At 68.9% G+C, this 56157-nt stretch carries 52 protein-coding genes (2 of these 52 running past the window's edge); 29 read left to right on the top strand and 23 right to left on the bottom strand.

Going from position 1 to position 56157, the window contains the following annotated elements:
* On the top strand, positions 1 to 1048 hold the 3' portion of the coding sequence (locus ABD810_RS19465; RefSeq protein WP_344941840.1) for a glycoside hydrolase family 97 protein. 689 nt of this gene lie to the left of the window's left edge; only the last 1048 of its 1737 coding nucleotides appear in the window; its start codon lies off the left edge, out of view; the stop codon is at positions 1046 to 1048.
* A gap of 93 nt (positions 1049 to 1141) precedes the next feature.
* The gene (locus tag ABD810_RS19460) at positions 1142 to 2329 is read left to right on the top strand and encodes a hypothetical protein (RefSeq protein ID WP_344941837.1); all 1188 of its coding nucleotides are present in this window, start codon (positions 1142 to 1144) and stop codon (positions 2327 to 2329) included.
* Between the two features lie 132 nt (positions 2330 to 2461).
* Here the strand turns inward: ABD810_RS19460 and ABD810_RS19455 are convergent, their stop codons facing one another.
* Together ABD810_RS19455 and ABD810_RS19450 are read right to left on the bottom strand one after the other, a co-directional pair.
* On the bottom strand, positions 2462 to 4255 hold the full coding sequence (locus ABD810_RS19455) for a glycoside hydrolase family 36 protein (protein ID WP_344941834.1): 1794 nt from the start codon (positions 4253 to 4255) through the stop codon (positions 2462 to 2464).
* Entirely contained in the window at positions 4256 to 5437 is a 1182-nt protein-coding gene (locus tag ABD810_RS19450) for an ROK family transcriptional regulator (RefSeq protein ID WP_344941831.1), read from the bottom strand.
* 286 nt (positions 5438 to 5723) lie between these two features.
* Between ABD810_RS19450 and ABD810_RS19445 the strand changes: the two genes are divergently transcribed.
* The 5 genes from ABD810_RS19445 (at position 5724) to ABD810_RS19425 (ending at position 10263) form a co-directional block, all read left to right on the top strand.
* Positions 5724 to 7031, top strand: a complete 1308-nt coding sequence (locus ABD810_RS19445) for a sugar ABC transporter substrate-binding protein (protein WP_344941829.1) — start codon at positions 5724 to 5726, stop codon at positions 7029 to 7031.
* Positions 7028 to 7957 (top strand): carbohydrate ABC transporter permease, encoded by a 930-nt coding sequence (locus ABD810_RS19440; RefSeq protein WP_344941826.1) that lies wholly within the window; start codon positions 7028 to 7030, stop codon positions 7955 to 7957. The genes ABD810_RS19445 and ABD810_RS19440 overlap by 4 nt, the downstream gene beginning before the upstream one ends.
* Positions 7954 to 8814: a carbohydrate ABC transporter permease gene (locus tag ABD810_RS19435; RefSeq protein ID WP_344941823.1), complete on the top strand. Its 861-nt coding sequence runs from the start codon at positions 7954 to 7956 to the stop codon at positions 8812 to 8814. Before ABD810_RS19440 ends, ABD810_RS19435 begins: the two co-directional genes overlap by 4 nt.
* 61 nt (positions 8815 to 8875) lie before the next feature.
* The gene (locus ABD810_RS19430) at positions 8876 to 10120 is read left to right on the top strand and encodes a glucarate dehydratase family protein (protein ID WP_344941821.1); all 1245 of its coding nucleotides are present in this window, start codon (positions 8876 to 8878) and stop codon (positions 10118 to 10120) included.
* Positions 10120 to 10263 (top strand): hypothetical protein, encoded by a 144-nt coding sequence (locus tag ABD810_RS19425; protein ID WP_344941818.1) that lies wholly within the window; start codon positions 10120 to 10122, stop codon positions 10261 to 10263. Before ABD810_RS19430 ends, ABD810_RS19425 begins: the two co-directional genes overlap by 1 nt.
* On the opposite strand, the gene ABD810_RS19420 is transcribed toward ABD810_RS19425, so the two are convergent.
* Positions 10246 to 11931, bottom strand: a complete 1686-nt coding sequence (locus tag ABD810_RS19420) for a glycosyl hydrolase family 28-related protein (RefSeq protein ID WP_344941815.1) — start codon at positions 11929 to 11931, stop codon at positions 10246 to 10248. The two genes, ABD810_RS19425 and ABD810_RS19420, sit on opposite strands and share 18 nt — an antisense overlap.
* A gap of 404 nt (positions 11932 to 12335) precedes the next feature.
* Between ABD810_RS19420 and ABD810_RS19415 the strand changes: the two genes are divergently transcribed.
* Positions 12336 to 13769, top strand: coding sequence for a Gfo/Idh/MocA family protein (locus ABD810_RS19415; protein WP_344941813.1), 1434 nt, complete (start codon positions 12336 to 12338; stop codon positions 13767 to 13769).
* A 359-nt stretch (positions 13770 to 14128) separates the two neighbouring features.
* Complete coding sequence (locus tag ABD810_RS19410) at positions 14129 to 14638, top strand: phosphate-starvation-inducible PsiE family protein (RefSeq protein ID WP_344941810.1); 510 nt, start codon at positions 14129 to 14131, stop codon at positions 14636 to 14638.
* A gap of 60 nt (positions 14639 to 14698) precedes the next feature.
* Here the strand turns inward: ABD810_RS19410 and ABD810_RS19405 are convergent, their stop codons facing one another.
* From ABD810_RS19405 to ABD810_RS19390, 4 genes are all read right to left on the bottom strand, one after another.
* Positions 14699 to 15175: an ester cyclase gene (locus ABD810_RS19405; RefSeq protein ID WP_344941807.1), complete on the bottom strand. Its 477-nt coding sequence runs from the start codon at positions 15173 to 15175 to the stop codon at positions 14699 to 14701.
* A gap of 151 nt (positions 15176 to 15326) precedes the next feature.
* Positions 15327 to 15776, bottom strand: a complete 450-nt coding sequence (locus ABD810_RS19400; RefSeq protein WP_344941804.1) for a DUF1931 family protein — start codon at positions 15774 to 15776, stop codon at positions 15327 to 15329.
* Positions 15777 to 15936: 160 nt separating this feature from the next.
* On the bottom strand, positions 15937 to 16179 hold the full coding sequence (locus tag ABD810_RS19395) for a hypothetical protein (protein WP_344941802.1): 243 nt from the start codon (positions 16177 to 16179) through the stop codon (positions 15937 to 15939).
* Between the two features lie 54 nt (positions 16180 to 16233).
* Positions 16234 to 16410: a hypothetical protein gene (locus ABD810_RS19390; protein WP_344941799.1), complete on the bottom strand. Its 177-nt coding sequence runs from the start codon at positions 16408 to 16410 to the stop codon at positions 16234 to 16236.
* Positions 16411 to 16564: 154 nt separating this feature from the next.
* Between ABD810_RS19390 and ABD810_RS19385 the strand changes: the two genes are divergently transcribed.
* Together ABD810_RS19385 and ABD810_RS19380 are read left to right on the top strand one after the other, a co-directional pair.
* Positions 16565 to 16903 (top strand): hypothetical protein, encoded by a 339-nt coding sequence (locus ABD810_RS19385; RefSeq protein WP_344941795.1) that lies wholly within the window; start codon positions 16565 to 16567, stop codon positions 16901 to 16903.
* Positions 16904 to 17042: 139 nt separating this feature from the next.
* The gene (locus ABD810_RS19380) at positions 17043 to 17888 is read left to right on the top strand and encodes an LLM class F420-dependent oxidoreductase (protein ID WP_344941791.1); all 846 of its coding nucleotides are present in this window, start codon (positions 17043 to 17045) and stop codon (positions 17886 to 17888) included.
* A 24-nt stretch (positions 17889 to 17912) separates the two neighbouring features.
* On the opposite strand, the gene ABD810_RS19375 is transcribed toward ABD810_RS19380, so the two are convergent.
* Together ABD810_RS19375 and ABD810_RS19370 are read right to left on the bottom strand one after the other, a co-directional pair.
* Positions 17913 to 19916 (bottom strand): erythromycin esterase family protein, encoded by a 2004-nt coding sequence (locus ABD810_RS19375; protein WP_344941788.1) that lies wholly within the window; start codon positions 19914 to 19916, stop codon positions 17913 to 17915.
* A 200-nt stretch (positions 19917 to 20116) separates the two neighbouring features.
* Positions 20117 to 20281: a hypothetical protein gene (locus tag ABD810_RS19370; RefSeq protein ID WP_344941785.1), complete on the bottom strand. Its 165-nt coding sequence runs from the start codon at positions 20279 to 20281 to the stop codon at positions 20117 to 20119.
* A 106-nt stretch (positions 20282 to 20387) separates the two neighbouring features.
* Between ABD810_RS19370 and ABD810_RS19365 the strand changes: the two genes are divergently transcribed.
* A complete protein-coding gene (locus ABD810_RS19365; RefSeq protein WP_344941781.1) occupies positions 20388 to 21062 on the top strand; it encodes an adenylate kinase family protein in 675 nt (224 codons plus the stop codon).
* A 23-nt stretch (positions 21063 to 21085) separates the two neighbouring features.
* Positions 21086 to 22468 carry an NAD-dependent succinate-semialdehyde dehydrogenase gene (locus ABD810_RS19360; RefSeq protein WP_344941777.1) on the top strand — a complete coding sequence of 461 codons (1383 nt, stop codon included), beginning with the start codon at positions 21086 to 21088 and terminating at the stop codon, positions 22466 to 22468.
* A gap of 79 nt (positions 22469 to 22547) precedes the next feature.
* Here the strand turns inward: ABD810_RS19360 and ABD810_RS19355 are convergent, their stop codons facing one another.
* Positions 22548 to 23633: an amidohydrolase family protein gene (locus tag ABD810_RS19355; protein WP_344941772.1), complete on the bottom strand. Its 1086-nt coding sequence runs from the start codon at positions 23631 to 23633 to the stop codon at positions 22548 to 22550.
* A 312-nt stretch (positions 23634 to 23945) separates the two neighbouring features.
* On the opposite strand from ABD810_RS19355, the gene ABD810_RS19350 reads away from it, so the two are divergent.
* From ABD810_RS19350 to ABD810_RS19330, 5 genes are read left to right on the top strand one after another with little or no spacing between them, the layout of a single operon-like run.
* Positions 23946 to 25049, top strand: a complete 1104-nt coding sequence (locus tag ABD810_RS19350; protein WP_344941769.1) for a hypothetical protein — start codon at positions 23946 to 23948, stop codon at positions 25047 to 25049.
* A gap of 4 nt (positions 25050 to 25053) precedes the next feature.
* On the top strand, positions 25054 to 26616 hold the full coding sequence (locus ABD810_RS19345; RefSeq protein ID WP_344941766.1) for an MBOAT family O-acyltransferase: 1563 nt from the start codon (positions 25054 to 25056) through the stop codon (positions 26614 to 26616).
* A gap of 16 nt (positions 26617 to 26632) precedes the next feature.
* Positions 26633 to 26863, top strand: coding sequence for an acyl carrier protein (locus ABD810_RS19340; protein WP_344941763.1), 231 nt, complete (start codon positions 26633 to 26635; stop codon positions 26861 to 26863).
* Positions 26860 to 29859: a non-ribosomal peptide synthetase gene (locus ABD810_RS19335; RefSeq protein ID WP_344941760.1), complete on the top strand. Its 3000-nt coding sequence runs from the start codon at positions 26860 to 26862 to the stop codon at positions 29857 to 29859. Before ABD810_RS19340 ends, ABD810_RS19335 begins: the two co-directional genes overlap by 4 nt.
* Positions 29860 to 29862: 3 nt before the next feature.
* Entirely contained in the window at positions 29863 to 30510 is a 648-nt protein-coding gene (locus ABD810_RS19330; protein WP_344941757.1) for a 4'-phosphopantetheinyl transferase family protein, read from the top strand.
* 237 nt (positions 30511 to 30747) lie between these two features.
* Here the strand turns inward: ABD810_RS19330 and ABD810_RS19325 are convergent, their stop codons facing one another.
* Together ABD810_RS19325 and ABD810_RS19320 are read right to left on the bottom strand one after the other, a co-directional pair.
* The gene (locus ABD810_RS19325) at positions 30748 to 31044 is read right to left on the bottom strand and encodes a hypothetical protein (RefSeq protein ID WP_344941754.1); all 297 of its coding nucleotides are present in this window, start codon (positions 31042 to 31044) and stop codon (positions 30748 to 30750) included.
* 606 nt (positions 31045 to 31650) lie between these two features.
* Entirely contained in the window at positions 31651 to 31833 is a 183-nt protein-coding gene (locus tag ABD810_RS19320) for a hypothetical protein (RefSeq protein ID WP_344941751.1), read from the bottom strand.
* A 168-nt stretch (positions 31834 to 32001) separates the two neighbouring features.
* Between ABD810_RS19320 and ABD810_RS19315 the strand changes: the two genes are divergently transcribed.
* The 3 genes from ABD810_RS19315 to ABD810_RS19305 are packed head-to-tail and all read left to right on the top strand — an operon-like array spanning position 32002 to position 35047.
* Positions 32002 to 32475, top strand: a complete 474-nt coding sequence (locus ABD810_RS19315; RefSeq protein ID WP_344941748.1) for a hypothetical protein — start codon at positions 32002 to 32004, stop codon at positions 32473 to 32475.
* The gene (locus tag ABD810_RS19310; RefSeq protein ID WP_344941745.1) at positions 32472 to 34403 is read left to right on the top strand and encodes a histidine kinase; all 1932 of its coding nucleotides are present in this window, start codon (positions 32472 to 32474) and stop codon (positions 34401 to 34403) included. The genes ABD810_RS19315 and ABD810_RS19310 overlap by 4 nt, the downstream gene beginning before the upstream one ends.
* The gene (locus ABD810_RS19305; RefSeq protein WP_344941742.1) at positions 34400 to 35047 is read left to right on the top strand and encodes a response regulator; all 648 of its coding nucleotides are present in this window, start codon (positions 34400 to 34402) and stop codon (positions 35045 to 35047) included. The genes ABD810_RS19310 and ABD810_RS19305 overlap by 4 nt, the downstream gene beginning before the upstream one ends.
* A gap of 1 nt (position 35048) precedes the next feature.
* Here ABD810_RS19305 and ABD810_RS19300 read toward each other — a convergent pair whose 3' ends face one another.
* A complete protein-coding gene (locus ABD810_RS19300; RefSeq protein WP_344941739.1) occupies positions 35049 to 35711 on the bottom strand; it encodes a response regulator in 663 nt (220 codons plus the stop codon).
* 200 nt (positions 35712 to 35911) lie between these two features.
* On the opposite strand from ABD810_RS19300, the gene ABD810_RS19295 reads away from it, so the two are divergent.
* The gene (locus tag ABD810_RS19295; protein ID WP_344941735.1) at positions 35912 to 36574 is read left to right on the top strand and encodes a GmrSD restriction endonuclease domain-containing protein; all 663 of its coding nucleotides are present in this window, start codon (positions 35912 to 35914) and stop codon (positions 36572 to 36574) included.
* Positions 36575 to 36939: 365 nt separating this feature from the next.
* On the opposite strand, the gene ABD810_RS19290 is transcribed toward ABD810_RS19295, so the two are convergent.
* Positions 36940 to 37338, bottom strand: coding sequence for a hypothetical protein (locus tag ABD810_RS19290; protein WP_344941732.1), 399 nt, complete (start codon positions 37336 to 37338; stop codon positions 36940 to 36942).
* 164 nt (positions 37339 to 37502) lie between these two features.
* Between ABD810_RS19290 and ABD810_RS19285 the strand changes: the two genes are divergently transcribed.
* The gene (locus ABD810_RS19285; protein WP_344941729.1) at positions 37503 to 37901 is read left to right on the top strand and encodes a hypothetical protein; all 399 of its coding nucleotides are present in this window, start codon (positions 37503 to 37505) and stop codon (positions 37899 to 37901) included.
* 263 nt (positions 37902 to 38164) lie between these two features.
* Here the strand turns inward: ABD810_RS19285 and ABD810_RS19280 are convergent, their stop codons facing one another.
* From ABD810_RS19280 to ABD810_RS19270, 3 genes are all read right to left on the bottom strand, one after another.
* A complete protein-coding gene (locus ABD810_RS19280; RefSeq protein ID WP_344941726.1) occupies positions 38165 to 40597 on the bottom strand; it encodes a non-reducing end alpha-L-arabinofuranosidase family hydrolase in 2433 nt (810 codons plus the stop codon).
* A gap of 617 nt (positions 40598 to 41214) precedes the next feature.
* Positions 41215 to 42627 carry a proline--tRNA ligase gene (gene proS, locus ABD810_RS19275; RefSeq protein ID WP_344941723.1) on the bottom strand — a complete coding sequence of 471 codons (1413 nt, stop codon included), beginning with the start codon at positions 42625 to 42627 and terminating at the stop codon, positions 41215 to 41217.
* 82 nt (positions 42628 to 42709) lie between these two features.
* Positions 42710 to 42982 (bottom strand): CBS domain-containing protein, encoded by a 273-nt coding sequence (locus ABD810_RS19270; protein ID WP_344941720.1) that lies wholly within the window; start codon positions 42980 to 42982, stop codon positions 42710 to 42712.
* 395 nt (positions 42983 to 43377) lie between these two features.
* Between ABD810_RS19270 and ABD810_RS19265 the strand changes: the two genes are divergently transcribed.
* Positions 43378 to 44469 carry a DUF418 domain-containing protein gene (locus ABD810_RS19265; RefSeq protein ID WP_344941717.1) on the top strand — a complete coding sequence of 364 codons (1092 nt, stop codon included), beginning with the start codon at positions 43378 to 43380 and terminating at the stop codon, positions 44467 to 44469.
* Between the two features lie 196 nt (positions 44470 to 44665).
* Here ABD810_RS19265 and ABD810_RS19260 read toward each other — a convergent pair whose 3' ends face one another.
* Complete coding sequence (locus ABD810_RS19260; protein ID WP_344941714.1) at positions 44666 to 45226, bottom strand: SbtR family transcriptional regulator; 561 nt, start codon at positions 45224 to 45226, stop codon at positions 44666 to 44668.
* 168 nt (positions 45227 to 45394) lie between these two features.
* On the opposite strand from ABD810_RS19260, the gene ABD810_RS19255 reads away from it, so the two are divergent.
* Positions 45395 to 46144, top strand: coding sequence for an SDR family NAD(P)-dependent oxidoreductase (locus ABD810_RS19255; protein WP_344941709.1), 750 nt, complete (start codon positions 45395 to 45397; stop codon positions 46142 to 46144).
* Between the two features lie 94 nt (positions 46145 to 46238).
* Here the strand turns inward: ABD810_RS19255 and ABD810_RS19250 are convergent, their stop codons facing one another.
* Positions 46239 to 46976 (bottom strand): YqjF family protein, encoded by a 738-nt coding sequence (locus ABD810_RS19250; protein ID WP_344941706.1) that lies wholly within the window; start codon positions 46974 to 46976, stop codon positions 46239 to 46241.
* A 180-nt stretch (positions 46977 to 47156) separates the two neighbouring features.
* On the opposite strand from ABD810_RS19250, the gene ABD810_RS19245 reads away from it, so the two are divergent.
* Together ABD810_RS19245 and ABD810_RS19240 are read left to right on the top strand one after the other, a co-directional pair.
* A complete protein-coding gene (locus ABD810_RS19245; protein ID WP_344941703.1) occupies positions 47157 to 47579 on the top strand; it encodes an Hsp20/alpha crystallin family protein in 423 nt (140 codons plus the stop codon).
* Between the two features lie 214 nt (positions 47580 to 47793).
* On the top strand, positions 47794 to 48555 hold the full coding sequence (locus tag ABD810_RS19240) for a hypothetical protein (protein ID WP_344941700.1): 762 nt from the start codon (positions 47794 to 47796) through the stop codon (positions 48553 to 48555).
* A 15-nt stretch (positions 48556 to 48570) separates the two neighbouring features.
* Here ABD810_RS19240 and ABD810_RS19235 read toward each other — a convergent pair whose 3' ends face one another.
* The 4 genes from ABD810_RS19235 to ABD810_RS19220 form a co-directional block, all read right to left on the bottom strand.
* Positions 48571 to 50109 carry a S1 family peptidase gene (locus ABD810_RS19235; RefSeq protein WP_344941697.1) on the bottom strand — a complete coding sequence of 513 codons (1539 nt, stop codon included), beginning with the start codon at positions 50107 to 50109 and terminating at the stop codon, positions 48571 to 48573.
* Positions 50110 to 50304: 195 nt separating this feature from the next.
* Positions 50305 to 51318, bottom strand: coding sequence for an arabinan endo-1,5-alpha-L-arabinosidase (locus ABD810_RS19230; RefSeq protein WP_344941694.1), 1014 nt, complete (start codon positions 51316 to 51318; stop codon positions 50305 to 50307).
* Between the two features lie 111 nt (positions 51319 to 51429).
* Positions 51430 to 53820: a beta-xylosidase/alpha-l-arabinosidase gene (locus tag ABD810_RS19225; protein WP_344941691.1), complete on the bottom strand. Its 2391-nt coding sequence runs from the start codon at positions 53818 to 53820 to the stop codon at positions 51430 to 51432.
* 169 nt (positions 53821 to 53989) lie between these two features.
* Positions 53990 to 55054, bottom strand: coding sequence for a polysaccharide deacetylase family protein (locus ABD810_RS19220; protein WP_344941688.1), 1065 nt, complete (start codon positions 55052 to 55054; stop codon positions 53990 to 53992).
* Between the two features lie 285 nt (positions 55055 to 55339).
* On the opposite strand from ABD810_RS19220, the gene ABD810_RS19215 reads away from it, so the two are divergent.
* Positions 55340 to 55681: a DinB family protein gene (locus ABD810_RS19215; protein WP_344941685.1), complete on the top strand. Its 342-nt coding sequence runs from the start codon at positions 55340 to 55342 to the stop codon at positions 55679 to 55681.
* 100 nt (positions 55682 to 55781) lie between these two features.
* Positions 55782 to 56157, top strand: the beginning of a protein-coding gene (locus ABD810_RS19210) for an ABC transporter ATP-binding protein (RefSeq protein WP_344941682.1). 1319 nt of this gene lie beyond the right edge of the window; the window shows 376 of its 1695 coding nt (coding positions 1-376); it begins with the start codon at positions 55782 to 55784; its stop codon lies off the right edge, out of view.

The raw sequence follows: 56157 nt of genomic DNA, 5'->3' as shown, positions 1-56157 counted from the left end.
CGTGGAGAGCGACCTGGTCACGAGCCTGGCCGAGCCGTCCAGAGTGGCGGACACGTCCTGGATCAAGCCGGGCGCCGCCGCCTGGTCATGGTGGTCCGACGGCCCGTCGACCCGTGATCTGGACGCGCAGAAGCGCTGGGTGGACTACGCGGCCTCGCAAGGCTGGCCCTACATCCTCGCCGACGCCGGATGGAACAAGGAGTGGATGCCGGAGCTGATCGCCTACGCCACCGAGCGCCGGGTCGGGGTCTTCCTGTGGTCGCACTGGCAGCACCTGGACTCCGAGCTGGAGCACCGCGAGAAGCTCGCCGTCTGGAAGGAGTGGGGCGCGGCGGGCGTGAAGATCGACTTCACCGAGTCCGACGGGCAGGACCGGATGCGGTGGTTCGACGCCATACTCGAGGCCACCGCGCGGCACCGGATGATGGTCGTCTTCCACGGCGGCACAATCCCGCGCGGCACCGAGCGGACCTGGCCGCAGTTCATGACCGCCGAGGCGGTCAAGGGCGCAGAGTGGATCAAACCGAAGCCCGGCAAGGAACCCAGGTATCCGCCCACCCACTACCTGTCGCTGGCCTTCACCCGGAACGTGCAGGGCCCGATGGACTTCACTCCCTGCACGTTCACCGCGATACGGACGATCTCGGCCGGGTTCGAGCTGGCACTGGCCGTGATCTTCGAGTCGGGCGTCCAGCACTTCGCCGACGGCATCGAGGCGTACCAGGAGCGGCCCGAGGCGCAGCGGCTGCTCGCGGCGGTGCCCACCGCCTGGGACGACACCCGGCTGCTGTCCGGCGATCCGGCCGACCACATCGTGCTCGCGCGAAGAAGCGGCGGCGAGTGGTTCGTCGGCGCCGGGATCTCCGGGGAGGCCCGCACCCTCACTGTGCCGCTCGGCTTCCTGGAGGAGGGCGAGTGGACGGCCGACGTCTACCGCGATGCCCCGGATGACCAGATCCTCGCCGAGACACTCGCCGTCACCGCGGGCGGCAAGCTCGATCTGCCCGTTTCCGTCAACGGCGGCCTCACGTTGCATCTGAGGCGCTGACCCGCCGGAGCGCCTCCCCACCCCCCAAGGAGAAGTTCCATGTCCAGGTGCCGCCGACACGGCGCGGACCGCCCCCGACCGAAGCGGGCGACCATGAAGAGGTACGGCATGGGCGCCCTGGCGGCCCTCACTCTCGCGGCGAGCGTGGGGGCGGCCCCGGCGACCGCCCTCGGCCAGCGCTGGGAACCAAGCTGGAGCCCCGACCCTCGCATCGACGGCGTGGGCGCCTTCGAGGCGCTGGAGGACGACCGGCGAGGCTCGCACCCCGAAGGACTCCCGCACGTCTACGTGCAGGGCAACGCCTACCGCTTCGACGCGCACCTGGAGGATCGGGACGGCTCCGACCGAATGCGGAACGAGTCGCGCGGCATGCGCACGCGCAACGGCAGGAAGATCGAGATCCGCGAGGACGAAACCTGGCGGATCAGCTACCAGATGTACATCCCGGACACGCTTCACGCGACCCCAAGTTTTACCCACATCTGGCAGCTCAAGGCGCCGGACGTGAGCACCCCGCTGGCCCAGTTGTCCCTGCCGATCGTGAACGGCGTGCCGAAGATCCAGGCCCGGTACTGGGAAGTGGACGACTCGGTCCACGAAGTCGGCGCGGCCGACCTGGCACCCATCCAGAACAAGTGGGTCACCACCACACTGGAATTCAAGTCCGGTGACGACGGCTACCTGCGCTGGGTGCTCCAGGACGGGAAGCGGACACTGGCCGACAAGCGGGTCGACCACATCGACCTGTGGTTCAGCGACGAGGGGTACAACCGGCCCAAGTGGGGCGTCTACCGAAGCATCAGGAGCGCCGGCCTGGAGGAGACCTACCTGCTCGTCAGGGACCTCAAAGCGTGGCGGCTCGGGCCGCGGAACCCGGTCCCGTCCACCCCGCCGCCGGATCGCGGCCCGGGAGCCTACGAGGCTGAGCGCGTCGGCAACGTCTTCGAGGGCGCGGCGGAGCCCGCCAGGTGCGGGGTGTGCTCAGGCGGCCACAAGGTCCTGCTGACCGGCGGCAACATCTACGACTACACCGTCATCAGGGGCGTGCTGTCGGAGACCACCGGCGCCAGGGAACTGACCGTGCACGCTCTGGTGGACGGCGCGCAGACCTTCTTCGTCAGCGTCAACGGCGCCGACGCGATCCAGGTGCCGATGAGCGGGAACAAGGAAGCCGTGTCGACCGCGACGGTCCAGGTGCCGCTCGTGGCGGGCGTCAACACGCTTCGCTTCTACAACCTCAGCGCCCGCACCCCCGAACTCGACAAGATCGTCATCAGGTAGCGCCCGCGTCGATCGGGCGACGGAGCGTTCAGCCGGCCAGAGGGGTACGGCCGGCCCGGCCTGTTCCCGCCGTCGCTCTACCAGGCCCGGTACTTCGACAGGCTGACCGCCAGAGGGTGCGGCGTGGACGGTTCAGGGGGTGAGCCTGAGCAGGCCACCGGTCGGCACCCGCACCATGTTCACACCGCGGCTCAGCCGTACGAGTTGCTCGTCGACCGGCCGGCCGGCGCAGTCGGCCACCGTCGCGGTGGCCGTGGCCGGCTCGCGGACCAGTAGCTGCACGTCGGCCGAGTCGTCGGCGTTGGCCAGCAGCAGCACCCGTCCCGGCTCGACCGGGACGGGCACCGGCGCGTATCTGGCGGCGATCACCGTGTCCTCCCCGAGTGCCCGCACGAGCGGGTAGAGCAGGTCGGGCCGCGACGGCTCGAACACGCCGCCTTGCAGCACGGCGGCGTGTTCCTTGACGAAGGCGAGCCAGAACCGCAGCACCGCCGTCTGCTCCGGCGTCTGCGCGGCCAGGTCCACGGAGATCTGCGGGACCGCGAACAGCGCGTTGACGAGCTGCACGGCCACCCCCTCGGGGCTCTCGCCCGGATGCCACATGATCATGTCGGCGTGCACGGCGAGCGGCCCGGCGACGAGCCGCAGGTCCACCGTCCGCTGCCGGTTGTGCGCGGGGCTGAGCGGACAGTCAGAGGCCCGGATCATGGTCGCGTACGGCCACAGCCCCGGGCTCACGTACGGCTGCCGCAGCTCGACCATCGCGTCCCCGGGGAGCGACGCGCCCAGTTGGGCCATGAGCCTGCGCACGCCCTCGTTGACCGTCGCGCAGTCGGCCTCCGGGCCGGGCGGCGGCGGATCCTCGACTGCGAACTGGTCGATGAAGTCGATCTTGATACCGTCGGCGCCCCATTCCCGGACCGCCCGTGCGAGGTTGGCGGTGAGCAGGTCGCGGACGGCCGGGTAGCGCGGGTCGACGACGGCGGCGTCCATGTGTTCCTTGTACGCCAGCGTGTACGGCTGGACCCGTTCCCACAGGGCGGTGTGACGGCCGACAAAGGGAAGGGCGTACCAGATCATGTAGGCGACCCCCGTGCCGCGCACCTTCGCCACGTGGTCCGAGATGTCGGGGAACGAAACCGGAGAAGGCTCCCACTCCCCCACGTACCCGTAGCCGCGCCCTCGGTCGTCGCTGTGCCAGCCGTCGTCCACGATGATCGCCTCGCAGCCGAGCCCGGCCGCCAGTTCCGCCTGCCTTTCGACACTCTGGGCGTCGACGTGCTGCTGCATCGCGTACCAGGTGGAGTAAGCGGGCTGCCGAGCGGCCCGTGGCACGCCCCCCGGGCGTGCGGCGGCGTCCGGCCTGTCCTGCCACCAGGCGGCGATGTCCGCCAACGCGCGGGAGAACGGCCGGCCGCCGAGGTCGAGCCGGAGCACCAGCCCGGTGTCCGCGGACGCCTCGTGCTCGGCCCAGAATCCGAACTCGCCCGTCTCCTCGACGACCCCGGCCCGGATCTGGACCGGACGCACGACCTCGGCGACCGCGAACGCGCACAGGGTGACGTCGCCGGCCCCGACCAGGCATCCGGCGGGAGCGCCCTTCTCCAGCGAGGCGGTCCGCGGCCTGCGCCAGAACGGCGGCAACCCGCGATGGCCGTCGTCCGGTGCCCAGTAGGCGGTGGCGTTCGCGCACGGGATTCGCCAGGAGACCCGAATCCGGCACCTCACCCGCGGGAGGACCCGCACCTCCACGGCACCGCCGGCGAGCGGGTGCACGCTCCAGGTCGTCTCGGCCGTGGCGGTCCCCGTGAGGACGAGCTCGACGCCGCGAGGGGCCAGTCCTGTGGGAATCCGGATCTCACGGCGCCGCGCCGGAGCGGAGTCGTGCGGCTCCCAGATACCGGAGGCCGCCGTAGAGGTCGTCACCTAGGTCTCCTGGAGGGTGAACAGCGACTGGATGGCGACCGCGGCGGCGCCGCGCGCCCACTGCTCGAAGGTTCTGGGGCGAAGGATCACCCGGCAGTCGGCGGCGGCGCCGAACGCCTGGCCGGCGAACGCCCGGGTGATCTGCTTCTCGACCAATTCGTACGACGCGAGCCCCGCCACGTCTCCGGTCACAATGATGCGCTCGGGGCCGAACAGGTTGGCCATCGCTGCCATGGCCAGGCCGATGGCGTGCCCGGCGCGGGCGAGGACCTCTCTCATGGCGGGATCGCCCGCGCGCGCGATCGCGAGCACGCGCTCGATGGTCAGCGACTCGTCCCCGGTGGCCGCCCGCGCCGCCACCAGGATCGGCTCGGTGCCGGCGATCGCCTCCACGCAACCGGCTCCGCCGCAGTGGCATGGCGGCCCGTCCCCGCCCACCGGCACGTGCCCGATCTCCCCGGCCACCCCGTGGGCACCCGCGACCACCCGGTCGTTCACCACCAGGCCGCAGCCGATCCCCGTGCCCACGGTGACCACGGCGAACGACGACGCCCCGATGCCCTCGCCGAACCACTGCTCGGCGACCGTGAGCGCCTTCACGTCGTTCTCGACCGTCACACTCAGGCCCGTCCGGGCCGCGACCAGCTCCGCGAGGGGCACCTGGTGCCAGCCCAGGAACGGGGAGTACCTCACCAGGCCGCCGGCCTTGTCGACGTCGCCCGAGATCGCCATGCCGAGGGAGTGGCACCGATCGCCGTACTCGGGGGCGCTCGCCAGCAGGTCGGCCACGAGCGCCGCCAGCTCGGCCACCACATCCTGGACCGACGGCGACGGGAGCGCCCTGTGCGCGGTGACCTGCACCTGGGCGGACAAGTCGGTCACCACGCCGATGAGCTCGCTGTCGGTGATCTTCACACCGATGAAGAACTCCCGGTCGGAGCGGATGGTGAGCGGACTGGCAGGCCGGCCCGCGCCCGGTGCCGAGCGCTCGGTGGCGTCCAGCTCCCGCAGGTAGCCGGCGTCGATGAACGGGCGGGCCGCCTTGGTGACGGCCGCGGAGGAGAGACCGGTGCGCCGCGCGATCTCCACGCGGGAGACGGGACCCTGAGTGAGGATCATGGTGAAGACCGCGAAGGCGGCCGGGCTGGTCAGCGGCTCAGGACGGCGCTGGGGTGTGAGCACGGGGGCATCGTAGCAGTAATTAACTTCGTCAAGAATTGAATTCTGAGTGCGGACGGTCCAGACTTCGGTGCATGATCTCCTGCAGCCTCAGCCGGTCGGGGGCGGCGCAGTGGGCCCACTCGTCCGGCGACGCCGGTGACCAGGATGCGTATAACAGCCGTTGTCCACAAATCTGGCTGAGATTCACACTCATGAATTTGCGGTCCCATTGACTGTGATTCAAATCACTCGTTACCGTCACCGGGGACGCGCGAAATAGCCCCCTACGCGAAGAGGAGGCGGTTCGATGCCCCGCTCCGTGCTCAGGACCGCGATCGCCATGACCCTTGTCGCCACCCTGGCCGGATGCGGTTCCGGTCAGGGAACGACCGCAGAACCCTTGGAGATCTGGATCCGCCAGGCGCCCGACTCAGCCTCCGCCAAGACGGCGAAGAGACTCGCCGACGCCTTCACGAAGGCCTCTGGAGTGCCGACCAAGGTCGTCGCGCTCTTCGACGACTTCGAGACCAAGCTGCAGCAGCAGGCCGCGCAGAAGAACCTGCCGGACATCGTGATCAATGACACCGCCCAGATCGGCACCATGCAACAGCAGGGCTGGTTGCGGGAGGTCGACAAGAACGCGCTCGCCGGCGGTGCCAAGCTCGCCGACCTGGCGTGGAAGGCCGCCCAGGCCGGCAATGGCAAGTACTACGGGGTACCGTTCTCCGCGCAGGCGTTCGCCCTGATCGTCAGGAAGGACTGGCGTGAGAAGGTCGGCCTGAAGCCCCCGCAGACCTGGGATGAGCTGGCCAAGCTGGCCAAGGCGTTCACCGACGACGACCCTGACGGCAACGGCCAGGACGACACCGCGGGCCTGGTCGCCCCGGCGGGGACCAAACGCGGCTACGCGTCGTGGTACGCGTCGTCGTTGATCTACGCCAACGGCGGCGACTTCCTCACCGCGACGGGCCCCGGCAAGTTCGCCCCCGCGGTGAGCGACCCGAAGACCGTCGAGGCCGTGAAGTGGCTGCAGGACCAGTTCTGCACGGCCAAGACCGTCAACCCGGGTGCGGTCAGCAACGACACCACCGTCACCCACGAGGTGTTCGAGAAAGGCCAGGGCGGCATCTACCTGGTCGGCCCCTACGTGCTCGCCAGGTTCGTGAAGAGCATCGGCACCGAAAAGCTCGAGGTCGTGCCCGTACCCAAGGGCCCGTCGGGCGGCCCCGGCACGCTGGGCGAAGGCGAGAACGTCTACATGATGGCGGGCTCGGACAACGAGGACGGCCAGAAGAGGTTCGCGGAGTTCTCCGTCTCTCCCGAGGGCCAGCGGATCGGCATGAACAAGGACGCCGACGGGGTGATCGTCAGGCTTCCCGTCAACAGCGAGGTCGACATGGCCGCCGAACGCCAGGACCCACGCTGGAAGGTGTTCCAGGACGCCTATCGCGACGCGGTCTACAGCCCGCCGGTGCCCAACTGGACTCCGATCCGCCAGACCTCCGCAGACGCGATCAACGCGGTGTGGGCCGACTGCTCCGCCGACGTGAAGGCGGCGATGGACACTCTCTCCGGCAAGATCGCCCAGGAACTCCAGGCGCAGAAGGCGTCATGACGCCGACGCTCACCCGAGCGCCCGGAAGGCGGGCGCCTGCCCGTCGCCGCTCCATGTGGGAGCGGCGACGGGGGACGCTGATCACCTGGCTCTTCCTAGGACCCGCACTCCTGCTTTTCCTGTACTTCAAGTTCATCCCGATGCTTGAGGGCCTGCGGATGAGCTTCTTCGAGGTCCGCCCTTATCTCGGCGACGAGTGGGTGGGCCTCGACAACTACCGCGCGATCGTCAGCGACGGCGAGTTCCTCTCGGCCATCTGGCACAGCGCGGTGCTGGCGCTCGGCACCACCGCGGGCTCCCTGGTGCTCGGCCTGGGGCTCGCACTGCTCATCGAGGGCCCGGCCAGATACCTCTGGTTCGTCAGGACGGCGGCGTTCCTGCCCGTCGTCACCACCATGGCGGCGGTGGCCGAGGTATGGCGGATCATGTACCACCCGGGCGACACCGGACTGCTCAACTCCGTCCTCGGCTGGATCTCGCTCGATCCGCAGCCCTTTCTGGCCAGTGAGGACTCCTCACTGCTGTCGATCATGGGTATGAGCATCTGGCGGGGCACGCCGTACGACATGATGATCTTCCTGGCCGGCCTGGTCGGTGTGGACCGCACGCTCTACGAGGCGGCGGCCGTGGACGGCGCGTCGACCTGGGCCCGGTTGCGGCACATCACGCTGCCCGCGCTGCGACCGGTGTTCTGGATCCTGTTCACGCTCGCCGCGATCCGCGGTCTGCGGGTCTTTGTGGAGGTCTACGTACTCACCAACGGCGGCCCGAACGGGTCGAGCGAGGTGCTGATGACGCTGATCTACAAGCTCGGCCTGCAGCGCGGCGAGCTGGGCGTCGCGGCGGCGGGCTCGATCGTGCTGTTCGCCGCCACGCTGGTGCTCACAGTGCTGGTACAGATGCTGCGCAGGAGGCAGGCATCATGAGGTTCGACAGCGCGCTGGGCCTTGAGTCCCGGCGCGGCGTGGGCGCGACCACGGCCAAGGTCGCGGTCTACGCCGTGATGGTGCTCGTCTTCACGGGTCCCCTGCTCGGCCTGCTGATCAGCGCGTTCAGCAAGACCCTCGACCCCACCGCATTCTCGTTGTGGCCGGAGGAGCTGACGCTGCAGAACTTCGTCCAGGCCGGCGAGAAGAACGTCTACCTCTACCTGCTCAACTCCTTTGCGGTGGTCGGCTTCGGCCTCCTGCTGCAGATGATCGTCAGCGTCTTCGCCGCGTACTCCCTGGCCCGCAAGAAGTTCCGCGGCATGTCGGTCGTGCTGCTGCTCATCCTGACCACCATGATGCTGCCGGAGGAGGTCATCGCCATCCCGCTGTCGATCGTGCTGGCCGATCTGCCACTGATTCACACCAACCTGATCGGCACGTACGCCGGCATGATTCTGCCGGTCGGCGCGTGGGGCTTCTCAATCCTGGTCATGACCGAGTTCATGAAGGACGTGCCCGTCGAGCTGGAGGAGGCGGCCCGCATCGACGGCGCCGGCGAGCTGCGGACGTTCTTCACCATCATCCTGCCGCTGTGCCGTCCGGCGCTGGGCGTGATCGGGGTCTTCGGGTTCACCATGATCTGGGACCAGTACCTACTCCCGCTGATCGTGGCCACCGAGTCGAGCCAGTGGACGCTGCCGATCGCGCTGCGCTCCCTGCGCTCGGACGAGGAGGTGGGAATCGGCGTGCTGCTCGCCGCGTCGCTGCTGGCGCTGCTGCCGTCGATCATCGCCTTCCTGGCCTTCCAACGGCAGTTCATGCGGGGCCTGACCAGCGGCGCCATCAAGGGATAGCCGCGCAGCGCCCCTTCGCGGAGCCGCCCCGGCCGGCAACCGCAGAGACGAATGGAGCCGCATGATCATTCGTGAGATTCGGGTCACCCCTGTCGCGTTCCGCGATCCGCCGCTGCTCAACGCGTCGGGAGTACACCAGCCGTGGGCGCTGCGTACGGTCGTCGAGGTGGTGACGGACGAGGGCCTCACCGGGCTCGGCGAGACCTACGGCACCCTGGACCACCTCGAGAAGGTCCGCTCGGTGGCGCCCGCACTCCTCGGCCTGGACGTACACGCCCAGAACGAGGTGTACGCCAGGGTGTCCGCGCTGATCGGGGATCCGCCCTCGCCATCCGGCGTGCCGACCGGAGAGCGGCCCATCGACCGGGTCTACTCCCCGTTCGAGGTGGCCTGCCTCGACATCCGCGGCAAGGCGCTCGGCAGGCCGGTCGCCGATTTGCTCGGCGGCGCCGTACGCACCGCCGTGCCGTTCAGCGCCTACCTCTTCTACAAGTGGGCCGGGCATCCGGGCGCCCCCGACGACCGGTTCGGCGAGGCCCTCACCCCCGAGGGCCTCGTCGCACAGGCACGACTGCTGATCAGCGAGTACGGCTTCCGCTCGATCAAGGTCAAAGGCGGCGTGTTCCCTCCGGAGCGGGAGATCGAGGCGATCCACGCCTTGCGCGCGGCGTTCCCCGGCCATCCCCTGCGTCTGGACCCCAACGCGATATGGTCGGTCGAGACCTCCATAAACGTGGCCAGAGCCCTCGACGGCGTGCTCGAGTACCTGGAGGACCCGACGCTCGGCATCCCCGGCATGGCGGAGGTGGCCGCCGCGGCGCCGATGCCGCTGGCGACGAACATGTGCGTGGTCGCGTTCGAGCACCTGCCCGAGGCGATCGGCACAGGTGCGATCAGGGTGCTGCTGTCCGACCACCACTACTGGGGCGGCCTGGTCAGGTCGACCCAACTCGCCCGGCTGTGCGCGACGTTCGGGATCGAGGTGTCCATGCACTCCAACTCCCACCTCGGGATCAGCCTGGCCGCCATGACCCACCTCGCGGCGGCCGTGCCCGGCGTGACGACCGCCTGCGACACGCACACGCCCTGGCAGGACGGCCAGGACGTGCTGGCGGCCGGGGCGCTCCGATTCGTGGACGGCATGGTGCCCGTGCCCACCGGGCCGGGCCTCGGTGTCGAACTGGACAGGGACGCTCTGGCGGTCATGCATGAGCAGTACCTGAAGTGCGGCATAACGACCAGGGACGACACGTCCTACATGCGAGCCTTCGATCCCTCTTTCTCCTCAAGGAGACCCCGCTGGTAATGATCGCCTATATCTACCCGTGGGATGTAGTGGGCGACCCGGCCGCCCCCGAGCGGCTGGCCGGATTCGGTGTGGACGCCGTCGTCCAGGTCGGCAAGAGCGGACCTAGCGACGGCGTCCCGGTCTCAGTCCGTGAGGCGTAGGCGGTCGCGCTGGGCCGCGTAGAGGTCCGGGACCCGGGGGCGGCTGCCGTGGTCGGCGACGACGCTTTCCAGGTCTCCGGCGAAGTCGGGAGGCAGCTCGCTGGCCGTCCCGGTCGCACCCTGGACGCCGACGGTCACGCTGCGGGGTGCGACGTCCGCGATCGTTACGGCGTACGGGCTGCCGCCGGTGAGCTTGACGTTCCAGTGCGCGATCCGCGCGCCGAACAGCGGGCCGGAGGCGGCGGACCCGCCGACTCGGCCGTTGTTCGCGAGCGTGATGTTGGTCCGGGCGTTCTCGAACGGCAGGGCCCGATGGGTGTCGAAGGTGCCCTCGGCCATCCGCCCGCGCCGCCAGACATTGCCCGACGACAGGCCCTCCACGTTGAGGCCGTGGTGGATCGCGCCCGACGGCACCGGCACGGTGAAGGCCTCGATCTCGAAATCGTCCACCAGATTGTCGTGCGACTGCATCCGGCAGGCGAAGCTGTGGTGGGCGGACCGGCCGCCGACGGCGACGCGGTGGAGAGTGTTCGACTTGGCGGTGGTGAAGCCGAACCCGAGGTCGCAGTTCTCCACCCGGACGTCCCTGGCCCAGCAGTCGTGCACGGCCTGGAAGCACACGCCGTTCGAGCCGGGGTGCTTGTTGTGCGCGGTCATCGCGACGAGTTCGTTGCGCACGGTCAGCTCCTCGACGCCGCTGTCGTGCACCGTCGGCCCGAGGGCGCGGAGCCGGGCGGGCCAGCCCGGACGGAGGTCGTACCTGAGCGGCTGGGCCAGCCTGACCAGGCGGGCGCCCAGCACCGCCTCGACCCGGACCGGCCACTGGAGGGTCGCGTACTGGACGTACTGCCCGCCCGAGCCGGTCACGAGCTGCGGCGCCCGGCGCGGCCAGTCGTAGGACCCGGTGCCGGGGACGTCGCCGGCGAGGTGCATCAGCAACGTCGCGTCCGGCGGGTTCTCGCATTCGAGCACCACCATGTCGCCCACGCGCAGCCTGCTCGTGTCGGACACCACAAGCGTCCTCTGGCCCCGCGAGGCGGCGCCGGCCTCGGCCAGGGTGTCGCCCAGCAGCCAGCCCTCGGTCCCCGCGTAGTCCTCGGACTCCGACCTGGCCCGCCGCTCGGCCGCGATGAACCAGATCTGGCCGCCGAGCCACGACCAGCGGCTGTTGCCGTTGGACTGCCGGGCGGGGCGGTATCCGTCGTCGAGCGTCCGGGTGAAGTGCAGCACGGTCCCCTCGCGCCCGGCACCCCGCAGGACGACGTTCGACCAGTGCACGAACACCGGCGACGACAGCCGATAGGTGCCGCGTGGAACCAGCACCACACCACCGCCGCGTTCCCCCACTGAGCGCAGCGCGGCGTCGAAGGCCGGGGCGCAGTCGGTCGTCCCGTCGGCGCGGGCGCCGAAGTCGGTCACCTTCGCCACGGTCCGGGGCTTGGGTATGGACGAGCCCAGGCGGTAGCCCGCCCGCGCGATGTCGGGCACCACCGGGTGCGAGCCCTCCGCCTGTGCCCACTGGTCCAGCAGCGCCGCCGACGCGTCTTCCGCCCTGCCGGTGACCGCCGCCCCGGCCGACGCCGCGAGGGCCGGTGCGGTCATGGTGGTAAGCGCGGCGCCCGCCGCGCCGCCGATCAGCGCGCGGCGGCTCATGTGGGAAGGATGCATGGAACTCCTCAGGGGTCTATCCCATGGACAGCCGGCCCGGGCCGGGCGCAGCGGCCGTGTCGTCGTGGATCTCGATGGGGTCGGCTCCGGCCCGCACTGCTGGTGAGGGAACACGGCGGAATCGCATGGCGATCGCTCTCTGACAGGGGGTGCCAACAAGCCCAAACATCCGATGAATACATCGCAGCTGACTGCCTGTCAATACTTCTTGCCCAGAAACCGGCTGACCCATCCGATGACTTCGCACCTGGAGGCACAGGAGCGGCTGCGGTGGTACGACGAGGTTCTGCGTGACCTGGCCGACAGCGCTCGGATCTATGGGCCCTCTTGACCTTGGTCTGGACCGGAAATACCGTCATAGGGTCCTAACACATCCGATCTATCTACGATGAGGGGCATCCAGCGTGAGCACCAGGGCAGGCACCGGTGTGGTGCCGCAGTTCGTCGACCCGCCCCCCTCTCGCCCCCGCCACCGCTACGCCATGGCCGGCACCGGCCACAGGGCCGGTATGTACGTCGCGGCGTTGACAGGCGAGCACGCTGACGTAGGCGAAATCGTCGCGTGGCTCGACCCGAACCCAGCTCGCATGGACTGGTACGACGCCGAGGCAGGCCGCGCGTTGGGACTCGGCAGGCCTGCGGGATTGCCGCGTTACACCCCAGACGAGCTCGAGGTGATGGTCGCCGAGCAGCGGGCCGATACGGTGATCATCACAAGCGTGGACCACACACACGCCGAACTCGCCGACCGCGCGCTGCGCGCAGGCGCGGACGTCATTGTTGAAAAGCCCCTGACAACCGACGAGGACGGATGCCGGGCGATCACGCAGGCCGTCGCGGACACCGGCCGCGACGTAATGGTCACGTTCAATTACCGCTACGCACCACGTAACTCGATGCTGCGGCACGTCATCGCCTCCGGAGCGATCGGCGAGGTGACGAGCATGCACTTCGAGTGGGCGCTGGACACCATGCATGGAGCCGACTACTTCCGCCGCTGGCACCGCGAGAAGGCCAATTCCGGAGGGCTACTCGTGCACAAGGCGAGCCATCATTTCGATCTGGTGAACTGGTGGATCGGCGACGTACCCGCCAAGGTCTACGCCTCGGGCGCGCTTCGCTTCTACGGAGACAAGAACGCCGCCGCAAGAGGAATGAGCGGGCGGCCCAAGCGCGGCACGGGCACCCAGGGTGACCCGTTCTGTCTGGACCTGCGCGCGGATCCGCGCCTGGACGCCCTGTATCTCCAGGCCGAGCACCACGACGGCTACCGGCGCGACCAGGACCCGTTCGCGCCCGGCATCACGATCGAAGACAACATGGCCGTCATCGTCGACTACCGCCGCGGGGCTACGCTGACCTACTCACTCAACGCACACAGCCCCTGGGAAGGCTACCGAGTCTCGGTCAACGGAACTACCGCTCGTGCCGAACTCCAGGTCGTGGAACGCGGATTCATCGACCTCGACCAAGACGGGAACGCCCTCCTCGATCCCTCGGCCATGCCAGGAGGCTTCGTGCAGGATCCTCTGCGCCCCGAAGGTGAGCACCTGGTCGTCCAGCGACACTGGCATCGGGCCGAAGAGGTGGCCATCCCCGACGGCATCGGGGGGCATGGCGGTGGTGATGCGATCTTGCTGAAGGACCTGTTCCGCCGGGATCTCCGGGTCGGAGCCGACCCGCTCAGACGCGCCGCGGACCACCTCGACGGACTGCGGGCGGTCGCGGTCGGCATCGCCGCCAACCAGTCGCTCGTCACCGGACGACCCATCCTCGTCGACGACCTGGCCCTCGGCATGGACATCGGCGCCGACGCGCCCCCGCGGCCGTCGCGGTAACGATCAGCACAGTACGCGCCGATGACCTGCCCGCCCTGACAGCTTCACCCTCGGCCTGGACAAGGACAAACAGGCGATGCCAGAGCCGTTGGCTGGGCAGACCCTTGAGCTGATCCGTTCATAACGAGCTGTCACGTCTTGGGCGAAAGCACGGCAAAGGGTGCGGTACGGATACGGCCCCGATGGCGGGACGGGTATCTAACCTCCTGTCGGGGCATACCGGCGCGCTGGGAACGGCGATTGGCGGGTCGCGGCATCGGAGGCGCGGTCATCCTCCACGGCATTCCGGCCGTGTGAGCGTCCAAGAGAGCGGCGAGGCCATGGAGGGCGGGCAACCCAGGGGCGGGCGGGGTTCCCGGGTGACCGCGATCATGCGGAACGGGTCGCAGCAGAAGATGCTGCGCTTCCTCGTTTGGGCCGAGGGTGTGGTTCTCTATCTGGTCTCGCTCATGCTGCTCGTCGTCGCAGCGGCCGTCATCGTCTTGATGTGGATCACAGTGGCGCAGAGCTCCGGACCGTGGACGACCAAGATTGTCATCGTCATCGAAGAACTGCTTCTCGTCCTCATCATTCTGGAGATCTTCGTCACCGTTCTGGCGCATCTCGAAGGCGGGCGGCTCGAGCTGGAACCTTTCATCATCGTGGGCGTCATCGCGGTGGTCCGGCACATCCTGTCGGTGGTCGTCCGGCTCGCCGTGTCCATGACCGCGGCCGAGAGCCGCGCGCAGTGGATCGAGTTGGCCGTCTACGCCGGCGTGGCGTTGCTGCTGGTCGCCGCGCTGGCCGTCGCGCGATGGTCTCAGCGGCTGGCTGATCAGGAACCGTCCGTCGGGCGCGGTACCGGCGGCGGACCACCGCCAGCGGAGTGACCGGCGGATGCCCGCGGAGGCGCCCGACGGCCACGCCGAACGGGTGGCCACATCGAATTCTCAGTCGCCGGGCGATGGCGGTCCCTCGCCTGCGGATGATGAGCGATCGTCGAAGACGAGTTCGCCACCAAGCTGGCTGTACAGCTCCAGTTGGTCGTAGTAGATCCGATGACTGATGATCTTGTCGTCGCCCACGGAGCAGGTGCTGGTGCCGCGAACGGCGACGGGACGGCCGGTTGGGTCCAGCACACCCCCGCCGGGCAGCACCAAAGACCCGTTATGCGTGCCGGTGAGCGTCCATTCGGTCACCGCGGGATCGGCGCACAACACTGTGTGCCAGACCGTCATGCGCAGGTCCGGAAACCCTGTGAAGACCTCCTCGTAGAACGAGGCGATCTGGTCGTGTCCTTCCGCGACGCCCTCTGGGGTCACCAGGACCCCGTCCTGGCTATGGCACTGAAGAATACGATCCAGATCGTGGGCGTTGAAGGCCTCCAACAGCTTGTCCTTGAGTTCGCGAGCGTCGCCCATGATCATCACCCCCCTTGATAGGGACCTTCCGGCGATGGGCGCGCCATTACGGCGACCGGCCTTCGCCCGGGCTGACCGCGGTGATGGCGTGCGCACTCGCGGCGGTGGCCGGTCGCCGGGCACCAGCTGAGCCGGCCGGGATGGATGACGGACCGCCTCAGAGCAGCAGGTCGAAGACACGTATCGTGCGCTCCCACTGCTCAGTCGCGGGGTTGATCACGTCCGGATCCACGATCTTGAAAGTCTGAGCCAGTGCCACTGACAGGCCGCCGACGATCTCGGGCAAGCGGCCGACGGTCTCTTCGCTGGCCGACAGGTCGAGCGGAGGCAGCGCGGCAAGCTGCTCCAGGATGGGTTCCAGCTCGATGTCCTCATCAAGCCGGCGGAACCGGTGGATGCTCTCCTGGAGGCCCTTGGTGATGGGTAGATCCCAGGGTTCGATGATGTCGCGACGGTTCGCCTTGGCGTGGGCCTGGCCGATCACCAGAAGGTCGTAGACCTTGTCGTTCACGAAGTCGCTGTAGCGCCGGAGGTCGTCCTTGTCGACGTCGACACCTGCGGCGCTGCGGAAGAAGCGTTCGAATCTCGACACCGCCATGAGAACCATGAAGGTCTCCTTCCTTCCGGCCCGGAGTCACTCTCCAGCCTGGAGGTAGTCGTGGACCGGCCGTACGGCCATGGCGCCTTCACCGACCGCCGCGTTCACCCGCTTCGCTCGCCGGTGACGTTGTTCTCGGCGATGATCACGGCGAGACTGTCTTCCCCCATCAGCTCCCGGACCTCGGTGTGGGGTGCCGTTCGATCTCGACGGCCAGGTAGCGGGACATGTTCCTGGACAGCGCGTCCTCGCGCACGAGCAGCCGGACGCGCGCAGCGTGGAAGCCGGTGAACACCGCGGCGTCCAGGTGCCGGCCGACCTCCAGCACGCCCGCCATGGTGCCGGGGTTGTCGTTCCAGCCCTGTACGGTCGGCCGCCAGTAGAGGATCACCTTGGTCCCGCAGGGGCGCACCTTCCCCGAGGGCGGCGGGGATGGCGCGGTCGGCCCCACCTCAGCGGGCGGACGTCAGTGGCCCTTGCCCTCACGGATCGCCGCGGCGATGCCGTCCAGGGCCACCGCGACGGCAAGCGTGGCCTCAGCCTGCGCCGCCATCAGCTTCTCGTGGCTCATCCTGGGGTCCAGGGCGAGCGCCTCGGAGACGAACACGCGGGCGGTGTTCACATGATCCGCAACTGTTTCCATGGCTGGAACGCTATGCGCCGCGGCCGGGCGCCACATCCCTAATCCAGGTAGTGAGCCCGGATCCGGCACGGTCAAGAAACGTCGCGGCGCGTGCGCGAGAGCCGCTGGCGGGAACGATGAAGGGAAAGTCCACGAAGCGCCGGGGGTGACGGCGATGACGATGCTGGTCGAGATCGCCGTGGAACGTTACAGGTTCATCTGCGGGCGCTGCGGGCACACGTGGACGGCCGACTACGACGTGCAGTACGTGAGCGACGACGTCGGCGCGACGTTCGCCTTCTACCGGCTCGACGGTGTTCCGGTTCTGCCCCCCACCGGCGACGAGATCATCTGTCCCAACTGCGGCGCCATGAGCGTCAGGGCCATCCTCGAAGGGCGCCGCGACAGCCGACCGGCACGCTTGGACAGCGACCAGCCGCGCCGGCGGGTCACGACCAGCCCGGAACAGCGCCGTGCGTCGGTTCCGCACCTGCCGGCGGTCGGCGGGCCGTGACGACGGCCGCGTGATGCGATTGACGCCGCGACGTTCGCAGGGGCAGTCTCCAGGGACAACGAGGATCCGGACTCCACTCCCCCGTTTGCCGATGAGCCCGCGTTGGAATGAGTCGCTCTAGAGGACAACTGGGGGCCAGATGGAGTTCGGGGTCGCGACGTTCGTAACCGATGAGGGCATCGCACCGACACGGCTCGGGGAGGCGCTGGAGGAGCGCGGCTTCGCGTCGCTGTTCGTCGCCGAGCACACCCACATCCCGGTCAAGCGCGAGTCGCAATGGCCCGAGGGCGACGGGCTCCCGCGGAAGTACTACCGGACCTTCGACCCGTTCGTGACCCTCACAGCGGCGGCCGTGGTGACCGAGCGGCTCCGGCTCGGCACCGGCATCCTCCTGCTCGTCGAACGGGATCCCATCACCACCGCCAAGGAGATCGCGAGCCTCGACCACGTCTCCGCCGGCCGGGTCGCCGTCGGCATCGGGGCCGGCTGGAACCTGGAGGAAATGCGAAACCACGGCACCGATCCGAAGACCCGGATGACGCTGCTGCGCGAGCGGGTCCAGGCGATGAAGGAGATCTGGACCAAGGACCAGGCCGAGTACCACGGGACGTTCGTGAACTTCGACCCGATCTTCTGCTGGCCCAAGCCCGTACAGCGCCCGCATCCGCCGATCGTCGTGGGCGGCAACGGGCCGAAGGCGCTCGACCGCACGCTGGAGTACGGCGACGGCTGGATGCCGACGTACGGGCTGGGGCCCGAGGAGATCGCCCGCAGGATCGCCGCGCTGGAGCGACGCGCCGTGGAGGCCGGCCGGGGCCGGGTCCCCGTGTTCGTCTACGCCGTGCCGGGCGAGCGTGAGGCCGTCGCCCGGCTCGCCGACGCCGGCGTCGACCAAGTGCTCTTCGATCTGCCCACGCTGCCGGCCGAGGAGACGTACCAGACGTTAGACGAGCTCGCGGCGGTCGCCAGTTCGTTCACCGCGTGACGGGTCCTGACCCGCGGCCGGTCCTCAGACCGCGAAGGGATAGGTCTCAGGAACCTCGCCGCGTTCCCATCTGCCGGTGCGCTCGAGCGGTTCGACGGCTCGCGTCTCGTCGATGTGGATGACGGCGTCGAACTGGTCCGCCACGCGCGCGCGGAAGTAGTGGCTCTGCCGTTCGGTCTGTGGCCGGTAGACCACGCCGATCGCCCGCTCCAGCCGGGCGGTGCGCATCACGTCGTCCTCCATGTGGTCGAACCGGAGGAGGAACTCCTTGTCGCGCACGTGATGGAAGAGGTTTTCCACGCTGTCCCGCAGGGCCGGCCGGACGACCTTGCGGTCGGCGGGCGCGCCCCAGTCGTCGGCGGCGGTGACGGTGCCGGTGAAGGTCGTGAAACCGATCAGCCGGCACTCGCCGGGATGGCGTTCGCGGATCAGCTGGCCGACGTTCAGCTCGCCTCGCGTCCCCATCTCAGTGGCGCGGGCATCGCCGAGATGGGAGTTGTGCGCCCAGACGACGAGCTTGGCCGGCTCCCCCGCCGTACGCCCCAGGTGGTCGGCAAGGGCCTCGATCGTGTCGACCATGTGCCGGTCGCGCAGGTTCCAGGACGAGGTCCGGCCCCCGAACATCGAGCGGTAATAGCGTTCGGCGGACTGGATGGTCACCGCGTTACGCATGGCGTAGAACAGCTCGTCCTCGGCGAGCATCCCATCCCGTCTCGCGTATTCGGGCGCGTTCCGCTGCATCTCGACCAGTTGCTCGACCACCTCACGCTCGCACGACTCCCCGGCGCCAAAGGCGGCGGCGAACCCGTATGACTGGCCGTCGTCGCCGCTGGCGTGGTCGAAACAGGAGTAGCGTTCCCGGGCGCGCGCGGCGGCGTCCGGGTCGACGCGCTCGAGGAAGGCGACGACCTCCTCCATGGACCGGCGCAGGCTGTACAGGTCCACGCCGTAGAAGCCGGTCTTGTCCATGTCGTCCTTTGCCCGGTCGTTGTGCTCGCGCAGCCAGCCGACGAAGTCGAGCACCACGGTGTTCCGCCACATCCAGGTCGGGAAGCGCTGGAAGCCCCGCATGGACTCCTCCGCGGTGGCGTCCTCGCCCCGTCCGCGTACGTAGCGGTTCACCCGGTAGGCGTCCGGCCAGTCCGCCTCCACCGCCACGCCGCGGAAGCCGCGGTGCTCGATCAGCCGCCGGGTCATGGCGGCCCGCGCCGCGTAGAAGTCATGTGTGCCATGCGACGCCTCACCGATCAGCACGAGCCGCGCGTCCCCCACCAGGTCGAACAGGGTGTCCTCCGACGGCACGCCCTCCCGCACCGGAATGGCCGCCCTGCGGATGACCATCGCGGGTGAGGGCAGGTCCCGGCCCTGTTCACCGAGCCGGCGCCCGGCCGCCGCGCGGAGCAGGTCCCGTACCTCCTCGTCGGTGGTCTGGGCGAAGTCCCAGTACGAACGGCCGACGGCGAAGAACGGCGACGGCGTGGTGGCGCAGACCACCTCGTCCACCTCGAGCTGGAGCTCCTCGCACGTGGAGGCCGGAGCCGCCGGAACCGCCACGACTATGCGGGCCGGCTTCATCCGCCGCAACGCCAGGATCGCGGCTCGGATGCTCGACCCGGTCGCCAGGCCGTCGTCGACCAGGATGGTGGTACGGCCGGCGGGGTCCGCCATGGGCCGGCCCTCGCGGTAGAGCTGCTCCCGGCGTGCCAGCTCACGACCTTCTCGCTCGGCGACCCGCCGGATGGTCTCCTCTTCGAGCCCGAGGCCAGCCACGACGTCCTCGTTCAGTACGATCACGCCACCGCCGGCGATCGCGCCCATGGCGAGCTCCTCGCGGCCGGGAACACCGAGTTTGCGTACGGTGAACACGTCCAGCGGCGCGCGCAGGGCGACGGCCACCTCGTAGGCCACCGGAACCCCGCCGCGCGGGAGCGCCAGGACCAGGACGTCATCACGCTCCGCGTACGATTCGAGCAGATCGGCCAGGGCACGCCCCGCGTCCCGGCGATTACGGAAAGTTCGCTGTGTCATGATCAGTCACCGCCGTTCTCGGGTCGGCCACGACCGCGGGGACCGCGGCGGGTGACCGTCGCTCGACCGGGAATCCGTGCTCGGCCAGGACGTCCACCGTGTGCTGGGCCGCCGCGTGGCTGGAGCAGGGCCCCAGCACGACTTTGCGCGGCCGCTGCGGTTCTGGCCTGTCGGTGGACATCTCTGCACCTCTTCGGAGGTCACTTCACCTCGTCGAGCATTCCGTGCAGGTGGGCGGCCGCGACCTCGATGTCGGTGTACTTGCGCTGCGCGGCACGTACCTCCGCCGCGATGACGGCGATTTCGGTGTCGGCCTTGAATGATGTTGATGTGCGCAGTGCGCGGACCGGTTCCAAGGCCGCCATAACGCCCCCTTCCCCGGGCTCACGCGGCGCAAACGAGCGGATTCTCGCCGCCCCTCGCCGGGCGCCCTCCTGGCGCGCGATACACAGAGTGTGTGATGGTCTTACGGTGCGCAAGTATCTGCTGGTAGGGGTGCTGGGGAGCGGTAAGAGCACCCACGCCGCCATGCTGACCCGGGACTTCGATCTCGTGCGGATCAGCGCGGGGGACATCCTCCGGTGGCATGTGGGCCACCACACCAAGATCGGCGCACGCGTACGGGAGACCATGGCGGCCGGTCGGCTCGTCGATGACTCCCTCGTGGAAGGGATCATCCGTGAACGCCTGGAGCAGCACGATTGGAACCACGGGTTCGTCCTCGACGGATTCCCGCGGAACCGGCGGCAGGCGGAGTTCTTCCTCGAGCGGTACGACGTCGACGCCGTCATCTGCCTCGACGTGCCTGACGCGCAGGCTCGCGACCGTGCGCTGTCCAGACGGATGTGCGGCGACTGCGGCCTCGACTACAACCTCATCGGGGGCCGGCCCCGGCGCGAGGGCGTCTGCGACTCCTGCGGCGGTCGCCTCGAGGCGCGGGAGGACGACACCCCGGAGGCGCTCACTGCCCGGATCGATGACCACCGGGAGAACATCGCCGCCCTGCTGGACCGGCTCCGGCGCAAGGCTCCGGTCTTCGTCGTCGACGCGAGCCGCGATCCGGACACCGTCCAGGAGGAGATCCGTATGCTCCTTCGGCTCCCCTCGCAACGTTTCGGCCATCGGCAAGACGGGCATAAAACCTAATTAGGCATATTCAGGGGGGAATCATGCCTTATCAATCAGTCAATCCTTACAATGGCGAAGTCATCGCCACGTTCGAGGAGATCCCCGACGCAGAACTCGAGGACGCCCTGTCACGTGCTCAGTCGGCGTATGAGGAGTGGCGTCGGCGAAGCTTCGACGAGCGAGCGGCCGTCACCAGACGCGCGGCCCGGATCCTGCGCGACCGACGGGACGAGTTCGCCCGCCTGATGACCCTGGAGATGGGAAAGCTGATCGGCGAGAGCCTCGAAGAGGTGCTCCTGAGCGCGGACATCTTCGACTACTACGCCGACAACGCCGAGGACTTCCTCAAGCCGGTCCCGATCGACACGCGTGAGGGCGAGGCGGTCGTCGTCAGCAGCCCGCTAGGTGTCCTGTTCGGGGTGCAGCCCTGGAACTTCCCGTACTACCAGCTGTCGCGATTCGCGGTCCCCAACGTGATGGCGGGCAACGTCGTCATGGTCAAGCACGCGTCGGGCGTTCCCCGGTGCGCGCTGGCCTTCGAGGATCTCTACCGCGAGGCCGGTGCGCCGGACGGCGTCTACACCAACCTTTTCATCACCAAGGAGCAGGTCGGGAAGGTGATCGACGATCCGCGCGTGATGGGGGTGGCCCTGACCGGCAGCGAGCAGGCGGGCAGTGTCGTCGCGACGCGCGCCGGCAAGGCGCTCAAGAAGACCACCCTCGAACTGGGCGGCAGCGACCCGCTGATCGCCATGCCCGACGCCGATCTGGGTCCGACGGTCCACTGGGCCGTGTGGGGCCGCCTCAACAACTGCGGGCAGTGCTGCGTGGCCACCAAGCGGCTCCTCATCCACGAGCAGATAGCCGACAAGTTTCTCGAGGAGTTCACCGCGGCGGTAAGCGGGTTGGTCCCCGGGGACCCGATGGACGAGCGGACCACCCTGCCGCCGATGTCGTCCCAGTCGGCCGCCGACAAGCTGAAGGCGCAGGTGGCCGAGGCGGTCGAGCACGGTGCCCGGGCGACCGAGGTCGGCCCTGCGGTGCCGGAGACCGGAGCGTTCGTCCAGCCGACGATCCTCACCGACGTGACCCGTGACAACCCGGTCTACGGCCAGGAGCTCTTCGGCCCAGTGGCGATGTTCTTCAGCGTCCGGGACGAGGATGAGGCGATCACCATCGCCAACGACACCGGCTTCGGGCTCGGTGGCGCGGTCTTCACCTCCGACATCGAGCACGGCAAGGAGATCGCCGACCGCATCGAGAGCGGCATGGTCTTCATCAACCATCCCACCTGGACCGCGCCCGAGTTGCCGTTCGGTGGCATCAAGCGGTCCGGTTACGGGCGGGAGCTGTCCTGGCTCGGCATCCAGGAGTTCGTCAACAAGAAGCTGATCGACGTCTTTCCGCTCGCCGCCGCGCCGTGAGCCCGGGCAGGAACGACCGCATCACCACGTGTGGAACTACCGGTTACGAAGCCCGTCATCGGCTCACGGCCTCGTCCGCTCAGCGGATGACCATGCCGTTGAGCACGACGAGCCGCGGGTGCCTGATGGCCGTAAGGTCCTCGCGCGGGTCCATGTCGTAGACCACGAAGTCGGCGATGCCGCCTTCGTCGAGGAGGTCGAGCCCGAGCCATTCGCGGGCGCGCCACGAGGCCGCCCCCAGGACCTGCGCCGCGCTTAAGCCGGCATCGCGGTGAAGCGTGAGCATCTCCTGGGCGATGAGACCGTGGCGAACGTCGCAGCCCGCGTCGGTCCCCACGTAGATGGGGACGCCGGTTTCGTGAGCAGTACGGACGAGTGAGCCGAAACCGGTGCTCAGCTCGCGCAGATGCGCGGCATAACGTGGGTAACGGGCCTCCGCTACCGCAGCGATGGAGCGGAAGGTGGCGATCGCGTTCATCGTGGGGACAAGGGCGATGCGCGACCGGGCCATCTCCTCCAGCAGTTCGGTCGACAGGCCGGGGCCGTGCTCGATGGAGTCGACGCCCGCCCCGACCATCATGGCCGCGCCTTCCTCGCTGAACGTGTGCGCGGCGACTCTGACGCCCAGGGCGTGCGCGTCCTGGACGGCGCTCTTCACCGAGGCGGGCTCCCAGCGGGTAAGGAGGTCACCGGAGGCCTCGTCGATCCAGTCGGCGACCAACTTGATCCACCCATGACCTTGGGCTGCTTGAGCGGCCACGGCGGCGGGCAGTTCGGCTGAGGGACATTCGACGGCAATGCCGGGCAGGTAGCCGCCCGGAGGCGCGAGATGTCGGCCGGACCGGATCACGCGCGGCATGTCAGGAAGAAGGTCCAGCTCGGGGAAGACCCTGGGCGAGCCTGTGTCCCTGATCGCCAGCACGCCGGTGTCGCGGTCGACGGCCGCCAGAGATCGGGCCTCCTCGGCGGTGGTGACGGCGCTGCCGCCGGTCCGCAGGCCGATGTGGCAGTGCGCGTCGACCAGCCCCGGGATGATCCAGCCGCCGTCCACGAGGGTCTCCGCCTCGGTCACCGGCTCATAGGTGACGTGCCTGCCTGCGACGAAGAACGCGCGCGGCTCGGCGTCAGGCAGCAGGCGGCCGTGTACCCGCCACAGAGCACTCACGTCGCTGTCCCGAAGAGGAAATGTGGCACGAGCAATTCCCCTCTTTCATATCGGTAATGTGGAGAAGGTTTTTCGGAGTAGTGCACTATCCACGGTTTCGGGCTCGATTGAATTCGTTTTGCTGGCTCTGTCCCGGGTCGGTCCGCAACACCGAATGTCCGTTATGTGAAAACGTCTCACGAGTCTTGACAGTTCTCATTTACGTCGCGGATCCTGCACGCAGGTAGCGATGAGACCCGGCTCTAAGGCGGGGGCCGAGTACGGATTCGATCTTATCGTGATGTGCACAGGAGCCCGGGGGTTGATCCGGCCATGCCCGCTGACGTCGACACGCGCCCACGTTACCGTTTCTTCACTGTGTTAACGATCGGTCTGGCGGCTTTTCTGTTCGCCGGGATCGGCCTGTGGAATTACCGGCTGAATCCGCTCGCTTACGATCGCAGTCAGCTCCGCGAGGTCGCCGGCATGCTGGTGCAGGGGCAGAACTACGCCAACTACGACACCAACATCAACTGGCGGGCGCTGCGCCGCGAGCAGATCTACCAGATGAAGGCCACCCCCGACGTGGTCGTGTTCGGCGGAAGCCGCTGGTGGGAGGCGCACGCCGACCTGTTCCCCGGACAGAGGTTCTTCAACGCCTGGGTGAGCAATGACCAGGCCGAGGACGCTCTCGCGCTGGCCTACATGCTGGACCACGCGGGCAGGCTGCCGAAAACCTTGATCTTGAGCCTGCGATTCATCAGTTTCCAGCCACCCGCCGAACGGGAGGCCGCCGAATGGCAGGAGTGGTCCGGGGAGTACCGGGCCATGGCCGCCCGGCTGGGTGTCGCCCCGCACTCCTATTTCGACACGATGCCCGTCAAGAACTGGTCGGGCCTCTTCTACGCCCCGGCCGTGTTCGAACGGGCACGGCAGGTGGCGGCCGCGCCGGAGAAACCGGGACCGACCACCCTCATGCAGAAACCCTCCCTCGAGGTCATCGCGGCGGACGGTTCCATCCACTGGTCGAAGAAAAGCCTCGCCAAATACACGAAGAAATTCGTCGACGGTAACGTCCGCAAAGAGCTACTGAAGATCGGCGACCGGGCACCGAAGATCGATCCGGCTCTGGTCGATGCCATGGGTAAGGCGATCGGCTTTCTCCGGAGCAAAGGTGTACGAGTGATCTTAGTGCAGACGCCTTACCATCCCGACTTCTACACCGAGATTCAGAAGCGCCCGTTCGGCAAGACGTTGAACTCGTTGGAATCGATCGCTCAGGATATGAGCAGGCGGTGGGGAGTGATCTCGGTAGGCGGCTACGATCCGGCGAGGTTCGGCTGCGTCGGGGCGGATTTCATCGACCAGATCCATTCCAAGCCGTCGTGCCTGTCGAAGGTCGTGGGCCTGATCCCGGCCAAGGACAAGGGGGTCTGAGGTCATGTCCTTCACCTCCTATGCGTTCCTGCTGGTTTTCCTCCCGCTCGTGCTGGCCGTGTACTACCTGCTGACCCGCGTGTTCACCAGCCAGAAACCGGCGCTGGCCTGGCTGGTCATCGCCTCGCTGGTGTTCTACGGGTCCCTGGGGCCTGGCTATGTGCTGGTGCTGCTCGGTTCGGTGGTGATGAACTTCGCGCTGGCCTGGCAGATGAGGCGGATGCCCGAAGGCGGCCGCGGCAGAAGGCGGGTGTTGGTCGGCGGCATCGTGGCCAACCTGCTGCTGCTCGGCTTCTACAAGTACACCGGCTTCCTCGCCGAGAACATCAACGCCTTGTTCGGCACCGACCTGCGCGCGCTGGCCGCCGTCTATCCGGTGGGGCTGTCGTTCTACACCTTCATCCAGATCGGCTTCCTGCTCGACGCCTACGTCGGCCAGATCGAACGCCTGTCGTTCCTGAACTACCTGCTGTTCGGCACGTTCTTCCCGTACATCACGGCCGGGCCGCTGGTGCGCCAGGGAGAGGTGTTCAAGCAGCTCGACACGCCCGTGCGAGAACGAACCGGGGCGAGGTTCCTCGCCGTGGGGCTGACCATGTTCGCGATGGGGCTGTTCAAGAAGGCGGTCCTGGCCGACAGCGTCGCTCCTTATGTGGGCACGATGTTCGACACCGCGGGCGCGGGCGGGACGGTCTCGGCCGCCAGCGCGTGGGTCGGCGCCCTGGCCTACACCTTCGAGCTGTACTTCGACTTCTCCGGCTACTCCGACATGGCCCTGGGACTGGGATACATGATCGGAGTGCGGCTGCCGATCAACTTCAACTCGCCGTTGAAGGCCACCAGCTTGGTGGAGTTCTGGCGCCGCTGGCACATGACCATGGTGCGATTCTTCACCAGTTACGTGTACACCCCGATGACGGCGAACATGATGAGGCGCGGCCTGCGCCGCAAGTGGCCGCAGTGGGTTCGCCTGCTGGCGGTGATCTGCCTGCCGGTGTTCGTCACGTTCGTGCTGGTCGGATTCTGGCACGGCGCGGGCTGGGGCTTCATCATCTCCGGCGCCATCCACGGGGTCGCGCTGTCGATCAACCTCACCTGGCGGGAAGTCGCCGCCAAGAGGCGGTTGCCGCGCATCCCGGCACCGGTGGGCTGGCTGCTGATGATGGTGCCGCTGGTCGCCTCCCTGGTGTACCTGCGCGCTCCCGACGCGGGCTCGGCCACGCGGATCCTGGCGGCCATGGCCGGTCTCGGCGCGGGCGGCGCGAGCGTGACGCAGTTCTACGGAACCAGCGTGCTGTTCGGCCTGACGGTCGTCCCGGCCGTCCTGTGGGTGATCTTCCTGGGTGCGATCGCGCTGTTCTTCCCCCGCAACACCCAGGAGGTCCTCGGCCGGTATGAGGTGGGGCTGCACACCATCCCGTCGGAGCAGAAGGAGACCGGGCGCCGGTGGCGCCTGCCAGTCGCCTGGCGGCCGAACCTGTCCTGGGCGGTGGCCATCGCCGTCATCGCCGCACTGGGCCTGGTCTTCGCCGGTGGACCTTCCCCCTTCCTCTACTACCGCTACTGATCGAGGGAATACGACGATGCGTTTGGAAGACGTCCTGGCCACGGTGCTGGAGCAGCCGGCCGACAGCTTCACCGACGAATCCAGCTCCGAGAACGTCCTGACCTGGACCAGCCTGCGGCACGTCACGCTGCTCATCGAGATCGAGAACGAGTTCGACGTCCGGTTCACCAACGCTGAGATGACCACGATGCGCTCGCTCGGCGACATCCGCGCCGCCCTGGAGCGCAAGGGGGTGGCGGCGGCATGAGCGCGTTGACCCCCGCCCAGCAGGCGAACTGGCTCGGCCGCCTCCCGGCGTTCGAGCTGGGCGGCTCCGCCGCCCGGCACTACCTGGAAGCCGACGTCGAGGACCTGGACCTGACCAGGTACAGCGAGGCCTGGCGGCAGGCGATCCAGCGGCACCCCGCCCTGCGCACCATCATCACCGGCGAGGGGCGGCAACAGGTCCTGACCGACGTGCCCGCCTTCGAGCCGCAGGTGGAGGAGGCCAGACGGCTCGACGCCATCCGCACCGAGATGACCACGCAGGCCTTCGACCCCACCCGCTGGCCGCTGTTCGAGGCGCGCGTGTCACGGCTGGACGAGCGGCGCAGCCGCCTGCATGTGGCCGTGGACGTCCTGGTCGCCGACGCTGATGGCTTCGCACTGCTCGGCGAGGAGATCTTCGCCTGCTACCGCGGCGAGGCCGGGGAAGTGGATCCCGGTCCCGACCCACGAGCCGAAGCGGTGCAGGAAGCACCCCCTGTGGCCCTGCCGCCCCAGCTCCCGCTGGCCGTCGAGCCGCGCCTGCTCGGACAGCCCACCTGCGTGCGACGGCAGCGCCGCCTGCCGGGACCTCGCTGGCATGCGCTCCAGGAACACGCGGCGGGCTTGGCGCCCGCCGCGGTGCTGGCCTGCGCGCTGAACCAGGCCTTGGCCGCCTGGTCCAAGGAACCCCGCTTCACCCTGGCCGTCGCCGGCCGTAACCGGCACCCCAGAGTGGTCGGCGACTTCACCGAGCTGACCCTCCTCGACGTCGACGCCGACCCGCGCATCCCCTTCCAGCAGCAGGCCCAGGCCGTGCGGACGCAGTTGACCCGGGAACGGCCGGACGGTCTGCGCGTACTGCGCGAGCTCGCGCGAACGACCGGGCAACCCACCGCCGCCCTCGCACCCGTGCTCTTCTGCGACCGGCTGACCTCGCCCCCGGACGACGGCTGGGCTCTGGGCATGGGGCGGGTCGGCTTCACCTCCCATCAGCGCCCGCAGGTCCAGCTTGCGCACGAAGTACGCGAAGAGCACGGTGACCTGGTCCTCACCTGGGACGCCGTCGACACCCTGTTCCCCGGCCGCGTGCTGGACGACCTCATCGACGGTCACCTGGCGTTACTCGAACAGCTCGCCAGCGACCCCGCCGCATGGCAGGAGACGGGCCGCGACTGGCTACCGCCCTATCAGCACCGCGTCCGGGACCAGGTCAACGCCACGAGCGCCGCCATTCCGCCGCTCCTGCTGCATGAACCGTTCTGGGCCCAAGCCGCCCGCACCCCCGACGCGCCCGCGGTCATCTCCGACGGCAGGACGCTGACCTATCGCGAACTGCGTGCGGGCGCGACCACCCTCGGCGCGCGGCTACGTGAACTCGGTGCCCGGCCCAACACGACGGTCGCCGTGGTGATGGACAAGGGTTGGGAACAGCCGCTGGCCGTCTTCGGCGTCCTCGAATCCGGCGCCGCGTACGTGCCCATCGAACCCGACCTGCCCGCAGAGCGCTTCCACTACCTGCTCCAGCACGCCGGGGTGAAACTCGCGCTCACCCAGCATGGCCTGGACATGAAACTGCCCTGGCCTCCGGACGTCACGCCGATCGCTCTCGACGAGAGCCTGCTGGACGGCGACGGCGCCCCCGAGCCCAGCCGAATCCAGGGTCATGGCGACCTCGCTTACATCATTTACACCTCCGGATCGACCGGCCTGCCCAAGGGCGTCATGATCGACCACCGGGGCGCGCTCAACACCGTCCTGGACATCAACCGGCGCTTCGGCGTGACCGCCGTCGACCGCATGCTGACGCTCACCCCGCTCACCTTCGACCTGTCGGTCTACGACCTGTTCGGACCGTTCGCCCACGGCGGCGCGCTCGTCATGCCGGACGCCGGCACCGGGCGGGCCCCCTGGCACTGGGCCGACCTGATCGAACGCCACCAGGTCACCCTGTGGAACACCGTGCCCGCCCTCATGGAAATGCTCGTCGGCTACACCCGAGGCCGCCGCCAGCGGTTGGCCACCACGCTGCGCCTGGTGCTGATGAGCGGCGACTGGATCCCGGTCACCCTGCCCGCCCGCATCCGCTCCCTGGCCGACCACGACATCGACATCATCAGCCTCGGTGGCGCCACCGAAGCCTCCATCTGGTCGATCTGGCACCGCATCGACACCGTCGATCCGAACCTGCCGAGCATCCCGTACGGCAAACCGCTCACCAACCAGCACCTCGAAATCCTCGATGAGGCACTGCGCCGCAGACCCGACTGGGTGCCCGGTGAGCAATACGTCGGCGGCCACGGCGTCGCCATGGGCTACTGGCGCGACCCCGACAAGACCGCCCGCGCCTTCATCACCCACCCCAACACCGGGCAGCGGCTCTACCGCACCGGCGACCTGGGACGGTACTTCCCAGACGGCAGCATCGAGTTCCTCGGCAGAGAAGACTTCCAAGTCAAGATCAACGGCTATCGCATCGAACTCGGCGAGATCGAGGCGGCGCTGCTCGACCACGATGCCGTCACCAGTGCCGTCGTCACAGCCATCGGCGCGCAGCGCGGCGAGAAGCGACTCGTCGCCTACGCGACGCCGGCGGACACGACCGACCCGGATGACCTCGCCAAGACGCTACGCGACCACCTGGCCGCGAAGCTTCCGTCCCATATGCTGCCGGGGCACATCGTGATCCTCGACGCGCTGCCGCTGACCCGCAACGGCAAGGTGGACCGCAAGGCCCTTCCTGCCCCGATCGCCACTGCCAAGGCGGCCGAAGCGCCCGAACCGGCCGGCGATCTGGAGGCCGCGCTGCTGCGCGTCTGGCGCAAACTGGCAGGTGAGCAGCTCACGGTCACCGACGACTACTCCGCCATGGATCCCATGGACATCGTCCGCGCACACCACGCCATCACCCGCGACATCGCGCCCGAGCTGAGCCTGGACAGCATGTTCCGGCACACCAGCATCCGGACCCTCGCCGGGCATCTGGCCGCATCTTCCTGATCCATGACCGTGGTGCTGGTACGCCAAGCGCAGGACATCCTCGCTGACGCGCCCGACGCCGACGACCTGCTGACGACACAGGAACGTCAGCGAGCGGCGGCCATCCTCCCCGAAGCCGACCGGCGGGTATTCGTGGCGGCGCGGCATCTCCTGCGCCGGTGCGCCGCGCGGCTCCTCGACGTGCCTGCCGAGCGTCTGGCCGTCGTCCAGCGCTGCACCGTCTGCGGCGGGCCGCACGGCAAACCGTTCCTGCCCGACCACCCAGGGGTTCACCTGAGCCTGTCGCACGCGGGGCAGACGGTGGCGGCCGCCGCGCACCTGCACCCGGTCGGCATCGACCTCGAACGCCTCGATCAGCCCCGGGCCGGTCCGCAGGTCCTGGCCCGCGTGCTGACCCGCGCCGAACGCCAAGCCGTCGAAAGCGCTCCCGACCCACATCGCGCCTTCCTCCGCCAGTGGGTGCGCAAGGAGGCGCTGATCAAGGCCGGAGTGGCCGGACTGCACAACATGAACACCATCGATCTGTCGCCGCTCCCGCTGTCGGAAGGCTTCATGCGCCTGCGCGACTGGCGGATCTTCGACTGGGCCTCCAGCGACGTGCTCGGCTCGTTGGCCACACTTCCGGGAGCAGTGAAACGACGGTTACAGTAGCCGGCGGCGCCGTGCGGGTGGAGGCAGGGAGCCGGCCGACGCACGCCCGGGCTCCCTGCACGAACAGCCATTGCCGTGGGGTGTTGTCCTGCCATCTCGTGAGGTGGTCCCGCTCACCGAAACACGGTGTTCACCAGCACGGTGAGCAGGATTGAGGCGACGATCGAGATGATGATCATGATGAGGCATCCGACCGCTCCCCCGAGCGGACGGATGCGAAATCCCCCAGGCATTCGCTTAGCGGGTGGAGCCGTCGCGATCGCGGCTGCCGGCCTTGGCCAGTCCGCGGCTGATCAGGTAGCCGATGGTCAGATAGGTGATGTACCGGATGGCCTGCTCGGCGTTGAACGGGTCGCGACCGGTACCATCATCGCCGACGGCGAAGGCGGTGATCACGATGGCCGCCAGCACCGCCAGGTAGGCGATGAACTCGGTGGTCTTGACCGCCGGCTTGGTCTCGCTGAAATGCTGACGCGAGGCCGCTCCAAGGCCGCTGTCACCGGGGTTCCGGCCTGGTCCGCTTCCCACACTCATGGTTGTGCCTTTCTTGAGGGTGCTCACTGACGGCGATCACTTGCCGGGTGGACCCGGGATGAACCGGTCGCCTCGTAGGAATCCCCAACAAAGATCGGTAAGAGTTCCGCAGCCGCATCTACCTGTGTAGATGTGTTACCTCCTTCCCCATATGAGCGCCGGGAACACGAGGCGACACCCCACACCACGCACAGTCACCTTGCGGCTCATCGCATCGACCGATCGGAGGGCCCTGACGGCAGGAGGCTTCATGTCGGGCTCGCATGCGTGCGCCGCTCGAGCGCTTCTGCTACAAGCGTGCCAAGGCCCAAGTCGTCGAGGCTGAAGACGCCCCGTGAACGACGGCCCGCCGTACCTGATCGGTCAGGTACGGCGGGCCTGATTCATCTCCCCAGCACTTTCCTGGCGATGAAGTAGGCGAGGATCGCGCCAATCGCCGCGCCTCCGTACTGGAGCAACGTGCCGGCAAGCTGGCCGCGAGCCCAGAAGGACGTGACTTCCGCCGTTAGGCCAGAAGCCACTGTCCCGCCCAGCGCCCAGCCGATCGCCATGCCCGCCAGCGCCGCGGCCCATTCAGCCAGGCCTCTTCCAGACTGGCCCGACATGTCAGGACGCGCCTGGGTCGTGGAGCCAGGTGAAGTCCACCGTGCTGTCCGCGGAGATGCCCGCCTCCTGCGGGGCCTCATGCGGAGCCGACATCAGCCGTTCCCGGTACGCGGGATCGACGGTGCTGCGCTGGACCACGAGATCCCATCGGGGGTCGTGGCGGTTGAGCGGGGAATCAGACATGCCTCCACCTTCGGCGGCCGCGTTCCCGCGGCCCAGAGGCAGGCGTCCTGATCGCCGCCGGGACCGTCGCCCCGGATGTCCCGGGTGAGGCCGGGACACCGGGACGATGCGCCCGGGACCGGTCCGGGGGCACCCTTCGAATCACATCGACAGGACGGAGATGGGCTCATGACCACGACTGTTCGAGCCCCGCAGGCCTGGACGCCGCTGGGCCGCGCCGCCGCCGCGGGCACGCTGGCCGGCGCCTCGCCCCGGCCGGCCTGGACCGGCGCGATCCTGCTGACCTGCGCCGGGGCCGGTCAGGTCGTGATCTCGGGCGTGGAAGTGATCAGCTACGTCGTTGGGCGCAGCGGTAGGATCGATATCTCTGCCTATTCCGAAGTGATCAACTCGGGATCGGGGCCGCCGATGACCGCGTTCACGGTGATGTTCATGGGCGGTGCGCTCGGTGGCATCCTGGCGATGATGATCGCCCTGTGGCGGTCCGGGGCGGTTCCGCGGGTGGCCTGCGCGCTGATGGTCGCCTTCCAGATCGTCGACCTCGCCGGACCGCCCTTCCCCTACACGCTGATCGCCCTGGCGGTCTTCTGCTGGATGGCGTTGTCGATCGCTCGCGCGCGCCCGGTTGCGGCGACGCCGTGAAAGCCGTCGCCACCGCGCTCGGGATCGCGGTGGTGGTCGAGATCGCGCTGGCGGCCGTCCTCCTCGCGGCTGCCAGGGTGCCGACGGCGGAGATCGTCGACGGCAACAACCTGGCAGGTGCGATCGCCGGGCTGTCGGCGGGCGCGGTGGGAACCATCGTGGTCCGCAGGACTCCACAGCACGCGCTGGGCTGGGTGTTCGTCGTGATCGGCCAGTCAGAGGGGCTGGCGACGCTCGGCTGGGCCTACACGCAGCAGGTGCCTGACGCGCAGGCGGCCGCATGGATTGGCGCCTACGCCTGGATTCCCGGTTTCGCCATGTTCTTCGGCCTGGTCACGCTGCTGTTCCCCGACGGACGGGCGCGGTGGCGACCGCTGGTATGGGCGGCGGCGACGTTCACCGGGCTGGGCACGGCGGTCGCGTTCACTCTCGACGCGCCCATGGCCGGACTGGATCCGAGGTGGCACAACCCGCTCGCCATCGGTGGTGCGTGGGAAGAGGTGGGTGACACCATCGCGCAGGGTCTGCTCGCCGCCGCCTTCGGCTGCGGATTGATCGGCGCCGTCCTGCTCGCGGTGCGGATGGTCCGCGCGACGGGGTCCGAGCGGCGCAGGCTGGCCTGGTTCTTCGTCGCCGTGACGCTGGCGATGACCGGCTCGCTGGTTCCGGGTGGTCCGCTGCCCAATCTGATCGCCACCGCGTTCTTCCCCATCGGGCTCGGGATCGCAATGGTGCGTCACCGGTTGTTCGACGGGGACCGGCTGCTCAACCGCACCCTGGTCTACGCGGTGCTGACGCTGCTGGTCGCCGGGGTGTTCGGCCTGGCCGTCGGGCTCGCGTCGTCGGCGCTGGGCGGTCCTGGAGTGGGCGCGGTGCTCGCGGCCGTGGTGATCGCGCTGGGTCTGGATCCGGCCCGCGCGGCCGTACAGCATGGTGTTGACAGGCTTCTGTACGGTCGGCGGCGCGACCCCTACCAGGCGCTGACCGACCTGGGGCGCAGGCTGTCGGTCGCGCTGGCGCCGGAACAGGTGCTGCCGATCGTGGTGCGCACCGTCGCCGAGGCGCTGCGCCGGCCGTACGTCGCGGTGACGCTCGAAGGAGACACTTTGCCCACCGCCAGCCACGGCGTTCCGACCGCGGACGTCGACCGACTGCCGCTGCGGCACGCGGGCGTGGAGGTCGGCGTGCTCACGATCGGCGCGCGGATCACCGACCCCGATGACAAGCGGTTGCTGCTGGATTTCGTCCGCCAGGCGGGTGTGGCGGCGCATGCCGTACGGCTGGCGCACGAGCTGCGCAGCTCGCGCGACCGCCTCCTGGTCGCCAGGGAGGAGGAACGTCACCGGATCCGCCGCGACCTGCACGACCAGCTCGGCCCCACGCTGGCCGGTGTCGCGCTCGGGCTCGGCGCGGCCCGCCGCACCGCCACCTCACCGGAGGCCGCCGAGCTGCTCGACCGGCTGGAGAGCGAGGTCAAGGGCGGGCTGGAAGACGTCAAACGGCTGCTCGCCGACCTGCGCCCCACCTCGCTCGACCAGCTCGGCCTGGCCAAGGCGCTACGCCACTACGGCGAGACGGTCACGGCCCGCGGCCAGGTCGAGGTCAGCGTCGAAGTGCGCGACGACCTCGCACTGGCGCCCGAGGTCGAGGTGGCCGTCTACCGGATCGTGCTGGAGGCGGTGACCAACGTGACCCGGCACGCCGCCGCCACGCACTGCGTCGTAGCGGTCACGACCGTGGCCGACTCCCTGCACCTCAGCGTCCGCGACGACGGTGTCGGACTGCCCGCTGCCACCGAGTCCCGCGGGCTCGGGCTGACCTCCATGTGTGAGCGCGTGCAGGAGCTGGGCGGCCGGTGCGGGATCGAGTCGCCTTCCGGCGGTGGCACGCTGTTGAGCGCGTCCCTGCCCCTGACGAGGCCGTCATGACCATCCGCGTGCTGATCGCCGACGACCATCCGGTCTTCAGGTACGGCCTGCGCGCCGGGCTGGCCGACGTCGAGGACATCACCATCGTCGGCGAGGCCGCTGACGGGGCCGCCGCGGTGGCCAGGTCCGTCGAGTTGGAGGCCGACGTGGTGCTCATGGACCTGCATATGCCGGGGCTGCACGGCATCGAGGCCACCCGCGAACTGGCCGCGATCGCGCCGGGCATCGTCGTCCTGGTCCTGACCATGGACGACAGGGACGGCTCCCTGTTCGCGGCCGTGCAGGCAGGAGCACGTGGCTACCTGGTCAAGGGCGCTGAACAGGAACAGATCGTCCGCGCCATCCGCGCGGTCGTCGCGGGCGAGGCCGTGTTCGGCCGCGGTATCGCCGAGCGGGCCCTGGCCTACTTCAGCACCGCACCTGCCACCGACCGCGCGACCAGGCCGTTCCCCGACCTCACCGACCGCGAACGGGACGTGCTGCGGCTGCTCGCCGACGGGCTGAACAACACCGAGATCGCCCGGCGCCTGTTCCTCAGTGACAAGACCGTCCGCAACCATGTCTCCACGATTCTCACCAAACTCCACGTCACCGATCGAGCCCAGGCGATGATCAGGGCCCGTGAGTCCGGCCTGAACGACTGAGCTACAGGGGGTCGCCGAAGCCGGCCTCGCGGGCGCGGACGATGGCGCGGGACCGGTCGGCCACGTGGAGTTTGGCGTAGATGTTGGAGACATGGTTGCGGACGGTCTTGAGGCTGAGCACGAGGCGTTGGGCGATCTCCTCGTTGCGCCGCCCTTTGGCGATGAGGTGCAGCACGTCCCGTTCGCGGTCGGTGAGCTGAGGGAAGGCGGTGGCGCTGCGGGGAACGCGGGTGAAGTAGGCCAGGATCCGCTGCGCGATGGCAGGGCCGTAGATCGCCTCGCGGTTCCCGACGACGCGGATGGCGCGGAGGATCTCCTCGTGGTCCGCGCCCTTGAGGTAGTAGCCGAGGGCGCCGGCGCGGATGGCGGAGAAGACGGTCTCGTCGTCGTCCAGCATGGTGAGCACCAGGACACCGATGTGCGGGGCGGTCGCGGTGATCCGGCGGGTGGCCTCGACGCCGTCGAGTTCGGGCATGTTGAGGTCCATGACGACGACGTCGGGCTGTAGCTCGACCGCGAGCTCCACGGCTTCCCGCCCGTTGCTCGCCTGCCCGGCGGTCTCGAGGTCGGGGTAGGAGTCAAGCAGCCTGACCAGTCCGTACCTGAACATCGGATGATCGTCCACGACCAGCACCCGTAACGGCTCCACCGGCTCATTCTGCATCTACCAGCGTGCGGCGCCAGAGCACGGAACGTCGATTTGTTCCCTCCGGTCGAGCAGTTGGGCGGGCGACGAAGCGGGCGGCGACGGCAGGTCGAGCAGCAGACCGAAGCGGCCGAGACAGGCGGCTGACGCACAGGCGGGGTCGTCAACGCATCGCAAAGTGGCTCTGCCGGATGATCGCGGGCCGGTATTCGTAGGGCATGCTTCTCGCGTCCCCGTGGCGTTCCGCGGCCACCGCACTCACCGCCGTACTGCTCATCCCGCTTGCCGGATCATCGGCGACGGCCTCACCGGTGACGCTGCCCGAGCCGTCCGCCGGCTGGATCGCACGCAACGAACTGGCGGAGTTGGTCGTCGCCAAGCCCCACGCCATGACCGGGTACTCCCCGGCGAGGTTCCCTCACTGGGCAGACCTCGGCGACTCATGCGATGTCCGTGAACATGTGCTCATGCGGGACGGGAACGACGTGCTCCGTGACTCTCGATGCCGGGTGGTGTCCGGCAGGTGGCTTTCCGAGTACGACGGGAAGCGGCTGACCTCGGCCGGCGCCATGAGGGTCGATCATCTGGTTCCCCTCGCGGACGCCTGGCGGTCCGGCGCGGACACATGGCCCGTGGCCAAGCGCGGGAAGTTCGCCAACGACCTGGTCGCCCCTCAGCTCATCGCAGTGTCCGCGACGTCGAACCGTGCGAAGGGCGGCCGGAACCCGGCCAGATGGCGTCCGCCGCTGCGCAGCTTCTGGTGCATGTACGGCCGAGCCTGGGTCGACGTGAAGACCCGGTACAAGCTGACCGTCACGGCCCCGGAGAAGACCGCGCTGGACGGGATGCTCGATACCTGCCCGGACCCACAGCACCCATGAGGCGGCGCGCACGAGGAGCATGGCGACGGACCCCGACAGCCTCCTCCATCCCTCGATGACAGGGGAACCCGAAGGATGGCAGCGCTAACACGGGGTAGAGTTCCGAGTCGTCGCGGCTGGGCAACAAGTGCGGATGGAAGCTGCTGGGGCGGGGGAAACGCCCTGAAGACTCCGAAAGTTTCAGCCCGGCACGTCGGGCACCGGCGAAGTTCTACGACCTGCCAGGCCACAGCTCGCCGAACCCCATTCATGACGGCCGCCATGTCGCGGAAAGCCGCATGCCTCCGCTGCGCCGGACCCTGGAGGACCTGATCGGCGAGGAGGCCGGGCGCAGGCATATCGCCAAGGCGGCCGGAGAGGCCAGGTCAGTACTCGCCCCAAGGTCTCGTGCCCTCGCCGAACGCCTCCAGGCGGAGCGCCTTCCCATCGACGAACTCGCCGAACTGCTGGCCGGGCAGCGAGAGCGGCTGGAGAAACTGAATCGCGCGATTCCCCGGATCCGCGAGGAGCTGGAGAAGGCACTCCAGGGCTATATCCAACGGTCCGCACGCCCCTTCGCCAGGCTCGCCGCCCATCTCCACGCCACGCTGGACTCCATGATCCACGCGACCGACGTGCGCAACGCGACGAAGGCCAATCGGGTCCAGGTCGCAAAGACCCAGGCACTCGCGAGCTGGATGGATGAGCCGAACGGACCGGCGGTCCTCTGGGAGAATCAGCTCCCCCGCTTCCAGCAGGAGATGCTGCGAGCGGTCGATTTCCACCTCGGCGACAGCGACATCGCCGGCCGGCTTCCCGGCTATTCGTTCGACATGAACGACCTGAGCATTCCACGACCCAGGGCAGCCGGCCCACAACGCAGGACTACATCCAGCGCACCGCGGCCCTCATCGGCGCCTCGGCACCGGTCATCGCAGCGGGTTCGTGGATGGCCGGCGCGGTCACCGCAGGTATCGCCGTCCCGCCGGCGACAGTGGTCATGGGTGTGTCCGCGCTGGTTTTCATGGCCATCCAATACCGCAAGAACAAGAGCACCCTGCTGGAGGTGGAGCAGCAAACATGGATCAGCGCCCTGGACGCCGAGGCGAAGGAGATTCAGCGGCAGTTCGAGATGGCCCTCGGCCTCAAGGGAATGACGATGGTGGACAACCTGGTGGAGAACCTCAACCAGTACCGCGAACAGCTCGAAGACGCCGTCGAACGTACTCGCGTGCGCATCGCCCAGCCAGAGGCCCAGAACCGGCAGGAACTGGTCGGCCGGCTGAAGCCGCTCAGCGAAACCGGTGAGACCCTCACCTCCGCACTTAACGCTCTGGCCACCCTCTGATCGCTTAATCGGCAGCGAACTCGCCCCGAGCGTCCGGCCATCGACCGCTTAGTGCACATCTGCGCATTAGTGCACATCTGCGCACCTGAGCGCACCAGGCGTCGGCGAAGATGCCCGCTGCCGCTCCGGCGAGCTCTCTGCGTGACTCGGGCGGGCTCGGCCTTGTGCCGAGCCCGCCGCTGCGGTTCCACCCGGTCCTGATCGCGCTCGCCCGATGCGGGGGAACCGTCAGGAACATCCGAGGCGGAGCTGTGTTTCGTCGGTCAGCGCTGTAGTGTCAGCACGCCCGGCCGGTAGGGCAGCAGGCCGTAGTCGCCGCCGGAGCTGGGGCTGCGGCCCTGGTAGAGCAGCTGCAGGTTGCAGGGGTCGACGGTCATGGTCTGGTCGGCGTTGCTGCGCACCAGCTCGCCGTGGCTGATGTCGTTGGTCCAGGTGGCGCCGCTGTTGGCCTTGCCGGCGAAGGGGTTGCTCTCGCTGGCGGCCTGCGGTGTCCAGGTCCCGTTCAAACTGGTGGCGGTGAAGGAGCGGAAGTAGCGGCCCTGCGAGCCGATCGCCTCCACGAGCATGAGGTACTGGTTCTGGCCCTGCAGCTTGTAGACCTGCACCGCCTCGAACAGGTTGTTGGTCGAGTCGCTCATGATCACGGTCGAGGTCGAGCCGAAGTTGCCCGGGAAGTTGCCGATGGGCATGCTCGCCCGGTAGATCCTGCCGTTGTCCCCGGCGAAGAACAGGTACATGTTCGTGTTGTCGGCGATGAGGGTCTGGTCGATGGGTCCGGTACCGGAGTCGGAGATGCTTCCGGTGAACAGGGGCTGCTCTGCTGACCAGCCGTTGGGGTTGGTGGGGTCGCTGGAGGTCCGGTAGGAGAAGGGGGTGCTGCCCCATTGGTAGGCCAGCACCCAGATGTTCCTGGGGGCGAAGTAGAACAGCGTGGGCGCCACCGTGGAGGCGGACATGGTGTTCTGGGCCGCCGAGGCCATCTGCGACCAGTTGGAGAAGAGGCTGAAGTTCATCGAGCCCCATCGGGTGCCCGTGTCGTGCGTGGTCGCGTAGACCAGGTGCTGGCCGTTGTAGGGCGCGACGGTGAAGTCCTTGAGCGAGACCCACCCCGACTTCGGGGTCGCCAGCGAGCCGGTCGAGGTCCAGCGGTACGTCGACGGAAGAGCACACGTGCCGGTCGGCGTCGGGGTGGGCGTCGGCGTCGGCGTCGGGCCGGGGGTTCCCGAGTACCCGTCCCAGGTCCACCTCTGGGTGGCCTGGCCGTTGCAGGTGGCGATGGTCACGCCGGAGGTGTTGCCGGTGCCGGTGACGCTGAGGCAAAGGTTGTTGGCGACGCTGGTGATGGTGCCGTCGGAGTTGCGGTTCCACTGCTGGTTGTTGCCGGTGTGGCAGTCGTAGAGCTGGACGCGGGTGCCCGAGCCGGCACCGGTCGGGGAGTCCAGGCACTTGCCGAGGAGTTGCAGCTGCCTGCCGGAGGTGTAGGTGAAGCTCTGGTTGGGGTTGGTGTGGCAGTCGTAGATCTGCAACTGGGTGCCGTTGGCGGTGGCGCTGTTCGGCGAGTCCACACAACGCCCGGCTCCGTCATTACGCAGCCGGAACCCGGTGCCCGGCGTGGGCGTCACGGTGGGGGTGACCGTCGGGGTCGGGGTCGGGGTCGGGTTCGGCGACGCGTTGTTGAGCGCGTTGAGCACCGCGTCGTAGGCCGGCTTCTTGTTGCCGCCGCTGAACAGCAGCGGGGTGTCGCCCGAGCGCCAGGAGTCCTGGTCGCGGACGCCCCAGACGGTGATGCCGGTGCAGCGGGCCACGGCCAGGCAGTCGTTGGTCACCGCGGCGTAGGTCTGGGCAGAGGCGCCCTGGATGTCCAGCTCGGTGATCTGCACGTCGACGCCCAGGGCGGCGAAGCTGGAGATCGTGGTGCGGTAGTTGCTGTTGTAGGGGCTGCCGCTGTTGAAGTGCGACTGCAGGCCCACACAGTCGATCGGCACGCCACGCTGCTTGAAGTCGCGCACCATGTTGTACACGCCCTGGGTCTTGGCCCAGGTCCAGTTGTCGATGTTGTAGTCGTTGTAGCAGAGCTTGGCGGCCGGGTCGGCGGCCCGCGCGGTGCGGAAGGCGACCTCGATCCAGTCGTTGCCGGTGCGCTGCAGGTTGGAGTCACGCCGGCCGCCGGAGTTGCCGTCCGCGAACGCCTCGTTGACCACGTCCCAGGCGTAGATGTTGCCCCGGTAGTGCGCCATCACGCCGTTGATGTGGTCGATCATCGCCTGACGCAGCGAACTGCCGGACAACGACTGCATCCATCCGGGCTGCTGGGAGTGCCAGGCCAGGGTGTGGCCGCGCACCCGCTTGCCGTTCTGTCTGGCCCAGTTGTAGACCCGGTCGGCGTTGGTGAAGGTGAACTGCCCCCGGTTGGGCTCGGTGGCGTCGATCTTCATCTCGTTCTCGGCCGTCACCATGTCGAACTCGCGGTTCGCGATCGTGGTGTACTGCGAGTCACCGAGTTTGCCGGCGCTGATGGCGGTGCCGAAGTACCGCCCGCTCTGCTCCGCCGCCGCGCCGAGAGTCGACGCCGCGGCATCGACCGGAGCCGCCACCGTCAGCGCTGTGACCGTGCCGAGCACGCCGAGAGCACCGGCGAGCAGGACCCGGAGGCCCCCGATGAAGCGCCGGGATCCAGGCGGGGGTATGGCGTTCATGCCCATGACTGAGTCTCCATAATGTGATCATGGAAAAGCGGGGAAACGCGGGGACATCCCGCGGGCCGACGCCGCGTCCCACAATCAGGGAACGCACACCACCAGGGCGCCGCGGACGGCCGCCTCTGCCGCGCACCACCGACCTGGCAGGAAGACCGTCTCGGTGACTCAGTGTGGAAACTATTAAGAAAAGTGTCAAGCTTCTCCAGAAAGTTTCGGCCCACTCCGGCAGAAAGTTGCGGGCATCACCAGCCCCGAAAGGCGCGACATCGAGATGAAACTTTCAGCACCACCCGCTTAATGATCACGTGAGGCCGCGCACGAACCCCAGATGAACCCGCGCGTCCCTCACTCCTCCCGGCACGCCGGGCGCTGGACCCTTGACGGCCCCTCCCGCCTCGTATTTGCTGCCCTCCACCACCATCAGCCGACTCGACAAAGAAGAACACGCGACCGAAAGGCAGGATGTTAGCGCTAACGCACCAGGGGTTCGCCTGAAGGCGCGCCCGCGATCCGTGAACCGCGGACAGACACCACATCCGCGGGTTCACCCTTCACCGTCGCCGTCCCCTTGGGAGGAGGTGGCTCATGGCGGGACGGGTTCAAGGGCGCCCGGCTCAGTAAGAACGGCCGAAGATGACACGCGTGCCGTATGTGGCAGGCCGGTCGCAACGGACGCAAACCCCCGTCTCGGAAGCTCCGCCGATCGGAACACACCGAGGCGTCGCAGCGGTCTCGGCCTTGATGTCATCCTCGCAGGCAGCGCTGCCGCAGTGCAGAGCCAGAGCCCAGCCCGAGGTGACAGCGTCGGTGAACGACTCCCAGGCGTCGACGGTGCGTGTGTGGGCGTCGCGGAAGCCGGTGGCCCGCCGCAGGAGGAGGGCCTGGAAGTCCTCCAGGACGCCAGGCATGATGCGGGCTACAGAGTCGAGAGGGATCGTCTGCTTGCCCTCGTCGCCGAGCCGCTTGGCCATGACCACCGTGCCGGACTCCAGGTCACGCGGACCAAGTTCGAGCCGGACGGGTACGCCGCGTAGTTCCCAGTCGTTGAACCGGTAACCGGGCGAGAGGTGGGCGCGGTCATCGACATGCACCCGGACACCAGCCGCCTTGAGCCGGCCGGCGAGATCGCGAGCGGCGTCCAGGGCCTGGTCGCCGCGGCCGATGGGGACGATCACGACCTGGTGTGGCGCGAGCCGGGGTGGCAGGACCAGGCCCTTGTCGTCGCCATGCGTCATGATGACGCCACCGATCATCCTGGTGGACATGCCCCAGGACGTGGTGTGGCACAGTTCCAGCCGACCGGTTTCTGAGGTGTACTGGATCTCGAAGGCCTTGGCGAAGTTCGTTCCCATGTAGTGGGAGGTACCTGCCTGAAGCGCCTTGCCGTCGCGCATCATGCCCTCGATGGTGAAGGTGCGCACCGCACCGGCGAACCGCTCCCCCGCGGTCTTCTCACCCGGCACCACCGGGATCGCCGCGATGTCGCGTGCGACCTCGGTGTACAGGTCGAGGGCGAGCATCGTCTCGCGCATCGCATCGGCCTTGTCAGCGTGCGCGGTGTGGCCCTCCTGCCAGAGGAACTCCGTGGTGCGCAGGAACATCCGGGGCCGCAGTTCCCAGCGCACGACATTCGCCCACTGGTTGAGCAGCAGAGGCAGGTCGCGGTGGGAGGAGACCCACTTGGCCATCATCTCGCCGATGATCGTCTCTGAGGTGGGCCGGACGACCAGGGGCTCCTCCAGCTCCTTGCCGCCCGCGTGGGTGACGACCGCAAGCTCAGGAGAGAAGCCCTCGACGTGCTGAGCCTCCCGCCGCAGATAACTCTCCGGGATCAGCAGCGGGAAGTAGGCGTTCTGGTGACCGGTGTCCTTGATCCGCTGGTCCAGTTCTCCTTGGAGAAGTTCCCAGAGGCGGTAGCCGTACGGTCGGATGACCATGGTGCCCTTCGCCGGTCCCCGGTCCACGAGCTGGGCCTTGGCCACCAGCTCGTTGTACCAGGCAGAGAAGTCCTCACTTTGAGGGGTCACACCGCGTTCATCACGTCCCATGCGGGGAGAATATCGCTCAGGCCATTAGGGCTCGCTTCAAGTGATCCCCTGGGCCGCCGGTTCAGGCGGTGGTGAACGCGTTGATCAGGTCACCGACCGGGGAATGGGGCAGCGCGCCCGCCACATCGGCCAGCGCCACCATCCCGACCAATTCGTGCTCGTCGATGACGGGGAGCCGTCGGACCTTGTGCGTGGCCATGGTGCGCAGGATCTCGGCCGCCTCGTCGTCGGCACCGATCGTGACGGCCCGGCCCTGGGCCAGCTCCCCGGCCAGGCACGCCTTGGGATCAAGGCCCTTGGCCAGCACCTTGACCACGATGTCGCGCTGATGCACGTCGCCGCGGAGATGCAGTGGACAGTAAGGCGGCTCGGCGCAGGATCAGTTGACCATGTGATCGCTTCGGGGCCATGGACGTCGTAGCCCGTAGCCGTCTGCAGGAGCGGTTATCCACAGTATCCACAGACTCGTACACAGGTTCGAATGATCTACCTTAGATGCGCCACCTAGCGGCTGAGCGCGGGAGGCAGCGCGCGGAGCGTGGCGATGACGCGGAGCGGGCTCGCCGGTATGGCCAGGGCCAGCGGCCACTGCCCCTGATCGTCCGCGCGGTTCTCCGCCGCTCCAGGGCCTATCCGCGCGCTGAACCGGCCGGAAGTACGGCCCGGACTGCCGTCAACCCAACTTTTGACTGATCCTTTATCGGCACGGGAGCCGCAGGATGAGGCCCCATGCCCCATGAAACACTCCCCCCGATGCCGGAAGCCACAGGAATCGGACAGCCCACCACGACTTCCTCCAGCCGGCCGCGTATCGCCGCGCTCGACGTGCTGCGTGGGTTCGCCTTGTGCGGCATCCTGTTGGCCAACGTCAAGCCGATCGCGCACATGGTCCACACCGAACAGGTCACACAAGCTGTGGTGACGATGAGTCCGGACGACGCCTGGCCGGGGCTGGGGCTGTTCGTCGACCAGCGTTTCTTCCCGATCTTCTCCCTGCTGTTCGGCATCGGCTTCTCGCTGCTGCTGGACTCCGCGAGAAGCCGCGTTCCGCGCCCGCGGGTGGTCCTGGTGCGCAGGCTCCTGGTGCTGCTGGCCCTGGGCCTGGCTCACATGTTCCTGCTGTGGCGGGGCGACGTGCTCACCATCTACGCCGTCACCGGCCTGGTGGTGCTGCTGCCCTCGACCTGGCTGCCGCGCTGGGCCGTCGCGGGGCTCGCCGCCGCCCTCATCGCGACGCCACTGATCCTCAACAGCAACGGCATACCGCTGGTGCCGGGACTGTTCCTGCTGGGCTCGGCGCTGACCCGGTACGGCGTGGTCGACCGGATCGATCGCTCCACCCGTGTTCCGGCCGCGCTGGGCCTGGTCTTCGCGTCAGCGGCGGTACCCGCTGTGTGGCTGCAGCTCGGAACACCGGCCGGCGACGCGCGATTCAACTCCTGGTTCGGTCTCGCCGGGCTGCTGATGGCGGGCGTGTACGTGTGCGTCCTGCTGCTCCTGCTCAGAACGTCGCTCCGGCCGGTGCTGCAGGCGGCTTTCGCACCGCTGGGCCGGATGGCGCTGACCAACTACCTGTCCGCCACGCTCCTGGTCCTGCTGACCGCCCGCGTCATCGGCGGCTCGCCGGACGGCTGGTCCTCGGCGACGGTACTCCTGATCGCCGGGGCCATCCTCCTCCCCCAGTGGCTGCTGTCCACGCTCTGGCTGCGCCGTTACCGCCAAGGCCCCTTGGAGTGGCTCTGGCGCTGGGCCACGTGGACCCAGCGCCCACCCCTGCGCCGCGACGCGGGCCCTCACCAGGTGACCGGCAACACGCCGTAGACCTCCATCTGGTCGCGAAAGGCGGGTTCCGTATCGGGGACGGTGAGGCGGAGCTCGGGGAATCGCTGGAGCAGAGCGCGAAATCCGATGCGCATCTCCATGCTCGGCCGGTCGACCTGACGCCGCCCGTCACGATCCCGACCGCCCGCGCCGGGATACCGTGACGGCGACGTCAGGCGGCCGACCGGCACGTTGGTCAGGGCTCGATTCCTCTGCGGAGGAGATCCCACACCCGTTCGGCGGCCCTGCGCCGATCGGGGGGCGGGGTCCTGGCGAGGGCGGCGGCGAGCATGCTGATGAGCAGGACCAGGTCGTCGGCCGTGACGTCGGCGCGGACGGCCCCCGCCCGGCGGGCGTCGGGGAGCATGCTCGCCAGGAGGTTCACCACGCGGTCGCGCACGCCGAGGATGCGGTGGTCGGGGTCGATCGGAAGCGTGGTCACCATGTCGACGAACGCGGTCGAGGCGATGGTCTGTTCCGTCATCAGGGCGAGCACCTCCGTCAGGGTGGTGCCGGGCCTGGCGGCCAGCGCCTCCAACTCGGTGACGCCGTCTTCGAACACGGCCATCGCGAGGCTGATGCGGTCGGGGAAGTGCCGGTAGAGGCTGCCCTGGCCGACCCCGGCGGCGCGGCTGACCATGCTGAGCGGCGCGTCGTACCCGGCCGTGGCGAAGACCTCACGCGCCGCCGCCACCAGCGCCGCCCGGTTCTCCAGGGCGGCGCTCGGCCCTCTGTTCAGTCGACGCGGCGGCGGCACAGCGGTTACTGTAACAACCGGACAGCACTGTCCGGTTGTTACGGGAGGCCCTGACGACGTGCACCTGCCGGTCGTCCCCCGGCCGGCGAAGGCGCCGGTCCCGCCCTCGTCCTCCTCCGGTGCTCTCACCGTCCAGCGCCGGCGCCCTCTGAACGAAAGGCCGAACTCTTGAGCACGTTCGACGACCGCGTCGCCCTGATCACGGGTGCGGGATCCGGGATCGGCAGGGCGATGGCCGTGGCCTTCGCCAAGGACGGCGCCCGCGTCGTCGCCTGCGACGTCAACCGGGAAAGCGCCGAGCACACCGCCTCGGAGATCGGCGAGGCCGCCATCGCCGTGACCGCCGACATCGCCGATGAGACGTCGGTCGGCGCACTCGTGGCCGCCGCGATCACCGCGTACGGCCGCATCGACGTCCTGTGCAACAACGCCGGGATCATGGACACCATGGCGCTGCCCGCCGACCTGCCGGTCGAGCTGTGGGAGCGGGTCCTGCGTATCAATCTGACCGGAACCTTCCTCGTCACCCACGCGGTCCTGCCGCACATGCTGCGCCAGGGCCGCGGCGCGATCGTCAACACCGCCTCCGAGGCCGGCATCCGCGGCGGGGCGGCGGGCGCCGCCTACACCGCCTCCAAGCACGGTGTCGTCGGTCTCACCAAGAGCGTCGCCTGGGCGTACTCCAAGGAGGGCATCCGGTGCAACGCCATCCTGCCCGGCCCCACCATGACCGGCATCGCCACGAACACGTCCTTCGATCCGATCGGCGCCGCCCGGCTCAACCCGGTGATCGCCCTCGGCGAGCACATCGCCCACCCGGAGCAGATGGCCGACGCCGCCCTCTTCCTCGCCTCCGACGCCGCCTCGTTCGTCAACGGCGCGATCGTCCCGGTCGACGGCGGCTGGTCGGCGGCCTGAGCCACTAACGGCGATCCACGATCGAGGAGCGTCACTCGGCTGCCGCGGAATGGCCGCCACCGGAGAAAGCCCGCCAGGAGACTCCTGGCGGGGTTCAAGCCGCGTGCGCTGGTCGGACCCGGCTCCACATCCCTATGCGCACCCTCACCCCTGGAGAGGCGTGCACGAGCGGGTCATGGCCGGGGGTGGTGAGTCCTCCCGCCTGGAGGAGCGTCTGATCGAGATGGGTCAGCCGGGCGTGCCGCAGCGGCCACGGGCGATGCTCCACTTCGGCGGAGGCCAGCCTGCCCCCGATGACGGTGAACAGCCGATAGCGCTCGACCAGGAAGTCCGCCAGCTCGTCGCGCTCGGGGCCGTCCAGCGGCGCACCGAGTTCCACCTCGGCGTCGCATCGTGCGTCCGAGGGGCCAGGCCAGCGGCGCCGGCAGCGGTAGGTCCGTCGTTCGGCCTCGGCCCGCACGCCCATGTCCGACCAGTAGTACGGCAGGCGGTAGCCCGCCCGGGCGCCGAGTACGGCGGGAAGCAGCCCGGCGTCCAGCGAGAAGAACCAGAGGCCGCTCCGGCCCTGCTCGTCACGTACGTACGTGCGCACGTTCGTCTCGGGGAACCGTGACAGCCACGGCAGCGCCGGCACCCCCGGTGCCCGCACGTGCTCCATGAGAAAGGGGGTGAGACCGACCCAGGCGTGGCCGTCGAACTCCTCGGCCGTGAGCCCGCCGGGCAGAAACGACTGGACCAGGCCGGGAGGGTACCGCCAGTGGATGAAGGTCATATGAGACCACTGGTGGTACATCACCGGCCGCGCGACCCGCGGGCGCTGGATTGTCGCCATGATCCGGCCCTACCCGGAAACCGTCCAGAGATGAGGCGAGAAGGGGGTGGAACGGCAGCCGGGGCGGCCACCGGCCGCGAGGCCGAATGTCCCTGACATTCGGGACCTACGGCCCCTGCACCCGGGGACCCGTACGGTGATCAGATGGGAGGTGAAGCAGCAGAGAGCGAGGAGGTCGACATGGCCATGCCAACCCGCCGGGAGTCGAGGGGCCTGGTACCCGATCTGCTGGACTGGCTGGAGGCGCCCTTCACCGGCGCCCGGCCGTACGGCGGGACCCAGATGGTCCGTTTCGAGGACACCGTCAAGGACGGCCACTACGTCGTCCGCGCCGAGGTACCCGGCATCGACCCCGAGAACGACGTGGAGGTAACCGTCTCCAACGGAGTGCTGACCATCCACGGCGAGCGCAAGGAGGAGCGGTCGGAACCGCACCGCACCGAGTTCAGGTACGGCGAGTTCAGCCGCTCGATAGCGCTGCCGCCGAACGCCGACGAGAAGGATGTCAGGGCCGTCTACCACGACGGGATCCTCGAAGTGGACATCCCTCTGGCGGAAGAGAAGCAGGCGACCCAGCGCGTGCCGATCGAGAAGCAGAGCTAGGTTCTGCCACCGGACCGGGCCCGCCCAGGAAGCGGGCCCGGTCCGGTGGGCCGCGAGGGGCATGATCGTGCACGCGCTTGCCGGCCGCGTCAAACTACGCCGGGGAGTGTATGAGGGACGGAACGGTACGGCCAAGGTTGAGTAGGCCCCTACTCATGTTCGTGCCGCCGCCGAGGGTCGTACTGATGGTGACGACATTCCTTGGAGGCGGATGATGGCGACGACACACGCACACGAACATCACGATCACGGGGACACGTTCGCCGTCCACGGGATGCTCCTGGTGGTGGGGGACGACAGGTTCTACTTCTCGCACCTGCCGATGTTCAGCGTCGTGGCGCACCGGTTCCAGGTGCTTCTGGAGATCGAGTTCGACGACGAGGTGCGAGAGGCCCTGCGCGCCGACGCCAAGACCACCGGCGGCGACCTGTACACCTTCGCTCCACGCCCGTTCCCGCTCGTCGAGCTCGACCCGGCCGACGGCGGGCCGGCGCGGACCTCGCTGGTGGGGACGATCTTCCACGGGCACTTCGAGCGCGGGGGGCACCCGATCGCCCGGGACGCCACGGCGCGGATCCGGCGCGTCGCGCACTACCGTCCGCTCGACCCGGAGGCGCGGCACGACGACAGAGCCCCGCTGCGCTACCTGTGCTTCGGCAAGGCCGGAGACCTCTTCCTCGCGCACGAGATCACCGCGCGGCCCGACTTCGACCAGGTGCTCAAGGCCCGCATGGTGCCCGGCTCGGTCCAGCACGCGCCGGACCCGCAGGTGCCCGCCGACGTCCTCGCCGCCGACTTCGACCTCGCCGTGCCCGTGACCGTCAGCCGTACGGACACTCCCCGGCATCGGCTGACGGCGGGCGAGACCGTGGACGGCACCTTCCTGCTGGGCGTCTCACGCACCGGCGCGCACGAGTTCAACGCCCAGCTGAAGATCGACCGTGAGATCTACATGGAGAGCGGCGAGCTGACCTGACCAGGTGGTGGGCGGTCAGGCGGGGTTGCTGGCGCCCAGGAGGTAGTACTCGCCGATCGGGGTCGTGGGCCCGACGTAGGCGTCACTGACGCTGACCACCCACCGGTAGGTGCCGGGGCCCTGGCCGGTGGTCAGGGTCTTGAGGGTGGGACCGGTTCCGGTGGTCGCCACCTCCACCCAAGATGGGATGCCGAACGGCCCGCAGCAGGTGTACTTCTCCAGGCTGAGGCGCATGCGCGAGGTGCCGGACCCGTCCAGGCAACCCGTGTGCGTGCCGGAGGTGGCGGAGGTGTAGCCCGACGGCGGGTGGATCCCGCGGTTCGGCACCAGGAGGCCGACGGGGCCCTGACTGGCCGTCATCTCGTTGAAGTGGAGGTTCTGATGGCCCGTGCACTGGGTGGGCGCGGTGACCAGCGTGAGCCCGTGGGCGGCGAGGATCTCGTTGACCGGCTGGAAGAAGGTGGTGCCGCCGGCGCTGCAGTTGCCGGAGCCGCCCGAGGTGACGCCCTGCGCCTGGTAGCCGGAGATGAAGGAGCCGCCGGAGTCGCCGGCCTCGGCGCACACGTTGGTGCGCACGACCTGGTCGACCGTGCCCTGGGCGTAGGTGACGCTGGTGTCGCGCTGCTGGATGGTGCCGCAGTGCCACTGCGTGGTGGAGCCCGACCGGCATACGGCCGAGCCGGCCGGCGCCTCGGCGGAGCCGAAGACCGGGATCTGACCGGACCCGTAGGCGTTGACCGCCGGGCGCGCGGCCCACTGCCCGTTGACCGCGACCCAGGCGTAGTCGTTGCCGGGGAACGATGACGCCTGGAACGTGCCCTGGCTCAGCCCGTTCGAGCCGGTGGTGCCGGCACCGGGATTGCCGCAGTGCCCGGCCGTGACGAAGCCCGGGGTGCTCCCGCGGGTCACCGAGAAGCCGATCGAGCAGCGCGAGGAGCCGATGTAGTACGCGTCGCCGCCGCGCAGGTTCTCGAAGGTGACCGGCCGATCGGCGATGGTCTCGACCCGTACGGCGGCGCGGTCCACGCCGCTCGCGGCCACGAACGCCTCGCCCGCCGCGGCGTCCAGCGCCTGGACCACGACGGTGTTGGCCTGCTCGTCCACGAACCAGACCGGCACCGCCCCGCCCGCGGCCGTCTTCGAGGCGGCGTCCAGCGCGTCCTTGACCAAGGTGAGCGCGGCCAGCGAGCGGCCGACGACCTTCGCCCGGACGCCCGCGGCGATGACGGTGGCGGCACCGGCGCCGTCGGTGGTGGCCACCACCAGCCTGCCTTCGCGGTCCACCCAGGATCCGCCGTACCGGTCCTGGAGTTCGGCGCGCAGCCTGGGCTGGAGCCGGCGGGCCTTCTCCTCGTTGTCCAGGCGGGTGACGGCCTGCTCGCGGGTGAGGCCCAGGTCGCGCCGCATCGCCTCGATCAGTCCCGGCGGTGGTTCCATCCCGGGGGCGGCCGCGGAGAGGACCTCGGCGGGCGCGGCCGTTGCGTGGGCGACAGGGAGCACAAGAGAGACGATCGCGAGCGCCGCACCGGCCGCCGACAGGCGGATGAGAATCATGGAGGCTCCTCAGATCGGGGGGTGCCGTCACGGTATGACGGGGCCGATCACCGGCGGACATACCATCCGGCCCCTCTCACCGGGCTATGGATGGCCGGCGCGGGCCGTGGCCTCCAGGCTTGGCGCCGGCTGGTGCCGCCGCCTCCTCGGCGACCGCACCGGCCGAACGCGTTCGCGAATCATGGCGTCAGAGGGTCAGTAGACGTACGGCCAGCCGGCGGAGTCGTAGGCCAGGAGGTTGATGCCGAGCCGAGCCGCGCCGTTGTCGGCGTAGTAGTGGTAGACGAGCACGTCGGCGTCGGAGTCGGCCAGGATCGCCTGGTGACCGGGGCCGTGGATGCTGCCGTGCCCGGCCAGGATCTCGGTGCCGCCACCGGATGTCATCGCCACGCCGTTGCGGTCGACGTACGGTCCGGTGACGCTGGTCGAGCGCCCCACCATCACCCGGTACGTGCTGGACGCGCCCTGGCAGCACCGGTCGAACGACACGTACTGGTAGTAGTACGAGCCGCGCTTGAAGATGTACGGCGCCTCGATCGCACCGCCGTTGCGTCCGGAGATGGCGCGGATGGTGCTGTTCGACCGCTTGCCGGTCGCCGGGTCGAGCTGGACGAGCTTGATGCCCGACCAGAACGAGCCGAACGACAGCCACCAGCGGCCCTGGTCGTCGACGATGAGGTTGGGGTCGATGGCGTTGAAGTTGTCCGAGCTCCTGGACTCGATGACCAGGCCATGGTTGGTCCAGCTACCGGAGGCCCCGGTCGTGCTGGTCGCCAGGAAGATCGCGGAACGGTTGGAACCGAAGGTGGACGCCGAGTAGTACAGGTAATAGCGGCCGTTACGGTAGGAAATGTCCGGCGCCCAGAGGTTACGGCTGCCACCCGTGTACGTCGTGGTCCAGGACGCGCCCCCCGGGAAGACCGTGCCGGCGTCGCGGAAGGCCGTCCGATCGGTGGAGGTCTTGATGGCGATGTTGTCGCCGGTGTGCACGAGGATGTAGCCGCCCGAGGGCGTTTTGACCATCGACGGGTCGTGGACCGAGATGGCTCCGGTGACGACCCCCGGGTTGGGGTACGCCGCGCGGGCCGACGAGAGGGTCCCGGCGTGCGCGGGGGTGAGGCCGGAGGCGGCGACGACCGCCACCACCGTCAGCACTCTGGACAGCCCTCGGCGCAAGGAGCCTCGGGGCGGGATTCGCATGGCATTCATGCCGTGTCCTCATTCACTGTCGACTGATGCCGCCGGCGCTGCGGCAGGCGGCGGGTCACTCTTCGTCCGCCGCCTTGAGCGGTGAGTCCCTCGTGGACCCGCGAGTACAGGTCACGGCCGGTGACCGGGCCCGGTGGCGTGATCGTCGCACGAAAGGGTGAAGGTGGCGTGCAACCGGCGGGTGTGGTCCACATGGCGCACCGGCCCGGTGAGCGTCACCGTCGCGGTGAGGCGCGGGTCGGTGCTGGAGGCGCCGAGGCGCAGCTCCAGCTCTCCCGGTTCGACGATCCGCCGGCCGTCGCGGCCGGTGAAGGACGCGACGTCGGCGGGCACGGTGACCCGCACGCGCTGCGCCTCACCGGGGGCGAGCGGCACCCGCACGTACCCGACCAGGCGCTGGACCGGCTGCACCACGGAGGCCACCGGGTCGTGCAGGTAGAGCTGCACGACTTCGCCGCCCTCGCGGTCCCCACTGTTGCGCAGCGTGAAGCCGAGGTTCACCTCCCCGTCCGTGCCGGTCTCCGCGACGCCGACCTCCAGCCCGGACCATTCGAACGCGGTGTAGGTCAGGCCGTGGCCGAAGCCGAAGGCCGGAGTCGGGTCGATGTTGGACACCTCGCTGGCGTGGGCCAGCCGCGCGGACAGGTAGCTGGACGGATGCACGCCGGGCCGCCGGGGAATGCTCACCGGCAGGCGTCCGGCAGGGTCGAGACGCCCGCTGATCACACCGGCGATGGCCGAGGTGCCCTCCTGGCCGGGGAAGAAGGACTGGACGATCGCGGCCGCGTCCTCCGCGGCGCGGCCGAGCGCGTACGGCCTGCCGGACAGCAGGGTCGCGACCACCGGCGTTCCCGTGCCGATGAGGGCGTCGAGCAGGTCCTGCTGGACTCCGGGCAGCGCCGCGGACTCCGCGTCGCACCCCTCACCGCTCGTGCCCCGCCCGAAGAGCCCGGCCCGGTCGCCGAGCGCCGCGACGACGACGTCCGCGCCTCGGGCCAGCTCGATCGCCTCGGCGAAGCCGCCGGTGCCGGGACCGTCGACGGTGGCGCCGAGCGCGGTGACGATCTCGGTGCCGGGGAACTCGGCCGCGAGGGCCTCGCGCAGGGTGGGCAGGTCGATGCCTGCGGGCATCTCGGGGTACCGCACACCCACGTGGACGGGGAAGGAGTAGCAGCCGAGGACGGCCAGCGGGTCGTCGGCGTTGGGACCGATCAGCGCGATCCTTCCCGGCCGCCGGAGCGGCAGCGTCCCGTCATTGCGGAGCAGGACGATGGCCCGCTCGGCCATCCGCCGGGCGATCGCCCGGTTGGCGGCAGAGTCGAGGCAGACCGATCCGCGCAGTGCCTCGGCGTCGCTCAGGTCGGCGCCGGCCAGCCCCGGCGGCACGGGGCTCCAGCCCGGGTCCAGGAGTCCGAGCCGCGCCTTCTGGATCAGGACGCGCCGCAGCGCCCGGTCGATCAGGGCGATCGGGACCCGGCCCGCGGCGACCGCGTCCAGCAGGGGCCGTCCGAACGTCTTCACGGTCGGAAGCTCGACGTCCACACCGGCGGCCAGGGCGGCGCCTGCGGCCTCACCGAAGCATCCCGCCACGCCGTGCAGCGTCTTGAGGAAGGCGATGCCGAAGTAGTCGGCCACCACCGTGCCGTCGAAGCCCCAGGTGTCGCGCAGCAGCACGGTCAGCAGCCACTCGTCGGCCGCGGACGGCACCCCGTCGGTGTCGGTGTAGGCGTGCATGACCGACCGCACACCGCTCTCCCGCACTGCCATCTCGAACGGCACCAGCATCACGTCGGCGCGCTCGCGGGTCCCCATCGCCACCGGTGCGAGGTTGCGCCCGGCGACGGAGGCCGAGTAGCCGGCGAAGTGCTTGAGCGTCGCGACGATCCCCGCGGACTCCAGACCCCGGATGTAGGCGGTGGCGATGGTGCCGACCAGGTAGGGGTCCTCTCCGATGGTCTCCTCCACCCGGCCCCACCGGACGTCGCGTATCACGTCGAGCACGGGGGCGAGGCCCTGGTGCACCCCGACCGAGCGCATGTCGGCGCCGATCGCGCCCGCCATCTCGCGGATCAGCGCGGGATCGAACGTGGCCCCCCACGAGAGCGGCACGGGATAGGCGGTGGCGCCCCAGGCGGCGAAGCCGGCGAGACACTCCTCATGGGCCAGGGCGGGAATCCCGAACCGGTTGGCGCCGGTGATCCGTTCCTGGGTTCTGAGCAGGGACAGCGCCCCGATGGCGGGGTCGACCGGAGCCGTGCCGAAGGGGCGCGTCAGCTGCCCGAGGCCGTCCGGCAGCAACGCGTCCAGGTCCACCGTCTCTTCCATGTCGTGCTGGTGCGGCGCCACCTCTCCCCCGTCGCCGGAGGCGCCGACCCAGACGCCGAAGAGCTGTGCGACCTTCTCCGCCAGGGTCATCTCCGTGATCAGGGCGTCGACGCGGGTCTCCACGTCCTGATCGGGGTCGTTCCAGATCGGAGTGGTGGGGTCTGTCTCTACGGTCACGATGGGAATCACTTTCCTCAGCCGCCCATGAGCCCCGGTACCAGGGCACGGCGGGCGGACAGCTGTACGCCAGGGATGGCGGCGTCTGGCCGGAAAGCGTGTGGTGTGGTACTCGGGAGAGCACCACACCACACGCTCCTTCTTCGGTCACCGTTCAGGGGCGCGGGTGTCAGCCCGTCCGGCAGGAGACCGATGGCCAGGTCGTGTTGCCGCCGTGCTGGACCGTGAACCCGAAGGTGTTCCCGCTGCCGTTGGGCCGCATCGTCATGACGTTTCCGCTGGCGTCCCAGGTCGGGCTGCCGTTCCAGGTGGCGATGACCCTCTGCGGGCTGCGCAGGGTCACCGTGACGATCCACGAACTGCTTCCCGAGACCGTGACCGACAGGTTGAACCGGTCGCTCCAGCTCTGGCCCGCGGACACCGTGGCCGTGCAGCCGCCACCGGGCGGAGGCGTGGGGGTCGACGGCGGAGGCGTCGGGTTGGTGCCGCCATCGGGGGCGACGGCCCTGCCGGTCGACGGCGAGATCATGCCTGCGCACAGGTTGCGGCTCTTCAGGTTCGCGACGATCTGCGGGATCGCCGCGATCGTGGTGGCGTACTGGTCGTGCATGAGGATGGTCTGGCCGGCTCGCAGATTGCCGGCGGCCTGGACGATCTGGGCGGTGCTCGCGCCGTTCCAGTCCTGGGAGTCGACGTCCCAGAGGATCTCGGTGAGGCCGAGCTGCTGCTCGACCGACTTGAGCGTGGCGTTGGTCTCCCCGTACGGAGGCCGGAACAACCTCGGCGCGGTGCCGGTGATCTGCTGGATGGCCTGCTGGGTCTGCTGCAGTTCCGACTGCATCTGCGAGCTGCTCATCTGGGTCAGATGCGGGTGCGTCCAGCTGTGGTTACCGATCCACATGCCGGCGTCGCGCTGGGCCCTGACCAGCGACGCGTTGTTCTGAGCGTTCCGCCCGATATTGAACAGCGTGGCGCGCACGCCGTTCGATCTCAGCGTGTTCAGCAGGGTGGTGGTGTTGCTGGGGTTGGGCCCGTCGTCGAAGGTCAGGCCGACGTATCCGGCGCTGCAGTCGGCGGCCGCCGCCGCGCCCAACGTACCGGCGGCACTGGCGGTGAACGGCACGGCCAGGGCGAAGGCCGCGCCGATGACGCCGACGGCGCCGATGACGAGCGCGCTGCGGATGCCTGAGCGGCGTCTCTTGTCTCTGCCGACGGGAACGGCATTGTCGATCATGCTTGTTCCTCCACTGGAACACAGATCGGGGACGTGGGACGTGCGTGCGATGCCACGGTTCAGCGGCCGACGTGCCTGGGGTACGGAACCGCGGCGGGATGCGAATGTGCCGACCACCCGGGTGAATGTCGTGGAGAGCCCTTCCGTGGCACATTCTGTGAAGCGTTACGAAACATGTCAATGTATGACGGAAAATTTTCGGCGTCATTAACCGCTTAAGCACTTGCCACGCTGCTGCAACATGGCCGAACTCCCCGAAACTTTCACCCAATGTCCGGCGGTCTCATGCAACTTTCAGGGCCGCTCATACGCATCTCGCACGGCCTCCCATGTGACGTCGCTCTGGAGGAACAGTACGGGCCGGCGCCTGGCTGGCGGCTGGTCGAGCAGGTCGTCATCGAAATGCTCGTCCACGGCTGGGACCTGGCCACGGCGACCGGCCGGTCCACCGACCTCGCTCCCGACGTCGCCGAGGCCACCTTGCCCTCCGTGCGGGCCATCTACGGTGACCTGCCACGGACGCCTGGCGGCTCCTTCGCTCCGGCACAGGAGGTTCCCGAGGGCGCGAGCGCCGCCGACCGTCTCGCCGCCTACCTTGGCCGGACCGTCAGGCGGGGTCCTCGGTAGATCTCCGCGCCGGTCACCGCACGATCCCCAGGCTGGCTCATGACCCTCTTATTAGACTAGCCTTACCTAAGTTAGGGTCGGCTAAGCCGGAGGGATACGGGTGGATGTAACCGAGCCGTCGGGACGCGATGTGCTGCGGCGGGCCATCTGGGGGCAGCGAGGGGATGTCACGCTCGGATCGTTCCTCGGAGCCGCGCACCAGGCCGGGGAGGCCCTGGTCCCGCTCCTCATCGGCGTCGTCATCGACCAGGCCGTCGCCCGCGCCGACCTCGGCGCCCTGCTGCGCTGGCTCGCCGTCCTCGCCGTGGTGTACGTGGGCCTGTCGTTCGGCTTCCGCTTCGGCGCGCGCGCCGGAGAGCGGGCCTCCGAGCAGGCCGGGCACGCCCTGCGCGTGGACCTCGTACGGCGTGTGCTCGGCCCCGGAGGCGGAGCCGAGAACGGCCGGCTGCCCGGCGCCCTGGCCAGCATCGGCACCG

The organism is Sphaerisporangium flaviroseum (assembly GCF_039537005.1).
In the GTDB taxonomy this organism is placed as follows: Bacteria; Actinomycetota; Actinomycetes; order Streptosporangiales; family Streptosporangiaceae; genus Sphaerisporangium; species Sphaerisporangium flaviroseum.
The sequence above is the reverse complement of the archived record's forward strand: the minus strand, read 5'-3'. Positions and strand labels throughout refer to the sequence as shown.

What these genes read in the sequence shown, in the direction of transcription:
- ABD810_RS19445 (WP_344941829.1), top strand. Translation starts at nt 5,724, where the DNA reads ATGCCCCGCTCCGTGCTCAGGACCGCGATCGCCATGACCCTTGTCGCC.
- ABD810_RS19400 (WP_344941804.1), bottom strand. Translation starts at nt 15,776, where the DNA reads ATGGTTCTCATGGCGGTGTCGAGATTCGAACGCTTCTTCCGCAGCGCC.
- ABD810_RS19390 (WP_344941799.1), bottom strand. Translation starts at nt 16,410, where the DNA reads ATGGAAACAGTTGCGGATCATGTGAACACCGCCCGCGTGTTCGTCTCC.
- ABD810_RS19375 (WP_344941788.1), bottom strand. Translation starts at nt 19,916, where the DNA reads ATGACACAGCGAACTTTCCGTAATCGCCGGGACGCGGGGCGTGCCCTG.
- ABD810_RS19245 (WP_344941703.1), top strand. Translation starts at nt 47,157, where the DNA reads ATGGCCATGCCAACCCGCCGGGAGTCGAGGGGCCTGGTACCCGATCTG.
- ABD810_RS19330 (WP_344941757.1), top strand. Translation starts at nt 29,863, where the DNA reads ATGACCGTGGTGCTGGTACGCCAAGCGCAGGACATCCTCGCTGACGCG.
- ABD810_RS19235 (WP_344941697.1), bottom strand. Translation starts at nt 50,109, where the DNA reads ATGATTCTCATCCGCCTGTCGGCGGCCGGTGCGGCGCTCGCGATCGTC.
- ABD810_RS19265 (WP_344941717.1), top strand. Translation starts at nt 43,378, where the DNA reads ATGCCCCATGAAACACTCCCCCCGATGCCGGAAGCCACAGGAATCGGA.
- ABD810_RS19435 (WP_344941823.1), top strand. Translation starts at nt 7,954, where the DNA reads ATGAGGTTCGACAGCGCGCTGGGCCTTGAGTCCCGGCGCGGCGTGGGC.
- ABD810_RS19215 (WP_344941685.1), top strand. Translation starts at nt 55,340, where the DNA reads ATGCAACTTTCAGGGCCGCTCATACGCATCTCGCACGGCCTCCCATGT.
- ABD810_RS19340 (WP_344941763.1), top strand. Translation starts at nt 26,633, where the DNA reads ATGCGTTTGGAAGACGTCCTGGCCACGGTGCTGGAGCAGCCGGCCGAC.
- ABD810_RS19335 (WP_344941760.1), top strand. Translation starts at nt 26,860, where the DNA reads ATGAGCGCGTTGACCCCCGCCCAGCAGGCGAACTGGCTCGGCCGCCTC.
- ABD810_RS19430 (WP_344941821.1), top strand. Translation starts at nt 8,876, where the DNA reads ATGATCATTCGTGAGATTCGGGTCACCCCTGTCGCGTTCCGCGATCCG.
- ABD810_RS19440 (WP_344941826.1), top strand. Translation starts at nt 7,028, where the DNA reads ATGACGCCGACGCTCACCCGAGCGCCCGGAAGGCGGGCGCCTGCCCGT.
- ABD810_RS19405 (WP_344941807.1), bottom strand. Translation starts at nt 15,175, where the DNA reads ATGATCATGGGCGACGCTCGCGAACTCAAGGACAAGCTGTTGGAGGCC.
- ABD810_RS19305 (WP_344941742.1), top strand. Translation starts at nt 34,400, where the DNA reads ATGACCATCCGCGTGCTGATCGCCGACGACCATCCGGTCTTCAGGTAC.
- ABD810_RS19370 (WP_344941785.1), bottom strand. Translation starts at nt 20,281, where the DNA reads ATGGCGGCCTTGGAACCGGTCCGCGCACTGCGCACATCAACATCATTC.
- ABD810_RS19325 (WP_344941754.1), bottom strand. Translation starts at nt 31,044, where the DNA reads ATGAGTGTGGGAAGCGGACCAGGCCGGAACCCCGGTGACAGCGGCCTT.
- ABD810_RS19285 (WP_344941729.1), top strand. Translation starts at nt 37,503, where the DNA reads ATGGCCGGCGCGGTCACCGCAGGTATCGCCGTCCCGCCGGCGACAGTG.
- ABD810_RS19460 (WP_344941837.1), top strand. Translation starts at nt 1,142, where the DNA reads ATGAAGAGGTACGGCATGGGCGCCCTGGCGGCCCTCACTCTCGCGGCG.
- ABD810_RS19380 (WP_344941791.1), top strand. Translation starts at nt 17,043, where the DNA reads ATGGAGTTCGGGGTCGCGACGTTCGTAACCGATGAGGGCATCGCACCG.
- ABD810_RS19295 (WP_344941735.1), top strand. Translation starts at nt 35,912, where the DNA reads ATGCTTCTCGCGTCCCCGTGGCGTTCCGCGGCCACCGCACTCACCGCC.
- ABD810_RS19345 (WP_344941766.1), top strand. Translation starts at nt 25,054, where the DNA reads ATGTCCTTCACCTCCTATGCGTTCCTGCTGGTTTTCCTCCCGCTCGTG.
- ABD810_RS19315 (WP_344941748.1), top strand. Translation starts at nt 32,002, where the DNA reads ATGACCACGACTGTTCGAGCCCCGCAGGCCTGGACGCCGCTGGGCCGC.
- ABD810_RS19230 (WP_344941694.1), bottom strand. Translation starts at nt 51,318, where the DNA reads ATGAATGCCATGCGAATCCCGCCCCGAGGCTCCTTGCGCCGAGGGCTG.
- ABD810_RS19250 (WP_344941706.1), bottom strand. Translation starts at nt 46,976, where the DNA reads ATGGCGACAATCCAGCGCCCGCGGGTCGCGCGGCCGGTGATGTACCAC.
- ABD810_RS19420 (WP_344941815.1), bottom strand. Translation starts at nt 11,931, where the DNA reads ATGCATCCTTCCCACATGAGCCGCCGCGCGCTGATCGGCGGCGCGGCG.
- ABD810_RS19300 (WP_344941739.1), bottom strand. Translation starts at nt 35,711, where the DNA reads ATGCAGAATGAGCCGGTGGAGCCGTTACGGGTGCTGGTCGTGGACGAT.
- ABD810_RS19385 (WP_344941795.1), top strand. Translation starts at nt 16,565, where the DNA reads ATGACGATGCTGGTCGAGATCGCCGTGGAACGTTACAGGTTCATCTGC.
- ABD810_RS19240 (WP_344941700.1), top strand. Translation starts at nt 47,794, where the DNA reads ATGGCGACGACACACGCACACGAACATCACGATCACGGGGACACGTTC.
- ABD810_RS19280 (WP_344941726.1), bottom strand. Translation starts at nt 40,597, where the DNA reads ATGAACGCCATACCCCCGCCTGGATCCCGGCGCTTCATCGGGGGCCTC.
- ABD810_RS19425 (WP_344941818.1), top strand. Translation starts at nt 10,120, where the DNA reads ATGATCGCCTATATCTACCCGTGGGATGTAGTGGGCGACCCGGCCGCC.
- ABD810_RS19350 (WP_344941769.1), top strand. Translation starts at nt 23,946, where the DNA reads ATGCCCGCTGACGTCGACACGCGCCCACGTTACCGTTTCTTCACTGTG.
- ABD810_RS19220 (WP_344941688.1), bottom strand. Translation starts at nt 55,054, where the DNA reads ATGATCGACAATGCCGTTCCCGTCGGCAGAGACAAGAGACGCCGCTCA.
- ABD810_RS19320 (WP_344941751.1), bottom strand. Translation starts at nt 31,833, where the DNA reads ATGTCTGATTCCCCGCTCAACCGCCACGACCCCCGATGGGATCTCGTG.
- ABD810_RS19360 (WP_344941777.1), top strand. Translation starts at nt 21,086, where the DNA reads ATGCCTTATCAATCAGTCAATCCTTACAATGGCGAAGTCATCGCCACG.